Here is a 56247-nt window from a genome sequence, read left to right as displayed (position 1 = left end):
ACCGGCTTCAACTTCAACCCGGGCGAGTACGACCCGGCGGTCGCGCTGTCCGCGGGCCCGTACCAGGTCGAGACCTGGGAGGCCACGCAGTCGATCACCCTGGTCGCCAACCCCGAGTGGTGGGGCGAGCCGCCGGCCACCGAGCAGGTCGTCATCCGCTACATCGCCCAGGACGCCCAGGCGCAGGCGCTGCAGAACGGCGAGGTCCAGGCCATGGACCCCCAGCCCAGCCCCGACCTGCTCGCCCAGCTCGAGGCGATCGGCGACACCGTCAGCGTGGAGCCGCAGGACCAGTACACGTACGAGCACTGGGACTTCAACTTCGCCGGCCCCTTCGCCGACCGCAACCTGCGCGAGGCCTTCGCCCTGTGCATCCCGCGCCAGACGATGGTCGACAACCTCATCAAGCCGCTCAACCCCGAGGCCAACGTCCTCAACAGCCGCTACAGCTTCCCGTTCGAGGAGGACTACGACGCGGTCGTCGAGGCGTCCTACGCCGACCAGTCCGAGCAGGACATCCCGGCGGCGCGCGCGCTGCTCGAGGCCAACGGCCAGACCGGCACCGTGCTCCGTCTGGGCCACAACGCCAACGCCCGTCGCACCCAGGAGGCGGCCCTGATCGTCGAGGCCTGCGGCCCCAACGGCGCCGGCTTCGAGGTCCAGGACATCGGCAACGCGAACTTCTTCGAGCCGGAGGGCGCCCTCAACACCGGCGCCTACGACGTCGCGCAGTTCGCCTGGTCCGGCTCGCCCCTGAAGTCGGGCTCCGCCTCGACCTTCCAGACCGGCGGCGGCAACAACAACGGGCAGTACACCAACCCGCAGGTCGACGAGCTGGTCAACCAGCTCAATGCCGAGACCGACCCCGACGCCCAGACCGAGCTGGTCATCCAGATCGAGACCATCCTCTGGGAGGACCTGGCCACGATCCCCGGCTTCGCCTTCCCGGGCGTGCTGGCCACCACGGCCGACGCGCAGGGTGTCGAGTACAACCCGACCCAGTCCGGCCTGACCTGGAACATGCAGGAGTGGACCCGCTCCGCGGAGTGACCCACCCCCCGCACAGCACCACCTGGACCACCTGAACCACCGGCACCAGACGGGGCCCCGCTCATCCGGGCGGGGCCCCGTGTCGTGCCCGGGCAGCGCCCAGCAGGTCGTACGCTGCTGCCCGCTCGGCCCGAAACACCCCGGTCACACAGGTGTGGCTACCGTGTCGCACCAGCCGGTCGGCCCCCGAGGCCCCGCCCCGTCACGAGCCGGGCGCGGTCCCCGGGGTCGTCGGCCACAGTCGTCAGGAGGTCTGCGGTGGGCGTCTTCATCGTGCGTCGCATCATCATCTCGTTCTTCACGCTGCTGGCGGCGACCTTCGTCGTCTACGTGCTGCTGGCGAACGCCGGCAGCCCGCTCGAGGAGCTGCAGGGCATCCAGGAGCAGTCCGCCAAGGACGCGGCGATCGCCGTCCGGACGGAGCTGCTCAATCTCGACGACCCGCTCATCACCCGCTACCTCGGCTGGTTGAGCGGCGCCGCCGGGTGCTTCATCGGCTCCTGCGACCTGGGCCAGAACGTCCTCCAGCAGGACGTCGCGTCCCTGACGCTGACCGCCATGGGCTCGACGCTGCGCCTGGTGGCGGTCTCGACCGTCGTCGCGATCCTCTTCGGCGTGACCATCGGCATCGTCTCGGCGCTGCGGCAGTACACCGGCTTCGACTACGTCGTGACGTTCTTCGCCTTCCTCTTCTTCTCCCTGCCGATCTTCTGGGTCGCGGTCCTGCTCAAGGAGTTCGGCGCGATCCGCGTCAACGGCTGGCTGCGGGAGCCGACGATCCCCACGACGGTGATCGTCGCCCTCACGCTCCTGGCGGCCCTGGCCTGGCAGGCGATCCTCGGCGGGAGCCGGCGCCGCCGCGCGCTGACGGCGCTGGTAGCGGCGGTCGCCACCGCCTCGGTGCTCGTCGGCCTGTCCACCTCGCAGTGGTTCGCCCGCCCGGCGCTCGGCCCGGTGCTCGTGGTCCTCATCAGCCTCGCGTGGGCGGTCGGCGTGACGTTCCTGCTCGCCGGCCTGCGCAACCGCGGCGTCCTGCTGTCGGCCGTGGCGGCCACCGCCGTCACCCTGGTCGGCAGCATCCTGCTCGCGGGGGTGCTCCGTGACCCGTCGTGGACCGTCATCGGCCTCTGCGTCCTGGGGATCGTCGTCGCCGGCGTCCTGTCGGGCTACCTGCTGGGCGGCCTGGACCGGCCGCTGGCCGTGCGCGCCGCCGTCGTCAGCGGGCTGCTCGCCGGGACCACCATCTTCACCGACTACGTCCTCGTCGCCTTCGCCGGATACTCGCGGCGGGTGAGCGGCGTCGTCGTCAAGACGATCGGCTCCGGGACGCCCAACTTCCAGGGCACCTTCTGGGAGGTCTTCCTCGACCGCGGGCTGTCGCTCGTGCTGCCGACGACGGCGCTCATCCTCATCAGCTTCGCGACGTACGTGCGCTACACCCGGGCGTCCATGCTCGAGGTGCTCAACATGGACTACGTCCGCACCGCGCGCGCCAAGGGCCTCACCGAGCGCACCGTCACGGTGCGGCACGCGTTCCGCAACGCCCTGATCCCGGTGACCACGCTCGCGGCCTTCGACTTCGGTGCCGTGATCGGCGGTGCCGTCATCACCGAGACGGTCTTCGGCTGGTCCGGCATGGGCGCGCTGTTCCGCAACGGCCTCCTCATCCCCGACCCGAACCCGGTCATGGGCTTCTTCCTGGTCACCGGCGCCCTGGTCGTCGTGTTCAACCTCGTGGCCGACGTCGCGTACGCCTACCTCGACCCCCGGATCCGGCTCTCGTGAGCCTCGTCCCGGGCCGCACGACCGAGCGCCCCCGCACCAGGACCAGCAGGACCAGCAGGACCGTCGAGGAGGCACGATGACCGCCGCCAACATCGAGCCGGGCCGCCCGGGCACCGCGCCTGCGGGAGGCGACCTCGACCCCCGCGACGGCCGCGACGCCGACGGCACCGCCGCGGCGGGGCTGTCGATCAAGGCCCGCACCCAGGGCGAGCTCGTCTTCCGCCGCTTCGTCCGCCACCGCGGCGCGATGATCGGGCTGTTCTTCTTCCTGGCGATCATCGTGCTGGCCGTGACGAGCATCGGCATGGGCCCGATCCCCGGCTGGTGGGACAAGAGCTACACCGGCACCGGCAGCGTCGTCGACGGCGGCCGCCCGACGCTCGACGTCTTCCCCGGGTTCCTCGACGGGGACGGCATGGCGATCGGGGAGAACCCGTTCGGCCAGGACTCGATCGGGCGCGACTACTTCGCCACCACCATGCGCGGGGCGCAGCTGTCGCTGACGATCGCGCTCATCGTCGGCCTGGTCGCCACCGTCATCGGCACCGTGGTCGGCTCCGTCGCCGGCTACTTCGGCGGCCTCGTCGAGAACGTCCTCATGCGCTTCGTCGACGTCATCATCACCATCCCGCTCCTCCTGCTCGCGGCCGTGGTGGCCCGGGCGACGGACGGCTCCGCCCTCATCCTGGGCCTGCTGCTCGGCCTGGTGTCCTGGACGAGCCTGTCCCGGCTGGTGCGCGGCGAGGTGCTGTCCATCAAGGAGCGCGAGTTCGTCGAGGCCGCCCGCGCCATGGGCGCGAGCCCTGCCCGGATCATCACCCGGCACATCCTCCCCAACATCATCTCGACGATCATCGTCAGCGCGACGCTCACCATCGCCGCGGCGATCCTCATCGAGACCGCGCTCAGCTTTCTCGGCTTCGGGGTCCGGCCGCCCGACACCAGCCTGGGTCGCCTCATCAGCGACTACCAGACCGCGTTCGCCACCCGCCCCTGGCTGTTCTGGTTCCCCGGCCTGTTCATCATCGGCATCGCGCTGAGCGTCAACTTCATCGGCGACGGGCTGCGCGACGCCTTCGACCCGCGCCAGAACAAGGTCCGCGCGTGAGCCGCACCCGGGAGCCCCGCATGAGCAGAGCCGGCAGCACGCCCGTCACCCCCGACCCGTCCGGCGTGGTCGGCGAGGTGGCCGCGGCGCCGCTGGACCCGACGACGGAGATCCTCCGCGTCGAGGACCTCACCGTCCGCTTCCCCACCGACGACGGCATGGTCAACGCCGTGCGCGGCGTCAGCTACGTGCTGCACCCCCGCGAGGTGCTCGGCATCGTCGGTGAGTCCGGCTCGGGCAAGTCCGTGTCGAGCATGGCCGTCATGGGGCTGCTGCCCCGGACCGCCCGGATCGACGGCCGGATCCTGTTCCGCGGCGACGACGTGCTGAAGATGCGCGCGGACCAGCAGCGCAGCCTGCGCGGGCGGAAGATCGGCATGATCTTCCAGGACGCCATGACGTCGCTGAACCCGGTGCTCACCATCGGCGCGCAGCTGGCCGAGGCGGTCCGGTCGCACGAGCACATCTCGCACACCGCGGCCCTGGTGCGCGCCCGGGAGATGCTCGACCTGGTCGGGATCCCGCAGGCCAAGGACCGGCTGCGCAGCTACCCCCACGAGTTCTCCGGCGGCATGCGGCAGCGCGCGATGATCGCCATGGCGGTCATCAACCGGCCGGACGTCATCTTCGCCGACGAGCCGACGACCGCCCTGGACGTCACCGTCCAGGCGCAGATCCTCGACACGCTCATGGAGGTCAAGGACGAGGTCGACGCGGCCATCGTCTTCATCACCCACGACCTCGGCGTCATCGCCAGCGTCGCCGACCGGGTCCTCGTCATGTACGCGGGCAAGCCGGTCGAGACCGCCGGGATCGACGAGATCTTCACCGAGCCGCGGATGCCCTACACCGCGGGGCTGCTGGGCTCCATGCCCACCGTCGACCTCATCGGCGAGCGGCTGCGCCCGATCCAGGGGACGCCGCCCTCGCTCATCAACCTGCCGACCGGCTGCCCGTTCCGGCCGCGCTGCCCGATCGCCGTGCACGAGTGCGCGACGACCGAGCCGCCGCTGTACGAGACCGACCGGCGCGACCACCGCGCGGCCTGCCACCGCTGGGACGACGTCGCCGCCTACGACGACGCCACCGCGATGTTCCGGGTCGCCCCCGGCGAGACCGTCGGCCTGGCCGCGGAGGAGACCGACGACCTCGTGCTCCCGGGCATCCGTCCCGAGGAGCTCGACGCGACCACGACGCCCGGCACCACGACGCCCGGCACCACGACGCCCGGCACCACGACGTCCGGCCCGGGCACCCGGTCCGGCAGCACCGCCGCAGGAGAGCACGCATGAGCAGCGACAGCCTGGTCACCGGGCGCACCCAGCCGACGTCCGAGGACAGCACCGCCAGGAAGCACCTGCTCGAGGTCAACGACCTCGTCATGAACTTCCCGGTCCGGGGCGGCGGCCTGTTCCGCCGCACGGTCGGGCAGGTCCAGGCGGTCAGCGGGGTCAGCTTCGGCGTCGACGCGGGCGAGACGCTCGGCATCGTCGGGGAGTCCGGCTGCGGCAAGTCCACGACCGGCCGCGCGGTCCTGCAGCTGCACCGGCCCACGTCGGGCTCAGTGAAGTTCGAGGGCACCGAGCTCACGTCGCTGTCGACCGCGCAGCTGCGGCCCTACCGCCGCGACCTGCAGATCGTCTTCCAGGACCCGTACGCCTCGCTCAACCCGAAGCTGCCGGTCAACGACATCATCGCCGAGCCCCTCAAGATCCACAAGGAGTGGGGTCGGCGCAGCGGGCCCGAGCGCGTGGCCGAGCTGCTGCGCCTCGTGGGCCTCAACCCCGAGCACGGCAACCGCTTCCCGCACGAGTTCTCCGGCGGCCAGCGCCAGCGGATCGGCATCGCCCGCTCGCTCGCGCTGGAGCCCAAGATGCTCGTGCTCGACGAGCCTGTGTCGGCCCTCGACGTGTCCGTGCAGGCCGGCGTGGTCAACCTGCTCGAGGACCTCCAGCAGCGGATGAACCTGGGTTACCTGTTCATCGCCCACGACCTGTCGATCGTGCGGCACATCTCCGACCGCGTGGCCGTCATGTACCTCGGCCACATCGTCGAGCTCGCACCGCGCGACCAGCTCTACTCCTATGCCAAGCACCCGTACACCCGGGCGCTGCTGTCGGCCGCCCCCGTCGCGGACCCGGTCAAGGAGCGACGCCGCGAGCGGATCACGCTGACCGGCGACGTGCCCAGCCCGCTCAACCCGCCGAGCGGGTGCCGGTTCCGGACGCGCTGCTGGAAGGCGCAGGACATCTGCGCCCAGGAGACACCGCCGCTGGCCGAACTCGCCCCGGGCCACCGCGTGGCGTGCCACTTCCCGGAGGACGGGCCGACCGGCTTCTGACCCGCCGCCCGGGCCGGGGTGGTCCACCTCGCCCGGCGGAGGTGGTGGGACCCAGCCTGGGCCGGGGTGCTCCGACCCCGCCTGGGTCGGGGTGCTGGGACCCGCCTGGGCCGGGGTGCTACGACCCCGCCTGGGCCGGGGTGCTAGGACCCGCCCGGGCCGGCCGACCCGACCAGACCGGTGGCTCAGGTAGCTGCACCGCCCGGCGCGGACAGACGTCCCAGCCGGACCGGGTGGGTCAGAGGGCTCCACCGACGAGCGTCCCGACGAGGAACGTCAGCAGCATGGCCAGCAGCCCCACCCCGACGTTCCGCAGGACCGCCGGCCGCACGGCCGACCCGCCCAGGCGCGCGCTGATCGTCCCGGTCAGGGTGAGCGCGACGACCACGGCCAGCACCGTCACGGGCAGGCGCCCCCCGGCCGGCGGCAGGACGATCGCCAGCAGGGGCAGGAGCGCCCCCAGGGTGAACGAGAGCAGCGAGGCCAGCGCCGCCTGCCATGGGTCGACGAGGCTCTCGCCGTCGATCCCCAGCTCGATCTCGGCGTGCGCGCGCAGGGCGTCGTGCGCGGTGAGCTCCTCGGCCACCTGCAGCGCGGTCTCCTCGCTCAGGCCCTTGTCCCGGTAGAAGCCGGCCAGCTCGGCGAGCTCCTCGTCGGGCGTCTCCTCCAGCTCGCGCGCCTCCTTGCGGAGCAGCGCCGTCTCGGTGTCGCGCTGCGTGCTGACCGAGACGTACTCCCCGCCCGCCATGGACAGCGCGCCGGCCACGAGCCCGGCCGCCCCGGCGACGAGCAGGGCTGTGCGGTCGGTGGTGGCACCCGCGACGCCGACGACCAGGCCGGCCGTCGACACGATGCCGTCGTTGGCCCCGAGCACGCCGGCGCGCAGCCAGCTGAGCTTGGCCGTCACCTGGGCCAAGGACGACTCCGGGGCGTGCCCCGGCTCTGCTGCGACCGGCGTGCCGAGGGTCGTCCTGGTGTCGTCGGTCGTTGCTGCCCCCGCGGTCGCCGCTACGTCCTTCGACGTGGCGGCGCTGGTCGGGCTGCCGTCCGTCGTCCCCGTGCCCTCCGTCGTCGCGCTGGTCCCGGTGGCGCTCCCGGTCACCGGTCCTCCTGCCCCTCGCGGCCGAACAGCGTGCAGATGCACAGCTCGTTGCCGTCGGGGTCGGCGTAGACCCACCACGACGGTGCGTGGGCGTCGCTGAGCAGCCGGCCGCCCGCGGCCTCGACGGCCTCGCGGCGGCGGGCGGCCTCGTCCAGGTCGGCCACCGTGACGTCGACGTGCGCACGGCCCCGGACGCCCGCGGGCGAGGCCGGGGTCGGCGTCTCCTGGAACCACACCTGCGGGCCCCGGCCGTGGGGGTCGACCAGCACGTCGTCGACCCCGTCGGTCCCGGACCGGTAGCCCAGCGCCGCCCGCCAGAACGGCGCCAGACGGGCCGCGTCGGTGGTGTCGATGCCGAGCTCGACGACGTCCGCGAGGGCAGCGAGCTGCTCGGCGCCGACAGCCGCCGCGGCCTGCACCAGGCGGTGGGCGAGCTCGACGTCCAGCTGCGTCACCCCGCCCCGGTCGTGGGTGCTCAGCGCGAACCGGACCTCGCGCCAGCGGACGTCGGTGTCCGGGTGGTGGTCCATCTCCTCGGCGACGTCGAAGGCCTGGCGAACCAGCTCGACCGCCTCGGGGACGGACTGCGCGCGGTACCGGGCGTGCAGGGCGCCGCCCGTGTGCGCCCAGCCGGGCAGGTCGGCGAGCTGGTCGACGACGTCGGCGTGCGCGAGCAGCCGGGGCCGGGGCGGCCGTCCGGCCGCGGACGGGGTCGGCGTCCCGGGACCGCCCGGGGGAGTGATGCTCACCCGTGCCACGCTACGCGGGATGGACGACAGCGGCCCCGGCGAGGTCCTGCCCGGGTATGGAGCTGCGGAGCAGGGGCGGACCCCGGCACGGCTGGTCGTCGGTGCCGCGATCGTGGACTCCCTCGAGCGCCCGCAGCTGCTGCTGGCCGCCCGCCGCAGCGCGCCGCCGGCGCTGGCGGGCCTGTGGGAGTTCCCCGGCGGCAAGGTGGAGCCCGGCGAGACGCCCGAGCAGGCGCTGCACCGCGAGCTGCGCGAGGAGCTCGGCGTGCGGGCGGTGCTCGGCGAGGAGGTCGTGCCCGGCCGGGCCGACGACGCTGGTGCGGACGGCCCGGGTGCGGACGGCCCCGGGGTCGACGACCCGGACCACGGCCGGGTCTGGCGGCTCGTCCCAGGGCTCGTGATGCGCCTGTGGCTGGCCCGGATGGACGAGCCGGTCGCACCCGCGCTGCCCGTGCCGCGCGAGGACCACGACGACGTCCGGTGGCTCGCCGCCGACGAGCTCCGCTCGGTGCCGTGGCTCCCCGCGGACGCCGCCGCGGTAGACGCGCTCACGGTCCTGCTCGCGGGCGGGCGGGCCCACGGCGCGCAGCAGCGGGAGCCCGGGGCCGCACGGGAGGACGGCCGTTGGTCCGGGGGTGGTGCAGGATGCGGCAGACTGGTATCCCGTGACCACCGCGACGACAGCTCTGCGCCAGGACCTCCGTAACGTCGCGATCGTCGCGCACGTCGACCACGGGAAGACGACCCTCGTCGACGCCATGCTCTGGCAGTCCGGGTCCTTCACCGCCCACCAGGCCGAGAACGACTCCGTGCGCGAGCGCGTGATGGACTCCGGCGACCTGGAGCGCGAGAAGGGCATCACGATCCTCGCGAAGAACACCGCGGTCCGGTACACCGGCCCCGCGGCCGCGAAGTCCGGCGCCCCGGACGGCGTGACGATCAACATCATCGACACCCCCGGCCACGCGGACTTCGGCGGCGAGGTCGAGCGCGGGCTGTCCATGGTCGACGGCGTGGTGCTCCTCGTGGACGCCTCCGAGGGCCCGCTGCCCCAGACGCGCTTCGTGCTGCGCAAGGCGCTGCAGGCGCACCTGCCCATCGTGGTCGTCGTCAACAAGGTCGACCGCCCCGACTCCCGCATCGCCGAGGTGGTCGACGAGACGTTCGACCTGATCCTCGACGTCGCCGACGGCACCGGGGTGGACGAGGAGTCCCTCCTCGAGATCCCCGTCGTCTACGCCGTGGCCCGCGACGGCAAGGCCTCCATGACGCGCCCCGAGGACCGGACGCCCATCGACGGCGAGACCCTCGAGCCCCTCTTCCAGGTGCTGCTGGACCACATCCCGGCCCCCCTGGACACCCGGGACCAGCCGCTGCAGGCGCACGTGACCAACCTGGACGCCTCGCCGTTCCTCGGCCGCATCGCCATGTGCCGCGTCCGCTCGGGCACCATCAAGAAGAACGACCAGGTCACCTGGTGCCGCACCGACGGCTCGTTCCAGCGCGTCAAGGTCTCCGAGCTCCTCATGACCGAGGCGCTCGAGCGCGTCCCGGTCGCCGAGGCGGGGGCGGGCGACCTGATCGCCATCGCCGGCATCGCGGACATCATGATCGGCGAGACGCTGGCCGACCCGGACAACCCCGAGCCGCTGCCGCTCATCACCGTCGACGAGCCCGCGATCTCCATGACCATCGGGACCAACACCTCCCCGCTGACCGGTCGCGCCCGCGGCACCAAGGTGACCGCCCGCCTGGTGAAGGACCGCCTGGACAAGGAGCTCGTCGGCAACGTCTCGCTCCGCATCCTGCCCACCGAGCGCCCCGACGCCTGGGAGGTCCAGGGCCGCGGAGAGCTCGCCCTGGCCGTGCTCGTCGAGCAGATGCGCCGCGAGGGCTACGAGCTCACCGTCGGCAAGCCGCAGGTCGTCACGCGCGAGGTCGACGGCAAGACCTACGAGCCGTTCGAGCAGATGACCATCGACGTGCCCGAGGAGTACCTCGGCGCGGTCACGCAGCTGCTGGCCATCCGCAAGGGCCGCATGGAGCAGATGAGCAACCACGGCACCGGCTGGGTGCGGATGGAGTTCAAGGTCCCGGCCCGTGGCCTCATCGGGTTCCGGACGCAGTTCCTCACCGACACCCGCGGCACGGGCATCGCCCACCACGTCTTCGACTCCTACCAGCCGTGGGCCGGCGACATGGTGACGCGGCAGAACGGCTCCCTCGTCGCCGACCGCACGGGCGTCGCGACCAGCTTCGCGATGGTCAACCTGCAGGAGCGCGGCTCGATGTTCGTCGCGCCGACCACCGAGGTGTACGAGGGCATGATCATCGGTGAGAACGCCCGCACCGACGACATGGACGTCAACATCACCAAGGAGAAGAAGCTCACCAACATGCGCTCGGCCACCTCCGAGGAGTTCGAGCGCCTGGTGCCCCCGCGCCTGCTGAGCCTGGAGCAGGCCCTGGAGTTCCTCCGCGACGACGAGTGCGTGGAGATCACCCCGGAGGCGATCCGGCTGCGCAAGGTCATCCTCGACGCGACCGAGCGCGGTCGTGTGAAGGGCAAGTCCAAGAAGATCTGATGCCAGGGACGCCGGAGCGCGGGTCCGTGGCCGTCGAGGCCTACCTCGACGGGTCGACCCACGCCCGGCTGCCCGAGGTCAGGGCCCTGCGGGCACTCGTGCTGTCGGCGGACGCGAGCATCGGCGAGCACGTCCGTTGGAACGCTCCTAGCCTCGTCGTCGACGGCGTGGACAGGGTCACCATGCGGCTGCAGCCGGGGGACCAGCTGCAGCTCGTGCTCCACCGTGGCGCGAAGGTCCGGTCGGACTCGGCGACGTTCCGGTTCGACGACCCGTCCGGCCTCGTGGTGTGGCGCACACCCGACCGAGGCGTCGTCACCGTCGTCGATGCCCTGCACCTCGACGAGCAGCACGACGCGCTGGTCGACCTCGTCCGCCGGTGGGTCCAGGCCTGAGCCGTCGCTACCCGGTGTCGAGCAGCCGGGTCAGGTGCAGCTCCACCGCACCGGCCGGCGCGGACGGCGGCGCCGGGTGGGCGTACAGGTCGAGAAGCGGGTGGACGAGCGTCAACCTGGGGCGTCCCGAGGCCGATGCGGTGGGTTCGTCGGGGGATGCGTGATCCGCGGCATCAGCGGTGGCCGGACGTCCGGACGCCGCGGTAGCCGTGGCCGCAGCCCGCGCGACGGCAGCCACCAGGTGGTGCGCCAGGCGCCGTGGTCGCTGCTCGGGGTCGACCCACCGCGGGGGAATGACCTCTGGGATGCCGTCGGCGCAGACGGCGACGGCCCACACGCCCGCGTGGACCGCCGTGTGGTGGGAGCCGCAGAGCAGGACGAGGTTGTCGAGGTCCGTCGACCCGCCGTCGGCCCAGTGGACGAGGTGGTGGGCGTCGCACGCGGCCGGCGGGGCGCCGCACCCGGGCACCACGCACCCACGGTCCCGGGACGCCAGCGCCCGGCGCTGCGTCCGGCTCGCGAGCCGTTCCTCGCGGCCCAGCTCGAGCGGGCCTGCCGCCGGCGGGACGACGACACGGTGCAGGACGGCGTCGCACGACAGCCGGCGTGCGCTGGCACGGCCGACCGTCTCGCCCGACTCCGACCAGGCTGAGCCCGCCCACGTCGACGCCCCTCCGGCGAGCTGCTCCGGCGTGACGTGGACGACCACGCGCGGCGGCTCTCCCCGCACGGGCGCCGACGTGCCGCGGGCCGCCTCGGCGACCAGCACGAGCGCGTCCGCGCGCCGCTGGCGGGCGGAGCGCGGGTCGCGGAGCCCGTCCACGGTGGGGGAGGGGGCGCTGTGCGCGTCGACGGCGGCCCGCAGCGCCAGCCCGGCTGCCGCGTCGAGCTGGAACCGCCCGAGCAGCATCCCCGTGGAGTCCGTCGACATGTCGAGGTAGCGGCGCTCGTACGCCACGGGGTCGTACCGGTCCCCGCCGTCGGGGTCGAGGTGGTCGAGGACGGCACGGCAGGCCCGGTCGAGGTCCCGCGCGGTCCCGGTGCCGGCCACCTCGGAGACGAGCGTGACGACGACGTCCCGGACCGTGGCACCCAGCTGCTCGCTGGTCACCGGGGAGGCGTCGCCGGGGGTGCCCCGCAGGTGTCGGGGGATGCGGTCGAGGCAGCGGACAGCGACGTCCACGTGCTCGCGGGTGATGGACCCGTCGGCCAGCTGGGAGGCGAGCACCGGCAGCACCGGCGGCTCGGTGGTGCCGCGGTCGGTCGAGTGCCCGTGCAGCGCGTGGGCGGCGGCGACGTCGCGCCGAGCCTGGCCCGCGGACAGCAGGGCGGCGCTCCGGAGCAAGCCTTCGGTCGTCGAGCCGAGGGAGGTCCCGCCGCCGGTCCCGGTGCGGGCGCCGGACGCCGCGCGCCGACGGTCCACCTCGGCGACGAGAGACAGGTAGGCGGCGTCGGCGCGGGCGCGCTGCGCAGCGATGTCACGGCAGGCCTGCAGCACCTCGTCGTCCGAGGCGTGCCACACCTGCTCCGGGGCGAGCGACCCCTGGAGGTCGGTGAGCACCCCGGTGAGCGCGAGCACGTGCGCCGCGAGCTCTCCTGAGGACATGGGGAGACGTTAGGGAGGACCCCGGACACAACCCTCCGCATCAACAGGGGTGCCGTCTGAGCCGGTATGTCCACCTCACCCGATTCGTTGACCCACCCGATGTTACCGGGCACACTCGGTCACGTCCGGTGACGCGCTCCTTCCTCGTCGATGCAGACGGAGGCAGGCGCGTGCAGCCCCGGGCGTCCTTCCGGCAGGCGGGCGAGGTGGCCCGGCTGCCGCCGCCGGCAGAGGCCAGGACCACCGAGGGGTGTGCGTCGTCATGAGAGAAGCTCCCACCGCGTCGAGGACCGGGCCGCCCCGGGCCCTGGGCGCCGTCACCGCCGTCACCGCCGTCACCCTGGGCCTCAGCGCCCTGGTGGCCTCCACCGGCCCGGCAGCCGCCGGCCCCGTCGCGCCCGACGAGCCTGTCGTGGAGCTCCTCGCCCACTACCGGCTCGACGAGACGGGCGGGACGGTGGCTGCGGACTCGTCCGGGAACGGCAGGGACGCCCAGGTCGTCGGCGGTGCGGGGACGGCGACGTGGCAGGGCGGGCGCGGGCTCCGTCTGCCGGGCGGGGCGAGCACGGACCCCGGCGCCTTCCCGGCGGTGCGGCTGCCGGACGGCCTGCTGGCCGGGCTCGACGACGTCACCGTCGCCTACGACGTCCTCCTCCCGGGTACCGGCCCCAGCGGTCCTGTCTTCAGCTTCGGCGACGCCGCCGGCGGGTACCTGAGCGCGGCCCCAGGGGCCGCCGGGTCCACGACGGCCCGCCACCAGGCCTCCCTGGCGGCGCCCGGGGCCGCGCCCGCGACCGCCGCCGCGCCCACGGGCCTCGTCCGGGGTGCCTGGACCCACGTCGCCGTCACGGTGGACGGAGGGGACGACGGCTCCCTCGGGCGCCTGACGCTCCACGAGGACGGTCGGCCGGTGGGGGAGACCTCGGTAGACGCAGCCCTGGACGCCATCACCTCGCCGGTCGGCTACCTCGGTCGGTCCCCGGTGACGAGCGGGAACGTGCGCCAGTTCACCGGCACGGTGAAGGACGTGCGGGTCTACTCGGGCGTCCTGCCCGCCGACGAGCTGCGCGCCCTGTCGGACGCGCTCGCCCCCGGCAACGTGCAGGAGGTCGTCGACAGCCTGAGCCTCGGGGACCTGTCCGGGGTCAGGGAGGACCTCGCGCTCCCGGCTGCGCCGGGCCTGACCTGGACATCCAGCGACCCGGCCGTCGTCTCGGCCACCGGTCGCGCCACCCGCCCCGCCGTGGGTGCGCCGGCCGCGACGGCCACCCTGACCGCCACCGTCACCCAGCGGGGTGCGACAGCCGCCCGGTCGTTCGTCGTCACGGTGCTCCCGCGCGTCGACATCCCCGACGCCCAGCTGCGGGCGGGCCTGGTGCACGAGTTCGAGCTCGACGAGACCAGCGGTACTACGCTGGCCAACACCGGCTCGTCCGGCGTCGCGGCCACCCTGGTCAACCCGGACAAGGCCGAGCTCACTGGGCGGGGCGTGCGCTTCAACCCGGGCTCCTACGAGAGCTCGCTCACCGGTGCGTACGTCCGGCTGCCGGACGACATCACGGCCGGCATGCGCGAGCTCACCGTCGACTACGAGGTGCGGGTGGACCCGGCGAACGTCGGCAACCACCAGATGTTCGGCTTCGGCGGCGGGACGGGCTCGTGCGACGTCGGCACCGGCGCGCAGGGCTCGATCTGGGCCTCGAACACGGCACCGCGCCCCGGCTCGCGCTTCCGCGTCGTGGTCGGCGACCGCAGCATCATGCAGGCCGGTGGCCGCCTGCTCGAGGGTGCCTGGAAGCACGTCACCTACACGCAGGCGCTCGAGGCCGGCGGCACCACCTGGACCGGGACGGTGTACGTCGACGGCGTGCGGTACGCGCAGGCCACGGGCCTCACCACCCCGCCGTCGGTCAGCCCCGAGGGCACCGGCTGCAACTTCCTGGCGCGGTCGCAGGTCGCCGGCCACTACTCCTTCCGCGGCACGATCGCGGACTTCCGGGTCTACGACCGGGCGGTCGGCGTGGACGAGGTGCTGGCCCTGGCGGAGGAGACCGTGTCGACCGGGGTGCGCGCCGATGCGGCGGCCATCGACCTGGGCGACACCGGCTCGGTCGTCCGGGACCTCGTCCTGCCCGAGCTGGGGTCGGTCGCCGGGTCCTCGATCACGTGGACGAGCTCCGACCCGTCCGTGGTCGACGTCTCCACCCCGCCCGCCACCGCCCCGAAGGTGCCCGTCGTCGGCCGCGTCACCCGACCGGCGTCCGGTCAGCCCGACGCCACGGTGACCCTCACCGCCACTCTCCGCAAGGGTGCGCAGGACGTCACCGTGCGCGAGATCCAGGTCACCGTGGAGGCCGAGTTCGACGACGCCGACGCCGTGGCCCGCGACAGCGCCGACCTGGTCCTGTACTCCACCGACGACGTCCGCGGCGACCTCGACCTTCCCGCCGAGGGCGGCTTCGGGTCCGCCGTCACCTGGTCCTCGACGACCGACCTCATCACCCCGACCGGCGAGGTCACGCGCCCGGGCTACGGGCGTCCGGCCGTCGAGGGCACCCTGACCGCCACGGTGCGGCGCGGCGACGCGGCCTCGACCCGGACCTTCCCGGTCACCGTCCGGGCCCTGCCCCGCGAGGAGGAGGACGAGCGCTACTTCCTCGGCTACTTCAAGGGCGAGAACATCGCCGACGGCGAGCAGATCATGTTCGCCACGTCGGACGGGAACGACGCCCTGAACTGGACGGGGCTCACCGGCGGACGGCCGTCCCTCGTCTCGCAGCTGGGCGACCAGGGCCTGCGCGACCCGCACATCGTCCGCTCCCCGGACGGCGACACGTTCTACATGATCGCCACGGACCTCAACTGGTACGACCAGGGCGGGTACGACATCAACGACACCCAGTACATCGAGGTGTTCGAGTCCCACGACCTCGTGACCTGGACGCCCCAGCGCCACGTCGAGGTCGCGCCCGACGACGCCGGCAACGCGTTCGCGCCGGAGTCGCTGTGGATCGAGGAGATCGGGGCCTACGCCGTGTTCTGGGCTCAGTCGCTGTGGGACGACCCTGTCAACCGGACCGGCCAGGGCAACGCCCAGATGTGGTACGCCCTGACCCGCGACTTCCAGACCTTCTCCGAGGCGAGGGTCTGGCAGGACCCGGCACCCCTGTCGCGCATCGACACCACCGCGATCAAGGTGGGCGACCAGTACTACCGCTTCACCAAGAACGAGGCGGGCAACGCCGGGTCGGACATCTTCTCCGAGAAGAACACCGACTTCCTCGAGACCGACCTCGACGCGTGGACCCTCGTCGCCCCGGCCCTGGGCCGGACGACGTGGGTGGCCGAGCAGGCCTACGAGGGTCCCGTGGTGTTCCGGGCGAACCCCGGCGACACCGCCTGCCCCGGCCAGTTCTACCTGTGGGGGGACCGGTACTCCGACGGCGGCGGCTACCAGGGTGCCTGCTCGGCCGACATCGAGGCACCGACCTGGGAGCCGAAGACCATCACCATGACCAACGCCGGTGTCCCGCGGCCGCGGCACGGGACCGTCATCCCGATCACGCTGCGGGAGTGGAACGACATCCGGGGCATCCCCAACGAGGACGTCGCCACCACCACCGCGCTCACCGTCGACCGCGACCCGGTCGGGGGGACCGCGACCGCCACGGCGGTCGTGGCAGCGCAGGACACCTTCGAGACCGGCGGCCAGGTCAGGTTCACCGTCGGCCCGTGGTCGGAGACGGTGTACCTGGAGGACGGGCGGGCGACCGTCACCCTGCCGAGCGTCCCCGGGCGGCAGACGGTCACGGCCGAGTTCCTCGGGTACGGCATCCTCGAGGCGTCCGTCGCGACCGCCGAGCTCGACGTCCCGGCGGAGCTCGCCGTGGACGTCGCGGCCGAGGTCCGGTGCCTCGCGGCACGGACGGGCGTCCTGCGGGTCACCGTCACCAACCGCGGCGAGAGCCCCGTGTCGGTCGCGGTCGTCACCCCGTACGGCAGCCGGACCCTGCGCGCCGTGCAGCCCGGGGGGTCCGCGTTCCGGGTCTTCGCCACCCGGACGGCGACGGTGCCTGCCGGCAGCAGCACCGTGACGATCACGGGCGAGCTGGACGGTGCCGAGGTCACGACGACCCGGGAGGTGCCGCACCCCGCGCGCGACTGCAGGAGCTGACCGGCCGGGGCGGGCCCGGGGACCTCGGTCCCCGGGCCAGTCCGGCTGCGCCACGACCGCCGCGCCAGACTGTCGCCGTGACCCTCCGGCTCCTCCTCGTCCATGCCCACCCCGACGACGAGACGCTCACCCACGGCGCCACCGTCGCCGCCGCGCTGGCCCACGGCCACGAGGTCGACCTCGTCACGTGCACCCGGGGCGAGGAGGGCGAGGTGATCGGCGACGCCGAGCAGCACCGCACCAGCCACCGGGACGACACCCTCGCCGAGCTCCGCGAGGCCGAGCTCGCCGCCGCGCTCGACGCCCTGGCGGCGGGGACCGGCGGACGGGTCGCGCACACGTACCTCGACGGGCTCCCGGCGGCGGCGGGAACCCGGAGGCAGGCGGACCGGTACCGCGACAGCGGGATGGTGGTGCTGCCCGGCGGGCGCGCCGCGGTGCCGCCCGACGTCCGCCCGGACTGCTTCGCGGTGGCCGACCTCGACGAGGCAGCGGCACGGCTGGCCGGTCTGGTCAGGCGGCGCCGGCCGCACGTCGTGCTCACCTACGGCCCCCACGGGGGCTACGGGCACCCCGACCACGTGATGGCGCACCGGGTGACCCTGAGGGCGCTCGACCTGGCCGCCGACACCGCCACCGACACGGACGGCGCCGCTGACGCCGCCCCCGCGAAGGCCGCCGCCTGGACCGTCCCCTGGGTCTACGGCGCCGCTGCGGACGCCGACGCGCTCCGGTCCTGGCTCCGTCACCGCGCCGACCCCGCCGCGTGGGACCCCGACGGCCCGCTGCCGCACCTGTTCGTCCCGCCCGCCGACATCGACGCCACCGTCCGCGCCGGCGCCTGGCTGGCGTCCAAGGCCGCCGCGCTGCGGGCGCTGCCCAGCCAGGCGACCGTGCTCGACGACGCGCCGGGCTCAGCCGCCCTCGCCCTCTCCAACGACGTGCCCCAGCCGCTCACCGGCGACGAGGCGGGACAGCTCCTCCGTCCGGTGGCACCCGCCGCGGAGCCCCTCGCGCTCGCGGTGGACGACCCGCTGCGCGCCCTCCTGCTCCCTGCGGGCACCCGCCCCGCCGCTCCGCCGCACGGGTGACGGCCCGCTCACGCTGAGTGCGGGGCCGTCGCGGGGCGCTGCCCCGCGCGGGTGAACCGGGGTGCATACCCGCAGGTCAGAGCATCTGCGGGCTGTCGCGACCGGCTCGTCGGGGTGAGGCTGGTGCCCGCGGGTGGGAGACCCCTCCCCGTCACCCAGGAGGTCAGCATGAGCAGACGAGCGCCCATGGTCCGCGCGCGGTCCGGCCGGGACGTCGGCGTCGCCCGCGAGCGGCTGCGCCAGCGCCGGCTCGGACGCCTCGCGCTGGTCCTGCTGCCGGTCCTGGCGTGGGCGTCGTGGCGTGCGGTGACCGACCAGCCGCTGCTGCCGGCCATGCCCGTGGTCGACCCGCTGTACCTCATCGTCGGGGTGTTCTTCCTCGTCATGCTGCTGGCCCTGATCGGCACCCAGGTCGCCGCCCGGCGGAGCCCGCACGTCACCTACCGCCCCGAGGACATCGACGTCACCCTCGACGACGTCAAGGGTCTCGGCCCGGTGCGCGACGAGGTGGAGCGCACCCTCGACCTGTTCCTCGGCGGCCGCTCGTTCCGCGAAGAGCTGGGCGGGACCCCCCGCCGGGGCGTGCTCTTCGAGGGCCCCCCCGGTACCGGCAAGACGTACACCGCCAAGGCGATGGCCCGCGAGGCCGGCGTCCCGTTCCTCTTCGTCTCCGCGACCTCGTTCCAGTCCATGTACTACGGCGCGACCGCGGGCAAGATCCGCAGCTACTTCGCCGCGCTGCGGAAGGCCGCCCGCGCCGAGGGCGGCGCCATCGGCTTCATCGAGGAGATCGACGCGATCGCCACGGTGCGCGGCGGCATGCAGGCCAGCACGGCCTGGCACCCCGTCGGCTCCCACCACGTGTCCTGCGGCGGCCTGGCCGGCCTCGGCGGGACCGTGCTGTCCGGGGCGGCCACCGGCACGAGCACGGCGGGCCTCGTGCACCCGGCCGGCAGCGTCACCACGGCGATGACCAGCGAGGGCGTCGGCGGCGTCGTCAACGAGCTCCTCGTGCAGATGCAGTCCTTCGACACCCCGTCGCCGTCGCAGCGGGTGCACCGCTGGGTCGTCGACACCCTCAACCTCGTGCTGCCGGAGCACCGTCGCCTCGCGCGGCCCCGCACGCCGACGGCCGACATCCTCCTCATCGCCGCGACCAACCGCGCCGACGCCCTCGACCCGGCGCTCCTGCGCCCCGGCCGCTTCGACCGGCGTCTCGCCTTCGACGCCCCGGACAAGGGCGGCCGCCGCGAGATCATCGACTTCTACCTGGCGACCAAGCGCCACGCCCCCGAGCTCGACGACCCGGAGCGCCGCGACGCGCTGGCCGGGGTCACCCAGGGCTACACCCCCGTGATGATCGAGAACCTGCTCGACGAGGCGCTCATCGGCGCCATGGCGCGCGGTGGCGGACGGATGGGCTGGAAGGACCTCGAGCGGGCCCGCATGCTCGTCGAGGTCGGCCTCGGCCACCCCGTCGGCTACACCGCCCACGAGGAGCGCCTCATCGCCACCCACGAGGCGGGGCACGCGACCGTCGCCTGGCTCGTGGCGCCCGCCCGCCGGCTGGAGATCCTCACGATCATCAAGCGCGCCGGCTCCCTCGGGCTGCTCGCGCACGGGGACCGCGAGGACGTCTACACCCGCTCCCGCTCGGAGCTGGCCGGCATGGTGCAGATCGCCTTCGGCGGCCAGGTGGCCGAGGAGCTGTTCTTCGGCGACGTGTCGACCGGGCCCGGGGGAGACCTGGCCTTCGCGACGGCCACGGCGGCGCAGATGGTCGGCGCGGCCGGGATGGGCGAGTCGCTGGTGTCCCTCGTCGGTGCCGGCGGCGGGCCGTTCGGCGGCGGGCTCGTGTCGCAGGTGCTCGGCGACCGGTCGGCGCGCGCGGAGGTCGAGGCCCTGCTGCACGAGCAGAAGGGCGCCGTCCGCGGCCTGCTCGTGCAGCACCGCCACCTGGTCGAGGCGCTGCGCGACGCGCTGCTCGAGCGGCACGAGCTCGTCGGCCACGAGATCACGGACGTCCTCGAGGCCGCCGCGGCCCAGGGCCCGTCGCCGCTGGGCGACGTCCCGGACCTCCAGCCGGCCGCCGTCGAGGTGGTCGACCTGCGCTCCGTCGTCGGGACCCGGACCCGCTGACCGGGTCCCGACGACGGCCCTACCCTGGGCCGGTGCCGACCGCCGGGGACGACGCCCGCCGCCGTGGCGGGAGGTCCGTCCTCCGGGCGACGGCCGGTCCTACCGTGGCCCTGCTCCTGCTCGGCGCCCTGACCGGTCTGCTCGGCACCGCCGTCCACCTGGCCCGGGAGGGCGTGCTCGGCGTCCTCGTCCCGTACGGGGTGCTGCTGGCGCTGGGCATGGTGCTCGCCTGCGACGTCATGGTCGCGGCGGCCAGCCTGGGCAGGCGGCCGGGTCCCGGGCACGCCCTGCTCGCGGTGGCGGCCGGGCGGGGCGTGGTCCTGGGCCTGCTCCTGCTCCCCACCGCCGAGGGCGACCTCGTCCTCACCGGGCTGCCGGAGTCGACCGCCTGGATCCTGCTCGCGGTGCTGCTGCCCGCCTTCGCCGCCCCGATGGCCACGGCAGTCGGCCTGCGCGCCCGGCAGCGGTCGGCCGGCGGCCCGGCGCGCGCCCGGGCGGGGGCCACCCGGTGACCGACGGCCCCGTAACCGACGGCCCGGTGACCGACGGCCCGCAGTCCGACGCGCCACAGACCGGAGCGCCACAGACCGGCGCACCACAGACCGACGCGCCACAGGCCGACGGCCCGCAGCCCGCCGTCCCCGTCGACCGCGACGGCTTCCGCGCCGCGATGTCGCGCTACCCGACCGGCGTCACGGTGGTCACCGCCCGGGGCCGGCACCCGCACGCCATGACGGCCAACTCGGTCACCTCGGTGAGCCTGGACCCGCCCACCTTGTTGGTCTGCCTCGAGCAGGACTCCCGCGTGCACGACGCCGTGCTGGACGACGGCCGGTTCGGGGTGTCCGTCCTCGCCGCCGACCAGACCCGGGTCAGCTCGTGGCTCGCCAGCCGGGGCCGGCCGCTGGTCGGCCAGCTGTCCCGGGTGCCCACGGTCACGGGCGCCGTGCTCGGGCTGCCGCTGGTCCGGGGCAGCCTGGTCCGGATGGAGTGCGAGGTCGAGGCCGCCCACCCCGCGGGCGACCACACCATCGTCGTCGGCGCCGTCCGGGGCCTCGAGCTCGACGGCGACGTCGAGGACGCCGCCCCGCTCGTCTGGTTCGCCAGCGGGTACCGGGGCCTGACCGGCCCGCTCTGACCCCCGTTACCCATTCGTTCCCGACGGCCTGCCGCGGACCCACGAGGGATGCGCCGTCCGGCACCTATCCTGGCGCCGGGCGGGGGGACCCCCGCCCGGCGTCCACTGCGGGGTACCCATGAGCACGAGCACCACCTCCCGTCCGGAGACCGTCGGCTCGGCCGGCGGCCGTGGCTGGGTCGGGCCGCTGCTCGCCCTGCTGGCCGTCGCCGTGGTCGTCGTCGGGGTCTACGTCGGCGCCGCGTACGCGCTGGCCGACCGTGTCCCCTTCGGCACCTCGGCGGCCGGGGTCGACATCGGCGGCCGGTCCGCCGACGACGCCGTCGCCCTGCTCGAGGCCGAGGTCGCCCCCCGCGCCGAGGACCCCGTCGAGGTCTCGGTCGGCGAGGACGTCGACTCCCTCGACCCCGCCGCCGCGGGCCTGGGCGTCGACCTGGCGAGCACGGTCGGTTCGGTGACGGGCTTCTCGCTCGAGCCGGCGCGGATGTGGCGTCACGTCGTCGGCGCCGGTGACCTCTCGGTGGCCACCGACGTCGACGAGCCCGCCCTCGAGGCGGCGCTCGCCGAGGTCGCGGGCCGGCTGGGCGTCGAGCCGGTCGACGGGGACGTCACGTTCCCCGGCGGCGTGCCGACCCGCGTCGAGCCGGTCGAGGGCCGCGAGGTCGACGTCGCCGGTGCCGCGGCCGCCGTCCGCGCCATGTGGCTGGCCACCGACGGGCCCGTCCCGCTGCCCGCGGACACCCGCGCGGTGCAGGTCGGCCAGGAGGACGTCGACGCCGGCATGGAGCTGGCCCAGGCCGCGGTCGCGGCGCCGCTCGTCGTCGTCGTCGGCGACCGCGAGGTCGGGCTCGCCCCCGAGCAGTTCGGGCCCACCCTGGCGATGGACCCGGGCGAGGGCGGCACCCTGGGCCTCGCTGTCGACGGCGACGCCCTGCGTGCCGCGACCCTGGCGGTCGACCCGGCCCTGGAGCAGGCCCCCGCGGACGCGCGCATCGAGCTCGCCGGCGGCGCGCCCACCGTGGTCCCCGGCGCGCTCGGCCGCTCGCTGCCGGCCGGACCGCTGTCGCAGGCGTCGGTGGCCGCCCTCCAGCCGGGCACCGACCGCCGGGCCGTGGTCGAGGGCGCCGTCGTCGAGCCGGAGCTCACCACCGAGGAGGCGCAGGCGCTCGGCGTCAAGGAGGTCGTGTCCACCTTCTCGACGAACTACCCGGACAACCCCGACCGGACCAACAACCTCGCGGTCGCCTCGCGCACCATCGACGGGACCCTCGTCCTGCCGGGCGAGGAGTTCAGCCTCAACGACGCGCTCGGCGAGCGGACGACGGCGAAGGGCTACCGCGCCGCGGGCGTCATCAGCAACGGCATCCTGTCCGAGGGCGTCGGGGGCGGGGTGTCGCAGGTGGCCACCACGACCTACAACGCCGCCTTCTTCGCCGGCCTGGAGATCACGGCGTTCAAGCCGCACAGCCTCTACATCCCGCGCTACCCCGCCGGGCGCGAGTCGACGCTCAACTACAGCCCCCGGGTCGACATGGCGTTCCGCAACGACACCAGCACGGCGATCCTGATCCAGGCCGGGGTCGGCGGCGGCCAGATCACCGTGACCTTCTGGGGCACCAAGACGTGGGACGTGGAGGCCGTGAGCTCCGGCCGCTACTCCGCGACCTCGGGCACCACCGTGTACGACCCGTCGTCAGACTGCCGCGGCCAGAGCCCGATCGACGGGTTCACCATCGACACCACGCGGATCTGGCGGCAGGGCGGCGCCGAGGTCAAGCGGGAGACCGAGACCTGGCGCTACATCCCCGCCGACCGGATCATCTGCGGTCCCCGGCCGGCCGCCTGACCGGCGGCGGGGGGACGGGCTTCGCCAGCAGGACGGCACCGAGGGCGACCCGCACGACGCGGGCGGACTCGTCCTCGCCGGCGTGCAGCCTGTCGCGACGGACCTCGAGCCGGGTCCCGTCGACGGCCACGAGCGTGCCGAGGACGTCGGTGGCGCGCCCGTCGGGCAGCAGGTGGCGCACCACGACACGCCGACCCACCCAGCCCGGGAGACCGGCTGCGACAGACGGGTCCACGTCCGGCATCCTAGGGACGAGCACCACCTGACCCGCCTGCCACCACCCGAGGAGCCCTCACCGTGACCTACGTCATCGCCCAGCCGTGCGTCGACCTCAAGGACAAGGCCTGCATCGAGGAGTGCCCGGTCGACTGCATCTACGAGGGCAAGCGGTCGCTGTACATCCACCCCGACGAGTGCGTCGACTGCGGTGCCTGCGAGCCGGTCTGCCCCGTCGAGGCGATCTACTACGAGGACGACGTCCCCGAGCAGTGGAAGCCGTTCTACGACGCCAACGTCGAGTTCTTCTCCGAGCTGGGCAGCCCCGGCGGCGCCGCCAAGACGGGTGCGCTGGACTACGACCACCCCACGGTCGCTGCGCTGCCGCCCCAGGCCGAGGGCAGCTGACAGCAGGACCCGCCGGAGGACCCGGAGCAGCCGCCCGATGCCCTTCACCGGTCTGCCCGATTTCCCCTGGGACGCGCTCGCCCCGTACGGGGAGCGGGCGCGGGCGCACCCGGACGGCATCGTCGACCTGAGCGTCGGCACGCCGGTCGACAGCACGCCTCCGCTGCTGCAGGAGGCGCTCGCCGCCGCCGCGGACGCGCCCGGGTACCCGACCGTCGCCGGCACCGCCGAGGTGCACCGGGCGGTGGCCGCGTGGTTCGAGCGGGTGCGCGGCACCGGTCCGCTGCCGGGCCTCGGCGTCATGCCGGTGGTCGGGTCCAAGGAGCTCGTCGCCTGGCTGCCGTCCCTGCTGGGACTGGGCGCGGGGGACGTCGTCGTGCACCCGGAGACCGCGTACCCGACCTACGACGTGGGAGCCCGGATCGCCGGCGCGAGGCCGGTGCCGTCGGACTCCACGACGTCGCTGGGACCGGACGGGGCGGTGCGGCTGGTCTGGCTCAACAGCCCGGCCAACCCCACCGGGAAGGTGCTCCCGGTCGAGCACCTGGCCAAGGTCGTCGCGTGGGCGCGGGCCCGCGGCGCGGTCGTCGCGTCCGACGAGTGCTACTGCGACCTGGGCTGGACCGAGCGGTGGGACCCGGCCGCCGGCGGCGAGCGGGTGCCGAGCGTGCTGGACCCCCGGGTCACCGGCGGGGACCTCACGGGCGTCCTGGCCGTCTGCTCGGCGTCCAAGCGGTCCAACCTCGCCGGCTACCGGGCGGGCTTCGTCGCCGGGGACCCGGTGCTCGTGCAGCACCTCGTCGGCCTCCGGAAGCACCTGGGCATGATCGTGCCCGCGCCGGTCCAGGCCGTGCTCGCGGCCTCCCTCGGCGAGGACTCCCACGTGGCCGAGCAGAAGGCCCGGTACGCCGCGCGGCGGGCCGTGCTGCTGCCGGCGCTCGAGGCGGCCGGGCTGCGGGTCGACCACTCCGAGGCGGGCCTGTACCTGTGGGCCACCCCGGCCTCCTCCGACGGGCCGGCGGACTGCTGGTCGACCGTCGGGCGCCTGGCGTACCTCGGTGTCCTCGTGGCCCCCGGCAGCTTCTACGGCGCCTCCGGGGCAGGCCACGTGCGCGTCGCGCTCACCGCGACCGACGAGCGCGTCCAGGCCGCGGCCCGGCGCCTGCATGACGCCGCCCCCCGTACCAGCGGGTAGCCTCGGCACCCTCCGGAGCCGGCCCCGGCAGGCGCCCGGTGAGCACGACGTCCCGCAGCCCCACCGCGGGGACCGCACAGCACGACGAGCGAGACGACACAGCCGCCGACCGCAGGAGCACCGATGCCCGACGCCACGCAGACGTACGCGATCACCGGCCACGGTGAGCCGCTCCAGCTCCCGGTCGTGGAGGCGACGGACGGCTCGGACGGGCTCGACATCGGCAAGCTGCTGGCGACGACGGGCAAGGTGACCCTGGACACCGGGTTCGTCAACACCGCGTCCTGCCGGTCGGAGATCACGTACATCGACGGCGACGCCGGCATCCTGCGCTACCGGGGCTACCCGATCGAGCAGCTGGCCGAGGGCAGCACGTTCCTCGAGGTCAGCTACCTGCTCATCTACGGCGAGCTCCCCACCGCGACCCAGCTCGAGGAGTTCACCGGCCGGGTCCAGCGCCACACGATGCTGCACGAGGACCTCAAGCGGTTCTTCGACGGCTTCCCGCGCAACGCGCACCCGATGCCGCAGCTGTCCAGCGCGGTCTCCGCGCTGTCGACCTTCTACCAGGACTCCCTGGACCCCTTCGACAACGAGCAGGTCGAGATCTCGACCGTCCGCCTGCTCGCCAAGCTGCCGACCATCGCGGCCTACTCGTACAAGAAGAACATCGGCCAGCCGTTCCTCTACCCGGACAACTCGCAGTCCCTGGTCGAGAACTTCCTGCGCATGACGTTCGGGCTGCCCGCCGAGCCGTACGAGGCCGACCCGCTCATGGTCAAGGCGCTGGACCAGCTCTTCATCCTCCACGCCGACCACGAGCAGAACTGCTCGACCTCGACGGTCCGTCTCGTCGGCTCCGCCCAGGCGAACCTGTTCGCCAGCGTGTCCGCCGGGATCCACGCGCTGTCCGGCCCGCTGCACGGCGGCGCCAACTCCGCGGTGCTGGAGATGCTCACCACCATCCGCGACTCCGACGAGACCGTCGAGTCGTTCATGGAGAAGGTGAAGAAGAAGACCCCCGGCGTGCGCCTCATGGGGTTCGGCCACCGGGTCTACAAGAACTACGACCCGCGCGCGGCGATCATCAAGAAGACCGCCGACGAGATGTTCGAGAAGGCGGCCGGCAACGAGCTGCTCGACATCGCCAAGGAGCTCGAGACCATCGCGCTGGCCGACGACTACTTCGTCTCGCGCAAGCTCTACCCGAACGTCGACTTCTACACGGGCCTCATCTACCAGGCGATGGGCTTCCCCACGGAGATGTTCACCGTCCTGTTCGCCATCGGCCGCCTGCCCGGCTGGATCGCGCAGTGGCGCGAGATGATCGCCGACCCCAGCACCAAGATCGGCCGCCCGCGCCAGGTCTACACCGGCGCCGCCGAGCGCGACTACGTCGCCATGGACGCGCGCTGAGACTGCGGAGCAGCCAGCAGCAGCAGCAGCACTGGGCCGGTCGGGGGACATCCCGGCCGGCCCTCGCTGTACCCGGCCTCGCTGCAACCGTCCCCGCCCCTCCCGCGTAGAGGACCTGCGAGCGGGCCCGAGATCGTCGGGCGGGGTCGCGGCTCCGGTCGGGTCAGGTGCGAGCGGGCCCGAGATCGTCGGCCCCGCGTCAGCCGGTCGTGACCCGGACCCGCCCGTCCCCGGCCGCGGGTGCCCCGCCCTCGCCGGTCTCGACCACGGACCAGCCGGCCTCGGCCTCGCCCCGGTCCCAGACACGACCGTCCACCTCGACCCGGACCACGCGGTGCCGCTCGGCGAGCGCGACGGCCGAGTGGGCCAGCGCCCACGCCGTCCGGCCGGGCTCGGCGGCACCGGCGGCGTCCAGCACGACGGTCGCTGCGCTCGAGGGGTCCGCCTCCTCGCCCTCGGCCGGCGCCCCGGCCTCGACCGCGGAGGCCTGCCAGCCCTCGGTCGCCCAGGTCTGCAGCGCGGACACCATGTCGGCCGCGGCAGCGTCGGCCGGCTGCTCGCCGCCGGCCCGCTCCAGCGGCGGCAGCTCGCAGACCAGCGTGGCCGGGGACAGCCCGTACAGGCTGCTGGCCAGCGCGCGGCCCTCGCCCTCGTGGTCGGCGTAGGCCTCGGGGAAGCCGCTGCGCTGGACCTGCTGGGCGGCGTCGGTGATCTCCAGCTCGGTGTACCCGTCGATCTCGACCAGGGCGTCGTAGAAGGCGCCCGTGGCGTACACCGGGTCCTGGACCTGCTCCTCCGTGCCCCAGCCCTGCGACGGGCGCTGCTGGAACAGCCCGAGCGAGTCGCGGTCGCCGTAGTCGATGTTGACCAGGCCGGACTCCTGGATGGCGGTGGCGATGCCGATCGTCGCCGCGCGCGCCGGCAGGCCACGGCGGTCCGCCATGCCGACGACCAGCGCGGCGTTGGCCGTGCGCTCGGGGGAGAACTCGGCGCGCAGCACGCCGCCGTCGTCCGGCGCGGGCACCTCGGCGCGGCACACCGGCTGCGCGACGGGCTCGGGGGCACGGGTCCACCGGGACGCCAGCGCCACCAGGCCCACCACGAGGCCGACGACCAGCAGCACGACGACGACGAGCGCGACGAGCAGGCGGACCGCCCGGGCGCCCGCCGTCGGCGGCGGGGACAGCGTCCTCAGGAGTGCAGGGCGGGGTTGAGGTGGACCCCGACACCGTTGCGGGGCAGGGCCTCCACCTGGCCGGTCACCGAGTTGCGGCGGAACAGCAGGCCGCTGGCGCCGGTGAGCTCGCTGGCCTTGACCAGGGTCTGTGACGCCTTGCCCGGCAGCGTCCCCGGCAGCAGCGCGACCTTGGTGGCGGCCGTGAGGTACAGCCCCGCCTCGACGACGCAGTCGTCACCGAGCGAGATGCCGAGGCCGGCGTTGGCGCCGATCAGGCAGCGCGCCCCGACCCGGATCACCTCGGTGCCGCCGCCGGACAGCGTGCCCATGATGGACGCGCCGCCACCGACGTCCGAGCCCTCGCCGACGACGACGCCCGCGCTCACCCGGCCCTCGACCATCGACGTGCCGAGCGTGCCGGCGTTGAAGTTGACGAAGCCCTCGTGCATGACGACGGTCCCCTCGGCCAGGTGCGCACCCAGGCGGACCCGGTCCGCGTCGCCGATCCGGACGCCGGAGGGCACGACGTAGTCCGTCATGCGGGGGAACTTGTCGACGGAGGTGACGACGACCCGGTCGCCGGGGTGCGCGGCCAGCAGCCGGATGCGGGTCTCGGCGAAGTCTTCGACGGGGGCGGGGCCGTGGTTGGTCCACACCACCGTGGTCAGCGTCCCGAACAGCCCGTCGAGGTTGACCTCGTGGGGCGCGACGAGCCGGTGGCTCAGCAGGTGCAGGCGAAGGTAGGCGTCGACGGCGTCGGCCGGGGCGGTGTCCAGGTCGACGACGACGTCGCGGACCTCGCGGCGCACCCCGCGCGCCTCGTCGAGCCCGGCGAGCGGGAGCAGGCGCTCCTCCCACGCGGCGTCCACGCCGGCCTCGCCCAGGCGGGGGGCGGGGAACCAGGCGTCCAGCACGCGGCCGTCGGCGTCTGACCCGTGCACCTGCCCGTCGACGACGCTGACGAGTGCGGTCCCGGAGGCAGGTCGGCTCATGGGGGTGAGCCTAGACAGCCTCGGTGCCGTACCCGGCGCGCAGCCCGGCCAGCACGTCCGGCGTCACAGCCGCACCCGTCGCGGCCAGGCGGGCGACCTCGCGGAAGTAGTCCTCGTAGCCCGCCGGGGTGAACAGGCCGACGAACGTCGTCCACCGGTCGGTGCCGTTGCGGAAGCCGTGCGCGTGCCCGCGCGGAACCGAGACGATCCCGTCGGGACCGACCGTCCGGCTGCCCGCGGCGAGGTCGACGGTGAGCTCGCCCTCACGGACCTCGAAGTACTCCTGGTGGTCGTGGTGCACGTGCAGGGCGGCGCCGACCGTGCGCGGGGCCAGCCGCATCTCCACGACCGACAGGGCCCCCTCGGTGTCCGCCCCCGACAGGCGCACCAGCACCTCGCCGAACGGCAGCACGAGCCGCTCGCCCTCGCCGGCCGCGCCCACCACGACGTCCAGGTCGATGCTCATGCCCGCACGCTGCCACGACCAGCACCACCACCACCACGACCACGACCGCCACCACGACCAGGACCGCGGCGTCGGTACCGTCGACGGATGACCAGCTCCTCGTTCTTCCCGCCCGCCGCCCTGCCGCTGCCCGACCCGGTCGCCCTCACCCGGGCGCTCGTCGACATCCCCAGCGTGTCCGGCGACGAGGGCGCGGTCGCGGACGCCGTCGAGGCGCTGCTGCGCGCCCAGGCGCACCTGGAGGTCGTCCGGGACGGCGACGCCGTGCTCGCGCGGACCTCGCTCGACCGGCCCGAGCGGGTGCTCGTCGCGGGGCACATCGACACCGTCCCGGTCGCCGACAACGTCCCCGGCCGCCTCGAGGCGCCCGGGGAGGGCGACGACCCCGACGGCGGGGACGTGCTGTGGGGCCGCGGGACGACGGACATGAAGGGCGGCGTGGCGATGGCGCTGGTCGCCGCCTGCACCGTCCCCGAGCCGGTCCGCGACGTGACGTACGTGTTCTACGACTGCGAGGAGGTCGAGTCCGAGCGCAACGGCCTCGGTCGGCTCGCGCGGACGCTGCCCGGCTGGCTCGCCGCCGACCTGGCCGTGCTGGGGGAGCCGACCGGGGGCCTGGTCGAGGGCGGCTGCCAGGGCACGCTCCGGGTCGACGTCACCGTGCGCGGCCGCACCGCGCACTCCGCGCGCGCCTGGCGCGGGGTCAACGCGATCCACGCCGTCGGGGACGTGCTGGCGCGGCTGCAGGCGTACGAGCCCCGCCGCCCGGTCGTCGACGGGCTGGAGTACCACGAGGGCCTGCAGGCGGTCGGGATCCGCGGCGGCATCGCGGGCAACATGGTCCCGGACGTCTGCACCGTGCACGTCAACCACCGCTTCGCCCCCGACCGCAGCTCAGCGGAGGCGTTCGCCCACGTGCAGGAGGTCTTCGCCGGCCTCGACGTGGAGCTCGAGCTGCTCGACGTCGCCGAGGGCGCCCGCCCGGGTCTGGACCTGCCCGCCGCCCGCGCGTTCGTCGAGGCCGTCGGCCCGGTCGCGGGCGGCGCGCCTCGCGCCAAGCTCGGCTGGACCGACGTGGCCCGGTTCTCCGCGCTCGGCGTGCCCGCCGTGAACTTCGGCCCCGGTGACCCGCAGCTGGCCCACGCGGACGACGAGCGGGTGCCGGTCGCGCAGCTCGTCGCCTGCACCGAGGGCCTCGTCGCCTGGCTGCGCGGCTGAGGCGCCTACAGCCACAGGGCTCCCGGTGGACCGGGTGGCCCGCCCGGCGCGGCCGAGGCGCCCGGGCCCGCCGCGCCTAGGGTGGGCGGGTGAGCGACGAGGCTGGTGCGACCACCCGACCGGGGCCGGACGAGAAGGACTGGCACAGGCCGGGCCCGGTGGGCTTCCGGCGCGGGCAGACGCCTACGTCCACCACCGACACGCGCCTGCTGGAGAACCGGGGCGAGGCCGACTGGGTGCACTCCGACCCGTGGAGGTCTGTGACGCGCGCCAATTAGTTTCGCAGGTCAACGGCCTTCGTCTCAACGGCCCTTCGTCGGTGATCGGGTCGTAGCCACTCTTCGAGTGCGGCCTAGTTGTGCTCCAGTTCCCGTCGACCATGGGTCAGCGTCGACGGCTCTGTGTCTTGCGCCAGAGCGAGCGCACAGCCGCCGCCGCTCAGCTCGCGGCTTGTGAGACTCCAGGGCGGGGGGGCCCGGCGGTATCGCTCACGGTCTTCTAGGCGCTTGACAGCCAGCCTCTCCAGGGCACCTGGGCGGGCGCCATGTTCGCGCAGCTTCGGCACGGGGGTCTTCCGGGGAGTCATCTGACTCGGGGCATCTACGCGACTGTTGCCGGGTGGGGCGCCCGGTCTGCCCGGCTTCGTCAACGACCTTGTCAGCACGCGCTGACGGGTACTGACAGGGGTCCAACTTTGCCAGTACGGTCCGCTGGTTCCCGAACAACGGGTTCGGGGGGGGACGAGGGGAACGACATGTACCTGAGGACCAGTCGACGTGCGGGCGTCATGCTTGCGGCGGTCGCCGTCACCGCGACGATGCTCGTGACGCCGGCACAAGCATCGACGACAAGCATCCACAGCACCATCAGCGCAGCCGAGGCAGCCGTCCCGGCCGCCACGGTCACCCCCGACATCACCTCCGTCGCCCCCGCGCCCGCGGGTGCCGGGGTCAGGCTCGGCGGCCTCGACGTCGCCTTCGACGGCGGCGGTGCAACCAGCACGAGCGGCGAGCTGCTGCTGTCCGGCGGGTCGAGCATGACCTATGCCGCGGACGACCTGGGCGAGGGGAACGCCCGCCTGTCTGCAGTGCTGCAGAACTCCAGTGCCAGGGCCAGCTGGACTTTCCGCGGCGCTGAGCTGCAGACCTTCACAGAGGCGGGCATCCAGACAATCTCAGTGGTCAAGGACAACGAGCTCGTCGGCACCATCGAAGCCCCCTGGGCCGTGGACGCCAACGGCGTCGCGGTCCCCACGCACTACGAGGTGCGCGGGCCCAAGCTCATCCAGGTCGTTGAGACCGACGCCAACACGGCCTTCCCGGTCGTCGCCGACCCGACCGTCAAGACCCGCTGGTATGGCTTCACCTGGTACTTCACCAAGAACGAGTCCTACATCATGATGGGGAACGCGTTGGGCTGCGTGGGCCTGCTGAACAAGTCCCCGCACCCCGCGGGTAAGGCGCTCGCCCTCGGTTGTGGGGTGTTCGCCGGAATCAGCACCGGTCAGCTGGCCGGTGGGAAGTGCCTGCGGGTCAACCACCACCCCCTCCCCGGCAATGCCATGTACCCGTGGTTCGGGACCTGCTGACATGCTGGGGGTCGTGCTGCTCGGCGTCCTGATCGTCAGCCTCGGCGTCGGCCTGGCCTACCAGGCCCTCCCGCCCCGGTTCGCGCTGCCGCTGTTCACGTTCGCCTTGCTCGTCCCGTACTTCGTGGTCCTGTACGTGATGGCCCGGGGCGGGCTCGACGCTGCCGAGGGCGAAGCCTTGGCGCTGGCAGCCATGATGGGCTTGGTGGGCTTCCTGGTAGGACCTCCAGCCCTGTCGCTGCTGCGGCAGGCCTGGCGTAGACGTACCGTCGACGTCTGATTGTCCGCAGGACCCGGCCCCCTCGCTCTTCCGGGCGAGGGGGCCTCTTCATGTCCGGTGTTCGGGAATCGGCACCCGGGGGGCAGGGGAACTCGATGGGAAGATCCGGCAGCTGAGCGGCGGGTAGGCGGTGGCCGTGTCGAGAGCGTTCCGAGCGCCGACACGGGCGAGGTTCGTACAGTGGGCCTCGCGGTTGTGCGCGCACGCCTGAACGCCAATTGGGGCATCACCCAGGATGGGCCGTCGAGGCTGATCAAGAGGACGGCGCTCCCAAGGTGGCCCGGCACCGAAGACAAGGGCGCTGACCCCTAGCCCGCCGGGCATCGTCCGGTCCTCTGCCGTGCACGTGCGGTCAACGAGCGTGCCGTCGTCCGTCCCTCTGCGCGAGCCTCAGCCGACGCCTTCGCGGCCGAGCGGCCGCAATCAGGCATGTCGCTGGATGAGGTGGCGGATCTTCTAGGCCTTCCGCACCAGCCTTGGCTTGATCGAACGTCGCCAGGGGGTGATCGTGGACACCGCCGGTCGAGTGGCCGCAGCGCTCGGACTTCGCCTAGGTGCACCCGCCTTCGCCCAGGAAAGCGGTGAGCAGGTGATTAGCCAACGGGTGTGATCTGCACCAGACCGAGACCCCGGTGGGTTCACGGACGATCTCGATCCGTTCGTGATGCCGCGAGCGACGGCCGCGCCGGTGATAGTGCGACGCCAGGATGAGGCAGGGGGGTGTTACCGACGCTCTCGGCCACCATGATCGGAGCGGAAGCGTTGCCGTCGTGGCGATCCTCCAGCGCCTGGGCGACTCGCAGGGCCGCAGCGAGAATGTGTCTCGGGACCTCTGTCTGGCTCACGCGGACGCGCTTCGGCGCCGCAGCTGCGTTCTCGGCTCCGGTGTTGGTCATGCTGACCCCTCCCCTAGTCGTCGGGAGTCCTGCATCGCTGAAAGGATTGTGACCCGCTTGTCGACCTAGTCGCGGGGCTTGTCTGTCTGCCGCCCGTTGGAGCCAGGGCAGTCGCTCAGCGTCTGTGACGATGCGTGCACTACGGAGTGCAACCGGTGCTCATGGGCGTCTACATCGAAGGCTCTAGGCTGCCTGCGTGACAGATTCAGAGCCTGGCGACGCGGGGAGTGGCGGGTCGGTCGGCCCCCTGGTCACCGACGATGCGTCTGCTTGGCACCGGCAGGGCCCGGTGGGGTTCCGGCGCGGGCAGACGCCGACGTCCACCACCGACACGCGCCTGCTGGAGAACCGGGGCGAGGCCGACTGGGTGCACTCCGACCCGTGGCGCGTGCTCCGGATCCAGAGCGAGTTCGTCGAGGGCTTCGGTGCCCTCGCCGAGCTCGGTCCCGCGGTGTCGGTGTTCGGCTCGGCGCGCACCGCGGTCGACACCGAGGTCTACCGCACGGGCATGGACATCGGCCGGCGGCTCGTGGCCGAGGGGTTCGCCGTCATCACCGGCGGCGGGCCGGGCCTCATGGAGGCCGCCAACCGCGGCGCCTGCGAGGCCGGCGGGACGTCGGTGGGCCTGGGGATCGAGCTGCCGCACGAGCAGGGCATGAACGACTGGGTCGACCTGGCCGTCAACTTCCGCTACTTCTTCGCCCGCAAGACGATGTTCCTCAAGTACAGCCAGGGCTTCGTCGTCCTGCCGGGCGGCTGGGGCACCCTCGACGAGCTGTTCGAGGCGCTCACCCTGGTCCAGACCGGGAAGGTCCGCGCCTTCCCCGTCTGCCTGGTCGGCACCGAGTACTGGGGCGGGCTGCTCGACTGGGTCCGCGGCACCCAGCTGGACGCGGGGACCATCTCCACCCAGGACCTCGACCTGGTGACGCTCACCGACGACCCCGCCGAGGCCGTCGCGCTCATGGTGGCGGCCCGGGAGCAGCACCCGACCTCGTGAGGTGACGGGGCCGGGTCCGCGCCGTTTCGACGCCGTGACGACCCCGCCCCCGGTGTGACGATCGCCCGCCCGTCCCCGCAGGGCCCTGGCGGTGCGACGGCAGGCTGGCACGCTGCCGCCATGCGCCCCCACCCCGAGCAGGCCCCCGGCGAGGCCCCCGGTCTCGGCGGAGGTCCCGGCACGGGCACAGGGACCGGCCTGCGGCTGGGCGGCCGGTCGTTCCCGCCGGGTCGCACGGTGGTCATGGCCGTGGTCAACCGGACTCCGGACTCCTTCTTCTCCGGCGCCCGGCAGCTGGACGACCGGGTGGCCCTGGCCGCGGTGGACGAGGCGGTCGACGCCGGCGCGGACGTCGTCGACGTCGGCGGGGTCAAGGCCGGGCCGGGGGAGGACGTGCCGCCGCAGCAGGAGCTCGACCGGGTGGTCGGCTTCGTCGCCGCCGTGCGCGAGCGGCACCCGGACGTCGTGGTGTCCGTCGACACCTGGCGCGCCGAGGTCGCCGGGCAGGCCTGCGCGGCCGGGGCGGCGCTGGTCAACGACACCTGGGCCGGCCACGACCCCGACCTCGTCCACGTCGCCGCCCGCCACGGCGCCGGCTACGTCGTCTCGCACACCGGCGGTGCCCGGCCGCGCACCCGCCCCCACCGCGTCACCTACGGCACGACCGCCGAGGGGGTGGTCGACGACGTGCTCGCCACGCTGCGCGCCGGTGCCGCCCGGGCCGTCGGGGCCGGGGTCGACCCCCGCTCGGTCCTCGTCGACCCCACCCACGACTTCGGCAAGAACACGTGGCACAGCCTCGCGCTGGTCCGGCGCACCGATGCGGTGGTGGCCCTCGGCCTCCCGGTGCTCATGGCGCTGAGCCGCAAGGACTTCGTCGGGGAGACCCTCGACCTGCCGCCCGACGAGCGGCTCGAGGGCACCCTCGCCGCCACCGCCGTCGCCGCCTGGCTGGGCGCCACGGTGTTCCGCTGCCACGACGCCCGCGCCACCCGCCGCGCCCTCGACGTCGTCGAGGCCGTGCGCGGCGACCTGGTCCCCCCACGAGCCCTGAGAGGTCTGGCATGAACGCACCCGTACGCGCCCCGGGCACCGGCCCGGCTCCCGTGGACGCCCTGGGCGTGCCCGGCCTGGGCGCCTGGTACCGCACCCGCACCTGGCACGACGTCACGTGGTCCGCGCAGGACCTGGTCCGCGGCAAGGAGGGCCGCCGTGTCGCCGTCGTCCTGCCCGCCCTGGACGAGGAGACCACGGTGGGCGGGGTGGTCCGGGCGTTCCTGCCGCTCACCCGCCGCCAGGGACCGGGCATGCCGCCGCTCGTGGACGAGGTCCTCGTCGTCGACTCCGGGTCCACGGACGCCACGGTCGCCGTCGCCCGCGCCGCCGGGGCGCGCGTGGTCACCCGGGAGGAGGCGCTGCCGGGGGTGCCGGTGCGCCCCGGCAAGGGCGAGGTGCTGTGGCGCGCGCTCGCCGCGACGGACGCCGACATCGTGGTCTACGCCGACTCCGACCTGGTCGACGTGCACGCCAGCCTCGTCGTCGGCCTGCTCGGGCCGATCCTGCGGGAGGAGGGCGTCCACCTGGTCAAGGCCTTCTACGCCCGGCCGCTGCGGCTGGAGACGACGACCGAGAAGTCCGGCGGGGGCCGCGTCACCGAGCTGCTCGCCAGGCCGGCGCTCGCGACCTTCGCGCCGCAGCTCGGGGGCGTGGTGCAGCCGCTCGGCGGGGAGTACGCGGGCACCCGGGAGCTGCTCGAGCAGGTCCCGTTCGCCGGCGGCTACGGCATCGAGGTGGGCCTGCTCCTGGACACCCTCGCGCTGCTCGGCCTGGACGCGATCGCCCAGGTCGACGTGGGGGTCCGCAAGCACCGGCACCGCGACCTGCTGAGCCTCGGCGTGGCCGCCCAGGAGATCATGCTGACCATCGCCCGGCGCACCGCCGGGACGGACCTGGTGCGCGCCGTGGCGCACGGTGGTCCGGGGGCCGCCGGCGGCGTCGACCTCGTCCAGTTCGACCAGGCCGCGGACGGGCGGTGGCGCCCCGGCACCACGCACGTCGTGGTCCACGACCGCCCGCCCATGGCCGAGGTGCTGGCCTCCCTGCGCGCGGCCGCCCGGGCGGACGGCGGGCAGCGGCGCTCCGCCTGAGCCGCGGCATGGTCCGGGGTCACGTCGGAGGAGACGTCAGGGGTGCGGCCGGGGGCGTCGTCGGGGGGCGTCGGGGGGCCGGCGCCCGCCTGGCAGGATCGCCCCCGTGGACCTCCTCCTGGTCGCCCTCCTCCTGCTGTCCGTCGCGGGCGTCGTCGCCGTGGCGCTCGGCGCGGTGCGCGGCGGGATGGCGCCTGTCACGGAGACGCTGCCGCCCCCGCTGGCCGGGCCGCTGGAGCACGCCGACGACCTGGACCGGGCGCGCTTCACCCTGGCGCTTCGCGGCTACCGGATGGACCAGGTCGACGCGGTGCTCGACGAGGCGCGCGACCTGCTCGAGGCCCGGGACGCCGAGATCGCGCGGCTGCGGGGGCTCGTCGGCCACGCCGGAGCCCACCTGGCCGAGCCCGGCGACGTGCAGGACCCCGTCCCCGAGGGCACGCCGCCCCCGGTGCCCGCCCCGCTGGCCGGCGAGGACGACGCGCACCTGGACCCCACCGACCTGGTCGACCCCGTCGACCCCGTCGCCCCCGTCGAGCCCGTCGGCATCGACCCCGTGGACGCTGTCGACGCCCCGCTCGCCGACCCCGCAGCCAGGAGGCACGCGTGACCCGCTTCGTCGCGGTCGTCGACGTCGACGCCCCGGTCCAGGACGTCTGGGACCGGCTCACGGACTGGCCGAGCCACACCCGCTGGGTGCCGTTCACCACGGTCCGCGTCCTCACCCCCCTGGCCACGGGCGTAGGCGCGCGCTTCGTCGGGCGGACCTCGCTGTCCGCCGCGGGGCTGGACCGGCTCGGCTTCGACGACCCGATGGAGGTCACCGCCTGGCTCCCGCCGGCCGACGGCCTGCCGGGCCGGTGCGGCATCCGCAAGCTCGGCCGGCTCGTGCGCGGCAGCGCCGCCTTCGACGTGGTGGCCCTGCCCGGGGGCGGCACCGGACGACCGCTCACCCGGGTGCTGTGGGAGGGGGACCTCGACCTGCCCCCCCGCCCGGTCACCCGGCTGCTCGCGCCCCTGGTCGCGCTCGCGGGCCGGCTCGCCTACTCCGCGGCGCTGCGGTCCATGGCGCGCGAGCTCGAGGCGGAGCAGCGCAGGCCGTGAGCGGCGCCGTCGTCGGCGACGACGGGCTCGGGCGCTGCCCCTGGGGGGACGCGCCGCCGGAGTACCGCGACTACCACGACACCGAGTGGGGCCGGCCCGTCACCGGTGAGCACGCCCTGTTCGAGCGGGTGAGCCTGGAGGCGTTCCAGTCGGGCCTGTCGTGGCTGGTCGTCCTCCGCAAGCGCGAGGGGTTCCGCGCGGCGTTCGCCGGGTTCGACCCCGAGGTCGTCGCAGGCTACGACGAGGACGACGTCGCCCGGCTGCTCGGCGACGCGGCGATCGTCCGCAACGGGGCCAAGATCCGCGCGACGGTCGCCAACGCCCGGGCCGTGCTGGCGCTGCGGGACGCCGGCGGGCTGGACGGGCTCGTCGAGGCGCACCGTCCGCCGCCGGCGGCTGGCCCCCGGCACGGCTCGCTCGCCGAGGTCCCCGCCACGACGCCGGGGTCGGTGGCGCTCGCGCGCGCCCTCAAGGGGGCCGGGTTCCGGTTCGTCGGGCCGACGACGGCGTACGCCCTCATGCAGGCGAGCGGCCTGGTCGACGACCACGTCCAGGGCTGCCACGTGCGGCCCGCCCCGGGCACCCGCACCGCCTGAGCCCGCACCGCCTGAGCCCGCACCGCCTGAGCCCGCACCGCCCGGGCCCGCACCGCGCGGGGACCGGGGGAGCGGCGCTCAGCGGGCGTGGAACGTCGGCCGCTCCTTGGCCAGGAACGACCGGACGGCGTCGGCGTGGTCCTGCGTGGCGCCCGTCGCGGACATCGCGTCGGACTCGTGCGCCAGGGAGGCGGGCAGGTCGTGCGCGGCGGAGAACGCGACGGCGCGGCGGACGGCGGCGTAGGCCAGGGTCGGCCCGGCGGCCAGCGACGCGGCGACCTCGGCGGCCCGGGTCGGCAGGTCGGCGTCCGGGACCACCTCGGTGGCCAGGCCGATGTCGAGCGCCTCCTGCGCGTGCACGGTCCGCGGCCGCAGCAGCAGGTCCATCGCCCGGCCGGTGCCGACCAGGCGGGGCAGGTACCAGGTGGCGCCGGAGTCCGCGGACAGCCCGATGCCGGTGAAGGCCAGGTTGAAGCCCGCCGACGCCCCCACCAGCCGCAGGTCGGCAGCCATGGCGAACGACGCCCCGGCCCCGGCGGCCACCCCGTTGACCGCCGCGATCACCGGCTTGGGCATGGTCGCCAGCAGCGTGCTCACCGGGTTGTAGTGCTCGGGCACCGTCGACCAGAGCGAGGACAGGTCGCCCGAGGCGAGCACGTCCGCGTGCTCGCGCAGGTCCTGGCCGACGGAGAACGCGCGCCCCGTGCCGGTGAGGACGACGCAGCGGACGGCGTCGTCGGCGGCCACCCGCTCCAGCGCGGCGAGCAGCGCGACCTTGGTCGGGGTGGTCAGGGAGTTCATCGCGGCGGGCCGGTCGAGGACGACGGTCGCGACGGCACCGTCGACCTCGACCCGCACCCCCGCGTGGTCTGGCTGCTCGCTCACGGCGCTCCTCGGCGGCTCCCGGCCGCAGTCCCCGGCGGCTGCGGCCCTGCGTGACGCTAGCCGGTCGGAGGGTGAACCCGGCTGTCTTCCCGACCTACCAGCGCGGTAGGGGGATAATGGAGGCGACAGCTGCCGTCCGCACCCCGCGGTCGGCCGCGCGAGTGTGGCCCACCGGGGCCACAGACCAGAAGGAGCACATGGATGGCCGCGATGAAGCCCCGCACCGGTGACGGTCCGCTGGAGGTCACCAAGGAGGGGCGCGGGATCGTCATGAGGGTGCCGCTGGAGGGTGGCGGGCGTCTCGTCGTCGAGATGACCCCCACCGAGGCCGGCGAGCTCGGCGACGCGCTCAAGGCCGTCGTCGTCTGAGGCTCCGGCCGACCCGTACGGTCAGCCCCGCACCTGCCAGACCCGCATCAGCCAGACCGACGACCCGCCGCGGCAGCCGCCCGGCGGGTCGTCGGTCGTCGTGGGTCGTCGTGGTGCGGGTGCTCTCAGCGCTTGACGGCCAGCAGGACGCCGTCGCCCACGGGCACGACGGTGCGGACGAGCCGGTCGTCGTCGGCGACCGCGCGCAGCAGCTCGCGCGCCGCGGTGGTCCGCTGGTCGCGCTGGGCCGGGTCCGGCACGCGGTCCTGCGCGAGGGCGTCGGAGACGACGAGCACGCCGCCGGCCCGCAGCAGGCGCAGCGCCTCGGTGAGCACGAGCGCGCTCACCCGGGGGTCGTCGACGTCGACGTGGACGAGGTCGTACCCGCCGTCGGCCAGCCGGGGCAGGACGTCCGCCGCGTCGCCGTGGATGATGCGCGCCCGGTTGCCGCGGATGCCCGCGGCCTGCAGCGCGGTGCGCGCGGCGCCCTGGTGCTCGACCTCGACGTCGATGCTCGTCAGCACCCCGTTCTCGGGCATCGCCTCGAGCATGCGCAGCGCGGCCACCCCGGTCCCCGTGCCGACGTCGACGACGGCCCGGCCGGGCAGCGAGGCGGCGAGCACGGCGAGCAGCGAGCCGGTCCCGGGGGACACGGCGACGACGCCGAGCTCGGCGGCGCGGGTGCGCGCGTCGAGGACGGCCGGCGACTCCTCGACCCAGCTCTCGGTCCAGGTCCAGCTGGCGGCTTTGGAGGCGGTCATCCGGACACAGTAGTGACGCGCGCGCCCGCGGGTACCGACGGACCGAGGACCTCCGTGGACGACCACCGGACGCACCGCCGGCTCACAGGTTGTCTCCAGGTTGCCGGGGAACCATGGGCACAGGAGGTCACACCATGAGCACGAGCCCGTCGCCGAGCACCACCGTCCCCACCCCGAGCACCGCGGCCGGGCTGCCCCGTGCCGTCGTGCCGTCCGACGGGCCCGCGGGGGCTCCCGACCAGCCTCACGACGCCCTCCACGACGTCCTGCTCGACGCGTCCGGCGAGGTGTGGGTCAAGCCCACGTGGGAGGAGGTCGTCCGCGACCACTCCGCGCGGGTGTACCGCCTGGCCTACCGGCTCACCGGGAACCCGCACGACGCCGAGGACATCACCCAGGAGGTGTTCGTCCGGGTGTTCCGCTCCCTGGACTCCTACCGCCCGGGGACCTTCGAGGGCTGGCTGCACCGGATCACGACCAACCTGTTCCTCGACAGCGTCCGGCGCAAGCAGCGCCAGCGCACCGACGCCCTGTCCGAGGACGCCGCCGAGCGGCTGCCCGGCCGCGAGCCCGGCCCGGAGCGGGAGTTCGAGTTCCGCCACCTCGCCGACGACGTGCAGGCCGCCCTGGACGCGCTCAGCCCGGACTTCCGCGCCGCCGTCGTCCTCAGCGACATCGAGGGCCTCACCTACGAGGAGATCGCGACCACGCTGGGCGTCAAGCTCGGCACGGTCCGCTCCCGCATCCACCGCGGCCGCGCCCAGCTGCGCCGCTCGCTGGAGCACCGCCGTCCCGGGCGGGGCGCGGTGGCGCCCCTGCTCACCGGCGGCCTCGTCTGAGGTCGCCCCGGTGCTCCGCCTGCCCCACCCCCGGACCGCGCTGAGCGGGTACGCCGACCGTCGGCTGCCCGCCTGGCAGCGTGCCGTCGTGCGCCGGCACCTGCGCGGCTGCACCCGGTGCGCGGTGGAGGTGGCGCGGACCCGTGCGCTCACCCAGGCGCTGCGGCAGGCCCCGCCCCCGGTCCCCGGGCCGTCCGACGCCCTGCTCGACCGCCTCCTCGCCCTCGGCGACGCCGGCCCCGCTGCCGACCCGGCGGCAGGACCGCAGGAGCAGCCCGGCACCGGCTCAGCACCCGGGGCTCCGCCCGTCCCCGTGCTCCCGCCCGACGCCCCGCCCGACGTCCCGCCCCACCTGTCGCTCGCGGGCGCCTCCGTCGTGGCCCACCCGGCCGGCCGCGGCCCGCACGAGCGGCCGGCAGTCGGTGCAGCCGGCGTGCTCGTCGCGGCGGCCGTCATGGTGGGGACCGTCGGGGCGGGCGCCGTGGTGACGGGCACCCCCCTGCCCTGGTCCGCGGCCGTGGGCCGCGCCTCGGTGCACACGGTGGTGCCGCGGCTGTTCCCCCCGGACCCGCCTGGCGGTGCGCCGTCGGTGCGCCCGGTCGATGATGGTGCGCGTCCATGACGAGAGGTCGAGATGACTGACCAGAGCAACGGCGCCGACCCCTACGGCCGGCCCCCCGCACCCGCCCCCGGCAGCGACCCCTGGGCCCGCGACCAGCGGCCGCAGGAGCCCTCGTGGCAGCAGCAGCAGGCGCCGCAGCAGCCGGCCCAGCAGCAGCCGTCGCCGGTGCCCACCTGGTACGCGGACACCCAGCCCGTGACGAGCGTGCAGGAGCGGCCGCTGCCGCCCGCCGCCCCGTCCGGGCAGGTCGCCTGGGCCGAGGCGCAGCCGTGGGACGGCCGCCCCCACCAGTCCCCGGACGTCGACACCCTCGGCCGTCCTTCCCGGCGCCGGGGCGGCGGCGGTCTCGTCACCCTCGCCGTCGTGCTGTCGCTCATCGCGGGCCTGCTGGGCGGGCTGCTCGGGTCCCTCGTGGCCGACGGCACCGACCTGGCCGGCCGCGTCGGGCTGGGCGACGACGACCGCGGGGCCGCCTCCAGCGACGGCAGCGCCGCGGGCACCGGCGGCAGCACCGGCGTCGCCGACGAGCCGGCCGAGGTCGGCGAGGTCGGGTCCGTGGCCGAGATCGCCGCGCGCGTCCTGCCCAGCGTGGTGTCCATCCGCGTGGTCGCAGGCCAGGGCGAGGGCACCGGCTCGGGCTTCGTCATCGACGAGGAGGGTCTCGTCGTCACCAACAACCACGTCGTGGCCGCGGGCGGCGACGAGCCGGCCGAGGACATCGTCGTCGAGCTCGCCAACGGCTCGCAGGCCACCGCCGAGGTCGTCGGCGTCGAGCCGTCCTACGACATCGCCGTGCTCCGCATCGACCCCGCCGAGGCCGGCGCCCCCCTGGTGGCGCTGCCGTTCGGGGACTCCGACTCCGTCGTCGTGGGGGAGCAGGTCGTCGCCATCGGCGCGCCCCTCGGGCTGGACTCCACGGTGACCACCGGCATCGTCAGCGCCCTCAACCGGCCCGTGTCCGCCGGCGACGCGCAGCAGACGGCCTTCATCAACGCCATCCAGACCGACGCGGCGATCAACCCCGGCAACTCCGGCGGCCCGCTGGTCAACATGCGCGGGGAGGTCGTCGGCGTGAACTCCGCCATCGCCCAGGCCCCGGGCGGGCAGGCCGGCGGCAGCATCGGTCTCGGCTTCTCCATCCCGAGCAACCAGGCCCAGCGCACGGCGACCGAGCTCATCGAGACCGGCGTGGCGACGTTCCCCGTCGTCGGCGTGCTGCTCGACCGCACCTACACCGGCGAGGGGGTCCGGATCGTCACCGAGCAGGACGCCACCGCCGAGAACCCGCCGGTCACCCCGGGCGGGCCGGCGGCCGAGGCGGGCCTGCAGGCCGGGGACACCATCCTCGCCTTCGAGGGCCGGCCCGTGACGGAGTCCGACGAGCTCGTCGTGGCCATCCGGGCGCAGGAGCCTGGCGACGAGGTGACCCTCACGGTCCGCCGGGGCGAGGAGGTCTTCGACGTGGACCTCACGCTGCAGGCGGCCGAGCAGGACTAGGCCCGGGCACGGTTACCCTCAGCGGAGGAGGTGGGCGGTGCCCTTCGACATCAACGGCGGCGAGTTCCTCGTCATCCTGCTGCTCGCTGCCCTGCTGCTGGGGCCCGACCGGTTGCCCGAGCTCGCGCGCGGCGCGGCCCGGCTGGTCCGGCGGGGCCGCGACTTCGCGACCGGCGCCTCGGCCCAGATGAAGGACGAGATGGGCGTCGACCTCGACGGCGTCGACTGGCGCCGCTACGACCCGCGCCAGTACCACCCGCGCCGCATCGTGCAGAACGCGCTCAGCGACGCGTTCGACGACGAGGACACCCCCTCGCAGCGCCGCAAGGCGACCACGGCCGCGGCCAAGCGGACCGAGGCCGGCCGACCGTCGGGCTCGACGAGCCTGACCAAGGCCGCCACGGGGTCGCCCGCCGCGCCCCCGGCACGGCCCACGGGCTCGTCCGGTGCCACGGGGGCGTCCGCGCGCGGCGGCCGGGAGAAGACCGGTCCGCAGACCGTGCGCACGAGCACGTCCGCCGTGCCGCGCCGGCCGAGCCCCCCGCCCACCACCTGGGCCGACGCCGCCAGGCGGGCCGGGGTCGACACCGACGCCACCTGAGGGGTGCCGGACGGGTCAGACGGCGGGGCTGAGGCCCAGCTGGCGGCCGACCAGGCTCTGCCGACGGCGCGACAGCCCCCGGGCGATGCCGCGCAGCGCGGTCGCGGCGGGGGAGTCCGGGGCGCCGAGCACGACCGGGACGCCGGAGTCGCCGCCCTCGCGGACCGCGGTGTCCAGCGGCACCTGGCCCAGCAGCGGCACGTCGTGCCCGAGCGCCCGGGTGAGCGACTCCGAGACCGTCCGCCCGCCGCCGGAGCCGAAGACCTCCATGCGGGAGCCGTCCGGCAGCTCCAGCCACGACATGTTCTCGATGACGCCGGCCACGTGCTGGCGGGTCTGCGCCGCGATGGACCCGGCCCGCTCGGCGACCTCGGCCGCCGCCTGCTGGGGGGTGGTGACGACCAGCAGCTCCGAGCCCGGCAGCAGCTGGGCCACCGAGATGGCGATGTCGCCGGTGCCGGGGGGCAGGTCGAGCAGCAGCACGTCCAGCTCGCCCCAGAACACGTCGACGAGGAACTGCTGGAGGGCGCGGTGCAGCATCGGGCCCCGCCACACCACGGCCTGGTTGCCGGGGACGAACATCCCGATGGAGATGACCTTCACGCCCAGGGCGACCGGCGGCAGGATCATGTCGTCGACCCGGGTGGGGGTGCGGCCGACGCCGAGCATCCGCGGCACCGAGAAACCGTGGACGTCCGCGTCGACGACCCCGACCGCCAGCCCCTGCTGCGCCATGGCGGCGGCCAGGTTGACCGTCACGCTGGACTTGCCGACGCCGCCCTTGCCGGAGGCCACCGCGAACACCCGGGTGCGCGAGCCGGCCCGGGCGAACGGCACCTCCTTCTCGGGGACGCCGCCGCGCAGCATGGTGCGCAGCTGCTCGCGCTGCTCGGCGCTCATGACGTCGAGCTCGACCTGCACGCCCGTGACGCCGTCCAGGGCGGAGACCGCCGCGGTCACCGCCGCGGTCAGCGTCTCCTTCATGGGGCAGCCGGCCACGGTGAGGAACAGCGCGACGTCGACGCTGCCGTCGGGGTGCACCACGACGTCCTTCACCATGCCGAGCTCGGTGACGGGGCGCCGGATCTCGGGGTCGTCGACCGTCGCGAGCGCCACCCGGACCGCGTCGGTGCTCGGGGGCGTGGCGGAGGGGGGAGTCACCCGTCAAGGGTAGGAGCCGCGCGCGGGTGCCCCGTGCGCGGGTCAGGCCTGCCCGTGCCCCGGCTCCGCCCCCGCCCAGCCTGCGGCGACCTGGTCGCCGGGCTGGTCCTCGGGCGGGTACGCGCCGTCGGGCCAGCCGTCGGCCGGGTACGCCTCCGCCGCCGGGTGCCCCTCGGTCGACCAGCCCTCGGCGCCGTAGCCCGCGAGGTCGTGGGCGCCGGTGCCGTGGGCCAGGTCGTGGGTATCGGTGTCGTGGGCAGCGGGGTCGTGCGCCCCGGTCGGAGGAGCGCTCTCGGCGACGGCGGTGCGGCACCACGGGCACAGCGCCCAGGCCGGCTCGAGCTCCTTGCTGCAGCTGCGGCAGCGGTGCGCCTCCAGGTCGGCGGCGCAGTACGGGCAGGCGACCATGCCGCGCTCGACCGGGCGGTCGCACGCCGGGCAGGCGCTGCCGCCGCCGGAGTCGGCCGTGGTCACGCGCACGACCTCCTCGAACGTGGTCCGCCCGTCCATGGCCTTCTGCAGCGCCGAGGCGCGCAGCGAGCGCATCCCGGCGGCCTTGGCCTGGCTGACGACGGCGTCCTCGGAGGGGTCGCGGACGAGGATGCGGCGCATCTCCGCGTCGACGGTGAGGACCTCGTACACCGCGGTGCGGCCCTTGTAGCCGGTGTGGCCGCACTCGGAGCAGCCGAAGCCCTTGCGGGGGGTGGCGCCGACGAGGTCGTCGGGGCGCAGGCCGAGCAGGGCGAGCAGGTCGTCGGCGGGCACGTAGGCGACCGCGCACTGCGCGCACGGGCGGCGCACGAGCCGCTGCGCCACGGCGAGGGTGAGCGAGCTGGCCACGAGGAACGGGTCGGAGCCCATGTCGATGAGGCGGGTCAGCGCCGCCGCGGCGGAGTTGGTGTGCAGGGTGGTGAGGACCAGGTGCCCGGTGAGGGCGGCCTTGAGCGCGAGCTCGGAGGTCTCCGAGTCGCGCACCTCGCCGACCAGGACGATGTCCGGGTCCTGCCGCAGGACCGAGCGCAGGCCGGCCTGGAAGGTCATGCCGGCCTTGTTGTTCACCTGCACCTGGGTGATGCCGGGCAGCTGGACCTCGACGGGGTCCTCGAGGGTGACGATGTTCTTCTCGGGGTCGAGGATCTCCGCGATGCCCGCGTACAGGGTGTTGGTCTTGCCGGAGCCGGTCGGGCCGGTGATGAGGACGAGGCCCTGCGGGGTGTGCAGGGCGCGGCGGAACGCCTCGAGCTGGTCGGGCTCGAAGCCGAGCACGTCCAGGGCGGGGACGTCGTCGCCCTTGGTGAGGATCCGGATGACGGCCTTCTCGCCGTGCAGGCTGGGCAGGGTCGAGACGCGGGTGTCGACCCGGGCGCCGCCCACGACGATCTGGGTCCGGCCGTCCTGGGGGACGCGCCGCTCGGCGATGTCCAGGCCCGAGACGATCTTGATCCGCGACAGCACGGCGCCGGCGGCCTTGCGCGGGGCGGTCATGACGTCGCGGAGGATGCCGTCGATCCGGAAGCGGATCCGCAGGCTGTCCCGCTGGGTCTCCACGTGGATGTCGCTGGCGCCGAGCTGGACGGCCTCGGCGAGGATCTTGGTGACGAGCTGGACGGTCGGGGCGTCGTCGACACCGGCGTTGCCGATGTCCTCGAGGACCTCCTCGCCGATGCCGGACACCATCTCCGTGAGGCGCTCACCGCCGCCGGACAGGCCCCACACCCGGCGCAGCTGGTCGCGGATCTGGGACTCGATGGCGATGATCGGCAGCACCTCGGCGCCGAGGGTGAGCCGGACGTCGTCGAGGGCGAGCACGTTGGTGGGGTCGGACATGGCGACGATGTAGCGGCCGTCGCTGAGCTGCTGGACCACGACGGTGCCGCTGCGCTCGCTGAGCTGCTGCGGCAGGCGGCGGACGACCGCCGGGTCGATGGACAGCGTCGACAGGTCGAGGGTGTCCAGGCCGAGCTGCTCGGCGAGGGTGACGGCGATGTCGCGCTCGTCGACGAAGCCGAGCGCGATCAGCGTCTCGCCCAGGCGGCGGCGCGGGCCCGGCGCCTTCTGCGCCTCCAGCGCCTGCTGCAGCTGCGCGCGGGTGATGGCACCGGCGTCGGCGAGCAGGTCGCCGAGGCGTCGGCGCCGGTCGTCCGGGGCCGCGCGACGCGGCAGCATCCCGCCGGTGGTGTCGAGGAGGCTCACCCGCTGGTTGTCGGCAGGTCAGGAGCTGGTCTGTAGGCCTTGCGGGTGGGGCCGTCCGGGCTCGGCGGTGACGGTGAGGTCGTCGTGGTCCTCGTGCGCACCGGTGCGGGAGGCCAGGTCGAGCGGCTGGTCGAGCGGGGCGGGGGTCCCGGCGGGGCGGCCGTCCGGCCGGGGCTCCTGGCGCTGCTTGTCGCGCTTGTCCTTGCCCTTGCGCTGCTTGTCCCGGGGGCGCTCCCGGGGCGTGCCGGGCTCGGGGGCGGGGCTGTCCTGCGCCTCGACGATCTCCTCCAGCAGCGACCGGAGCTCCGAGCGGAGGAAGTCGCGGGTGGCGACCTCGCGCAGGGCGATCTTGAGGTCGGCGACCTCCCGGGTGAGGAACTCGGTGTCGGCGAGCGCCCGCTCCCCGGCGAGCCGGTCCTGGGCGTTCTGCACCCGGTCGCGGTCGGTCTGCCGGTTCTGCGCGAGCAGGATGAGCGGGGCGGCGTACGAGGCCTGCAGCGACAGGATGAGCGTGAGCAGCGTGTAGTTGAGCGCCCGCGGGTCGAACTGGACGTCCTCCGGCGCCAGCGTGTTCCACGTCAGCCACACCGCGACGAACGCGGACATGTAGACGAGGAACCGGGCGGTGCCCATGAACCGGGCGAACCGCTCGGCGCCGCGGCCGAAGCTCTCGGGGTCGACGTTGGGCCGCAGCCGGAGCCGGTGGCCGGTGCGGGTCCGGGGGGTGTCCAGGCCGGCGCGGCCCTTGCGGTCCACCCGCTCGGCGCGCTCCGCCCGGTCCATCCGCTCGGCCCGGTCCGCGCGCTCGGCCCGGTCGGCCCGGTCGGCCCGGTCGGCGCGGTCCCCACGATCGCTGCGCTCGGCCCGGTCGGCCTTGCCCGGGGCGAAGGTGCCGTCGACGTCGCTCACCGGTCGCCGCCCTTCCGGCTGCGCGGTGCCGGCGCCGTCTCGGCTGCCGGGGCCGACCCCGCCGAGGTGGCGCCCCCGGTGCGACGGCCGGCGAGGCCCTGCGCCGTGGTCGAGGCGAGCGCGGCCGCGCGGCGACGGGCGAAGCTGCGGACGACCTCGGCCGGGTCCTCCTGCTCGCGCCAGTCGTCGGGCAGCAGGTGGTCGAGGACGTCGTCGACCGTCACCACGCCGACCAGGCGGCCGTCGGCGTCCACGACGGGGGCGGACACGAGGTTGTACGTGGCCAGGTGGCGGCTGACCGACAGCAGCTTGGCGTCGGTCGGCAGTGCCTCCAGGCCGCGGTCGACGGCGTTGCCGAGCGGGGACTGCGGCGGCTCGCGCAGCAGGCGCTGGATGTGGACCAGGCCGAGGAACCGGCCGGTCGGCGCCTCCAGCGGGGGACGGCAGACGAACACGGCGGCGGCCATGGCGGGGGCGAGCTCGGCGCGGCGGACCATCGCCAGCGCCTCGGCGACCGTCGCCTCGGGGGGGAGGATGACGGGCTCGCTGGTCATGATGCCGCCGGCGGTGTCCTCGTCGTAGGCGAGCAGCCGGCGCACCTGCCGGGCCTCCTCCGGCTCCATGATGTCGAGCAGCCGGGCGGCGGTCTCCTCGTCCAGGTCCGACAGCAGGTCCGCGGCGTCGTCCGGCTCCATCGCCTCCAGGACGTCGGCGGCGCGCTCGGACTTGAGGCCGGTGACGATGTCGATCTGGTCGTCCTCGGGCAGCTCCTCCAGGACGTCGGCGAGCTTCTCGTCGTCCAGGGCGGCGGCCACCTCGCGGCGGCGCTTGGGAGCCATGGCGTGGAGGATCTCGGCGAGGTCGGCGGGCTTGAGCTCGTCGAAGGCCGCGAGCAGGCTCGCCGCGCCCTGCGGGCCGCCCCGGTCGGCGAGCAGGCTGGAGACCTCGTCGAGCTCGACGAGGAAGCTCTCGCCGCGCCGGCGGATGATGCCGCCCGCCGTGCGCCCCGTCCGCCCCGGCCGGACCCGTCGGACGAACAGCCGGGTGACGACCCAGTCGTTGCCCCGGACCTGCTCGAGGCCGACGTCCTCGATGCTCACCGTGCCGCTGCCGTCGCCCAGCTCGAGGTGGCGGTCGAGCAGCTCGGCCAGGACGAGGGTCTCCGAGGCGCGCTGCTCGAAGCGGCGCATGTTGACCAGGCCCGTGGTGATGACCTGCGTGGGCTCCATGGACGTGATCCGGGTCATCGGGACGAACACCCGGCGGCGGCCAGGGACCTCGACGACGATGCCGACCGCGCGGGCCCGGGTCTGGCCGATGACGACGACCACGTCGCGCACCCGTCCGACCTGGTCGCCGGAGGGGTCGAACACGGCCAGCCCGGCGAGGCGGGCGACGAAGACCCGGGACGGCGACGTGCTCATGATCGTGAGTATCCCGCAGGACGGGGCCTGCCCGGGCCGTCCTGCCGGCGGTCCGGGGCACGACGTCCCGCGGTGCGACGTCGTCCGTCGGGCGCGACGTCGTCCACCGGGCGCGACATCGTCCGTGCGCGACCGGTCCGCGGGGTGCGGCACAGTGCCTCCTCGTGAGCCGGCCCCCCGACCCCGTCCGCACCCGGCTGGCCGGCCTCGACCTGCTCGTCCTCGGCGTCGGCGTGGTCGGGGTGTCGGTGGCGGCGCCCGTGGCCGGGGCCACGCTGGCGCCGGCGCTCGCGGTCGCCTTCTGGCGCACGGCCGTCGGGGCGCTGGTCTACCTGCCCGCCGGGGTCCGGGGGCTGCGCGCCCGCCGGGCCGCGCTCGGGCCGCTGGACCGGGGGACCGTGACCGCCGTGCTGTGGTCGGGCGGGTTCCTCGCGCTGCACTTCATGCTGTGGATCCCGTCGCTGCGGCTGACGAGCGTGACCGCGTCGACGGCGCTGGTGACGACCACGCCCCTGTGGGTCGTCCTCGTCCAGCGGCTGCGCGGGCGCCCCGTGTCCCGCCGCGTCATGACCGGGGTGCTCGTCGCCTTCGGCGGGGTGCTGCTGGTCACCGGGGTCGACGCGACGCTGTCGCCGCAGGCCCTGCTCGGCGACGCGATGGCGCTCGCGGGGGGCGCGGCCGCGGCCGGGTACTCGCTCACCGCGGAGACGGCCCGCCGGCAGATGTCGACCGCGTCGTACTCGGCGGTGGCCAACGGGGTGTGCGCCGCCCTGACGCTGGCGGTGTGCCTGGCCCTGGGGGTGCCGCTCACCGGTTTCGCCGCGGTGACCTGGGCGGAGGTCGCCGTCATCGCGGTGTGCTCGCAGGTGGTCGGCCACGCGCTGCTCAACCGGGCGATCCTGCGGGCCGGGGCCACCACGGTGACCCTGGCGATCCTCCTGGAGACGCCGACCGCGTCGCTCATCGCCTGGCTGTGGCTGGGCGACGTGCCCCCCGTGCTCGTGCTGCCGGGCGCGGCGCTGGTGCTGGCCGGGCTCGCGGTGGTGGTGACGGCGCGGAGGCAGCCGGTGGACCTGCCGACCTAGACCGTCGGGGCTCCGCGCCCGCGCGCCCGGGTCAGGCCGGCGCGTCGGTGACGATGAACCCCGCCCAGCCGTCGTAGGTGCCGCCGTGCCGCGACGTGAGACCGACGATCTGGCGGGTGAAGGCGTCGGCGGTCGCGAAGTCGGCGCGGTCGGTCCGGCTGAACTCCACGCGGGCTCGGCGGAGGCCGCGCCGGACACCGTCGACCGTGAAGCCGGCGGAGGTCAGCTCGGCGACGGCCGCGTCCACGGCCCTGCGCGGGAACAGGGCGAAGTGGTCGAGCTGCCTCGGCACCTCCGCCAGGTCGCCCATCTCCAGGCGCTGGTCCACGAGCGCCTCGTTGGCCTGCAGGTGCGCGTCCAGGTCGTCCACGGCACGAGCGTAGGAGCGGGGCCACCCCCGGGTCCGGCGTTCCGGGCAGCCCGTGGGCCGACCGGGGGACGGGGCGGTCCGGCGGGCGGGCGAGCGCTCCCGCCGCACCGCCCGCCCGACCGCCCCGCCGCACGTCACCAGGCGGCTGCGACGTCCAGCACCCAGGTGACGCCGAACCGGTCGGTGAGCATCCCGTACAGCGGTGCGCCCCACGGCGCGGGACCCAGGTCGACCTGGACCGTCCCGCCGTCCCGCAGGCCCTCCCAGTACCGGGTCACCTCGTCGCCGGCGTCGGCCGCGCCGCGGACGGAGACGTAGACGGGCCGGTCGCCCGGGTCGTACGACAGCGCCGAGGGGACGTCGTAGACCATGACGTGGAAGCCGTCCTCGGATCGGACCTCGCCCCACATGACCTGGTCGGCCTCCTCCGCGGTGGCCAGCCCGCCCTCGGAGCGCAGGTTGTGCGCGTCGGCGAAGGTCAGGGCGGTGACCTGCCCGCCGAAGACGGAGCGGTAGAACGCCAGCGCCTCCGCGCCGCGGCCGCGGAAGTTCAGGTGGGTGGTCGTGGTGACGGTCATGTCGGTCTCCTCGGGAGGGTCGGCGGTGCGTGGGCATGGTGCGGCGGCCGGGCGTCGGGGGACGCGCGGCCCACCCGCGGGCCGGGCGGCGGCGGGTCGGCTGGGTGGCGGCCCGGCCCGTGATGACGGGTCGACCGGGGGTGGGTCAGCGGGGCGGCGCGGCCGGTGGGCGCAGCGCGGGCAGCAGGACGCCGTCGACCACGGCGAGCAGGAACGCCTCGTCGAACGGGGCGCGCTGGACCAGGGCCCGGTAGGCGGCCATGGTCGGGAGGACCTGCGCCAGGATGCCGACGTCCGCGCCGGGGTCCACCTCGCCGCGGGCCACGGCGCGCGCCATGACCGTGCGGTGCGCGTGCGCCCAGGGCCCGACCAGGGACCGGTGGGCCGCCCCGGCCAGCTCGGGGCGGTGGGACAGCACGGACACCAGGCCGGCCGCGGCCCGGTCGCGCCGGGCCGTCTCCTCCGCCGGCTCGGGCCGGAACAGGGCGAGCAGGTCCCCGCGCAGCGAGCCGGTGTCCGGCAGCGGGTCCACCGGGACCTGCTGGTGCTCCAGCCGCCGGACGGCGTCGAGCACGAGCTCGTCCTTGGACGCCCAGCGGCGGTAGACGGTCGCCTTGCCGGCGCGTGCTCGCAGGGCGACGGCGTCCATCGTCAGGGCCGCGTAGCCGACCTCGGCGAGGACGTCGACCGCGGCGTCGAGGATGGCCGCGTCGCGACCGGGGTCGCGCGGGCGCCCGCGGGTGGCGGGGCCGCCCGGGGCGTCGGTCGGGGTGCCGGTCCCGTGGTCGGGGCTGCCGGTGGCCGTCGCGTCCATGACCAGAACGGTACCGGACAGTTCCGGAACTGCCAAGGACCGGTTATCCGGACGGCGCAGCGGGCTCGCCCTGCTGGCCGTGGTCCTGCTCGTCGGGGTCGCGGTGGGCGCGGCCCAGGCCCGGTGGGGCCGGGTGCGCACCGAGCCGGTGGGAGCCGCAGCACCCCCGTGCAGGCCCCGGCCGGGGTGCGGGAGGGGCTCTGAGCAGGAAGGATCTGGGGTCCGGGACGTTGTACAGGGTGGGCCAGCACGCACCCACGAGGCCCGAGACGGACCGCCCCGGGCGGTCACCCCCCAGCGGTCGGCCCCGACGCCGGCAGACGGAGCGCCACGTGTCCCCCAGCACCACCGCGTCCTCCTTCTCCACCTCCCAGCCGGGCCCCGACGGCCCGCAGAGCAGCAGCCCGCAGACCAGCCCGCAGACCGGCAGCCCGTACACCGCCGGCCACGGCGAGGTGTTCGTCCTGCCCGCCGAGGACGTCCAGGTCGTCAGCACCCGGGACGTCGACACCCACGACCTGTCGGTGCAGCGGGTGACCTCCGCGCGCGGCTCGCACTCCGACGACGTCGGCCGCCGGATGCGCACCTACGCGATCAGCATGGGCATCCGCACCCTCTGCGTGCTCGGCGCCATCCTGTCCTTCCCGCACTGGTGGGCCTGGCTGTTCGTGCCCGGTGCCGTGGTGCTCCCGTACGTCGCGGTCGTCCTGGCCAACGTGGGCGGGGAGCGCGTGCCCGTCGGTCCGGCGGCGGTCGCCCCGGCGTCGGCGCCGCTGCCCGTGCTGCGCACCACCCGCGAGGTCTAGACCCCGCAGGGGCGGGGCGGACCCCCGCCCCGCCCGTTTGCCCCCGCGGTGCCCCGGGTACCCGAGGAGCAGCGGCGACCCCGGTCGCCGAGCCCTGCCCAGACGACAGATCGGAGCGAACGTGCCGACCAACAGCACCCGTGGTGGCTACACCGTCCCAGGGCTCGAGGAGGAGGCTGCGGCCACCCTCGTCGCGGACCTGCAGGAGCGTCTGACGGCCCTGACCGACCTGCACCTGACCCTCAAGCACGTGCACTGGAACGTCGTGGGGCCCCACTTCATCGCGGTCCACGAGATGCTCGACCCCCAGGTCGACGCCGTCCGCGACATGACCGACGACATCGCCGAGAGGATCGCCACGCTCGGCGGGTCCCCGGTCGGGACCATGGGCGCCATGGTCGCCGCGCGGACCTGGGAGGACTACTCCATCGGCCGCGACGGCACCACCGCCCACCTCGGCGCGCTGGACCTCGTGTACCAGGGCGTCATCACCGACCACCGCGAGAAGATCGAGACCGCGAGCGAGGTCGACCCGGTCACGGAGGACATGCTCATCGCGCAGGCCGCCAAGCTCGAGCTGTTCCACTGGTTCGTGCGGGCCCACCTGGAGAGCGCCTCCGGCACCCTCTCCACCGAGGGCGAGACGACGGAGAAGGGCGCGGCCGAGGCCGCGCGGCAGGCCGAGGAGGCCTGACCCAGCTCCCCCCGAGGCCGGGCACCCCACCAGGGGTGCCCGGCCTCGTCGTCGGGAGGGCCGGCGCGGCCGGTGGGAGGATGAGGGCATGGCTTTCAGCGGAAACACGTCGGCCGCGCGGGGCGTCCCCCGCCTCCCCACCCCGTTCCACGGCGAGCTCATCGCCTCCTACGCGACGTACGAGCAGGCGCAGCGGGCCGTCGACTACCTGTCGGACGAGAAGTTCCCCGTCCAGAAGGTCGCCATCGTCGGCACCGACCTCCGCATGGTCGAGCGGGTGACCGGCCGGCTCAGCTACCCCCGGGTGGCCCTGGCCGGCGCGTTCTCCGGGGCGTACCTGGGTCTGTTCGTGGGGCTCCTGCTGTCGCTGTTCGGCGGCGGCGGGCTCGACGTGTGGCTCGCGGCGGTCCTCATCGGTGCCGGGTTCGGGATGCTCTTCGGTGTGCTGTCGTTCAGCCTCACCGGCGGGCGGCGCGACTTCACCTCCGCCAGCCAGATCGTGGCGTCGCAGTACCAGGTGATGGCCGTCGCCGAGGTCGCCAACCAGGCGCGCAACACGCTGCGGAAGCTGCCGAACTCCGGGGTCGACGACAGCCCGCTCCAGGGCTACGGCGAGCCGACGGCCTGAGCCCCCGCGCGGGGCTCAGCCGCGCAAGGACGCCATCCAGGCCTCGACCTCGTCCGGGTCGCGCGGCAGCGCCGCCGACAGGTTCTCCACGCCGTCGGCGGTGACGACCACGTCGTCCTCGATCCGCACCCCGATGCCGCGCAGCTCCTCGGGGACCAGCAGGTCGTCGGGGCGGAAGTAGAGGCCGGGCTCGATCGTGAAGACCATGCCCTCCTCCAGCGCCTGGCCCTGGTAGGTCTCGCGGCTCAGGCGCGCGCAGTCGTGGACGTCCAGGCCCAGGTGGTGGCTGGTGCCGTGCACCATCCAGCGCCGGTGCTGGCCGCCGGTGGCGGTGTCCCGCGACTCCTCGGCCGTCACCGGCAGCAGGCCCCAGACGGCGAGCCGGTCGGCGACCACGACCATCGCGGCCTCGTGGACGTCGCGGATGGTGGCGCCGGGCCGGGCGGCCGCGAACGCGGCGTCGGCGGCGTCGAGGACGGCCTGGTAGACCCGCCGCTGCGGCTCGGTGAAGCGTCCGCAGACCGGCAGGGTGCGGGTGACGTCGGCGGTGTACAGCGAGTCGACCTCGACCCCGGCGTCGACGAGCACCAGGGCGTCGGCGTCGACGCGGCCGTCGTTGCGGATCCAGTGCAGCGTGCAGGCGTGCTCGCCCGCCGCGGCGATGACCTCGTAGCCGACGCCGTTGCCCTCCTCGCGGGCACGGGCCCCGAAGACGCCCTCGACGACCCGCTCGCCGCGGGGGTGCCCGGCCGCGCGGGGCAGGGCACGGACGACGTCCTCGAACCCGCGGGCGGTGGCGGCCACCGCCTCGCGCAGCTGGTCGACCTCCCAGGCGTCCTTGACGCAGCGCATCGAGGACACCTCGTCGGCCAGCACGGCGTCGGCGGCGCGCGCCCCGACCGGCTCGACCCCGGCCGCGGCGCGGGCCTCGTCGAGCAGGTCGGTGACGTCGCGGTGGGCGTCGCGGACCAGCCGCACGCCGACGGTGCCCAGGTCCTTGCCGAGGGCGTCGGCCAGCTCGTCCAGGTGCCGGGCGGCCAGGCCCGTCTCCGCGGACACCTCCTCCAGGGACTGCCGCGTCCCGACCCAGAGCTCGCCGTAGCGCGCGTCGGCGTAGAACTCCTCGGTGTCGCGGCCGGCGCGGGGGCGGAAGAACAGCACCGCGTCGTGGCCGTCGTCGGTGGGCTCCAGGACCAGGACGCAGTCCGGCTCGGTGCTGCCGCCGGTGCCGGTGAGGTAGGCGAAGGCCGTGTGGGGGCGGAAGCGGTGGTCGGTGTCGTTGCTGCGCACCTGCAGGCCGCCGGCGGGCACGACCAGGCGCTCGCCGGGGAAGCGCGCGGACAGCCGCCCGCGGCGGGCGACCGCGTGCCGGGACCCCTCGCCCTGCTCCGGCAGCACGTCCGGTCGCGGCGCCCAGCCGGAGCCGACGAACTCGCGGAACGCCTTCGAGCTCGGGCGCTGGCTGCGCGCGCCGGTGCCCTCGGGCCCCTGCGTCGGGTCCGTGGCCTGGCCGGGCGTGCTGCTGCCCGTCGTGGTCCCCGTCGTGGTCCCCGTCGTGGTCCCCGTCGTGGTCCCCGTCGTGCCGTGCGCCGCCGTCGTGCCGTCCGTCGCGCTGGTCATCCGGCCATGGTGCCACCGGCCACGGCGCGGGCGAACGCCTCGGTGACCAGCGAGGCGGCCGCCGCCTCGAGCCCCACGCGGTCCCGCACGTCCGTCGGGGCGGCCACCCGCCCGGTGGCCAGCGCGAGGACGACGTCCCCGTCGACCAGGGTGTGGCTGGGGTCGACGGCGCGCGCGAGGCCGGCGTGCGCGGCGGCGGCCAGGCGGGTCGCGGCCGCGGGGTCCAGGGCGGCGTCGGTGACCACGACGGCGAGGGTGGTGTTGAGCAGGCCCGGGAGTGCCTGCGCGGCCGTGGTCTCGTCGGTACCGTCGGTCTCGTCGGCGGTGGTGGTCCCTCCGGTGGTCGTCCTGGCGCCGACCGGGGTCCCCGCGGCGTTCGCGACGACGAGGACGGCGACGGACCAGCCCTCGTGGGCCGGTGCGGGGGAGCCCGCCACGGTGCCCCCCGGCCCGGGGACGGTGGTACCCGTGCCGGTCGCGCTGCCGGTCGCTCCTCCCGCGACCGGCACGACGGTCCGTCCGGCGACCCCGACGCCGCCGGGCGCGGTCCCCCCGGCCACCCGCGCCCCGGTGCCCGCGCCGA

54 protein-coding genes (1 of these 54 only partly in view) are annotated in these 56247 nt (G+C 74.7%); 36 read left to right on the top strand and 18 right to left on the bottom strand.

From position 1 onward, the window contains the following. The 5 genes from WCS02_RS02320 to WCS02_RS02300 all read left to right on the top strand — a co-directional run. Window positions 1-1050, top strand: the 3' portion of a protein-coding gene (locus WCS02_RS02320; protein ID WP_340289158.1) for an ABC transporter family substrate-binding protein. The gene continues 693 nt to the left of window position 1, outside the view; only the last 1050 of its 1743 coding nucleotides appear in the window; its start codon lies off the left edge, out of view; it ends in the stop codon at window positions 1048-1050. Between the two features lie 258 nt (window positions 1051-1308). Then, window positions 1309-2835 carry an ABC transporter permease gene (locus WCS02_RS02315; RefSeq protein WP_340289155.1) on the top strand — a complete coding sequence of 509 codons (1527 nt, stop codon included), beginning with the start codon at window positions 1309-1311 and terminating at the stop codon, window positions 2833-2835. Between the two features lie 76 nt (window positions 2836-2911). Further along, a complete protein-coding gene (locus tag WCS02_RS02310) occupies window positions 2912-3943 on the top strand; it encodes an ABC transporter permease (RefSeq protein WP_340289152.1) in 1032 nt (343 codons plus the stop codon). A 20-nt stretch (window positions 3944-3963) separates the two neighbouring features. Continuing rightward, complete coding sequence (locus tag WCS02_RS02305; protein WP_340289149.1) at window positions 3964-5235, top strand: ABC transporter ATP-binding protein; 1272 nt, start codon at window positions 3964-3966, stop codon at window positions 5233-5235. Beyond that, window positions 5232-6284 (top strand): ABC transporter ATP-binding protein, encoded by a 1053-nt coding sequence (locus WCS02_RS02300; protein WP_376984008.1) that lies wholly within the window; start codon window positions 5232-5234, stop codon window positions 6282-6284. Before WCS02_RS02305 ends, WCS02_RS02300 begins: the two co-directional genes overlap by 4 nt. A 238-nt stretch (window positions 6285-6522) precedes the next feature. Here the strand turns inward: WCS02_RS02300 and WCS02_RS02295 are convergent, their stop codons facing one another. After that, a complete protein-coding gene (locus tag WCS02_RS02295; RefSeq protein ID WP_340289185.1) occupies window positions 6523-7200 on the bottom strand; it encodes a VIT1/CCC1 transporter family protein in 678 nt (225 codons plus the stop codon). Between the two features lie 182 nt (window positions 7201-7382). Then, the gene (locus tag WCS02_RS02290) at window positions 7383-8135 is read right to left on the bottom strand and encodes a 4a-hydroxytetrahydrobiopterin dehydratase (protein ID WP_340289146.1); all 753 of its coding nucleotides are present in this window, start codon (window positions 8133-8135) and stop codon (window positions 7383-7385) included. A gap of 19 nt (window positions 8136-8154) precedes the next feature. Here WCS02_RS02290 and WCS02_RS02285 point away from each other — a divergent pair, with 19 nt between their 5' ends. From WCS02_RS02285 to WCS02_RS02275, 3 genes are read left to right on the top strand one after another with little or no spacing between them, the layout of a single operon-like run. Beyond that, window positions 8155-8841 carry a (deoxy)nucleoside triphosphate pyrophosphohydrolase gene (locus WCS02_RS02285; RefSeq protein ID WP_340289143.1) on the top strand — a complete coding sequence of 229 codons (687 nt, stop codon included), beginning with the start codon at window positions 8155-8157 and terminating at the stop codon, window positions 8839-8841. Continuing rightward, entirely contained in the window at window positions 8801-10720 is a 1920-nt protein-coding gene (typA, locus tag WCS02_RS02280) for a translational GTPase TypA (RefSeq protein WP_340289140.1), read from the top strand. The genes WCS02_RS02285 and typA overlap by 41 nt, the downstream gene beginning before the upstream one ends. Then, window positions 10720-11115 (top strand): DUF1801 domain-containing protein, encoded by a 396-nt coding sequence (locus WCS02_RS02275; protein ID WP_340289137.1) that lies wholly within the window; start codon window positions 10720-10722, stop codon window positions 11113-11115. The genes typA and WCS02_RS02275 overlap by 1 nt, the downstream gene beginning before the upstream one ends. Window positions 11116-11122: 7 nt before the next feature. Here WCS02_RS02275 and WCS02_RS02270 read toward each other — a convergent pair whose 3' ends face one another. After that, on the bottom strand, window positions 11123-12721 hold the full coding sequence (locus tag WCS02_RS02270; protein WP_340289134.1) for an HNH endonuclease signature motif containing protein: 1599 nt from the start codon (window positions 12719-12721) through the stop codon (window positions 11123-11125). Window positions 12722-12983: 262 nt separating this feature from the next. Between WCS02_RS02270 and WCS02_RS02265 the strand changes: the two genes are divergently transcribed. The 6 genes from WCS02_RS02265 (at window position 12984) to WCS02_RS02240 (ending at window position 23109) form a co-directional block, all read left to right on the top strand. Continuing rightward, entirely contained in the window at window positions 12984-16895 is a 3912-nt protein-coding gene (locus WCS02_RS02265) for an immunoglobulin-like domain-containing protein (RefSeq protein ID WP_340289131.1), read from the top strand. A gap of 77 nt (window positions 16896-16972) precedes the next feature. Then, window positions 16973-17986, top strand: a complete 1014-nt coding sequence (locus tag WCS02_RS02260; protein ID WP_340289128.1) for a PIG-L family deacetylase — start codon at window positions 16973-16975, stop codon at window positions 17984-17986. 168 nt (window positions 17987-18154) lie between these two features. Next, the gene (locus tag WCS02_RS02255; protein ID WP_340289125.1) at window positions 18155-20125 is read left to right on the top strand and encodes an AAA family ATPase; all 1971 of its coding nucleotides are present in this window, start codon (window positions 18155-18157) and stop codon (window positions 20123-20125) included. A 32-nt stretch (window positions 20126-20157) separates the two neighbouring features. After that, window positions 20158-20637, top strand: a complete 480-nt coding sequence (locus WCS02_RS02250; protein ID WP_340289122.1) for a hypothetical protein — start codon at window positions 20158-20160, stop codon at window positions 20635-20637. Then, window positions 20634-21263 (top strand): flavin reductase family protein, encoded by a 630-nt coding sequence (locus tag WCS02_RS02245; protein ID WP_340289119.1) that lies wholly within the window; start codon window positions 20634-20636, stop codon window positions 21261-21263. The genes WCS02_RS02250 and WCS02_RS02245 overlap by 4 nt, the downstream gene beginning before the upstream one ends. A gap of 118 nt (window positions 21264-21381) precedes the next feature. Beyond that, window positions 21382-23109 carry a VanW family protein gene (locus tag WCS02_RS02240; protein WP_340289116.1) on the top strand — a complete coding sequence of 576 codons (1728 nt, stop codon included), beginning with the start codon at window positions 21382-21384 and terminating at the stop codon, window positions 23107-23109. On the opposite strand, the gene WCS02_RS02235 is transcribed toward WCS02_RS02240, so the two are convergent. Continuing rightward, on the bottom strand, window positions 23081-23344 hold the full coding sequence (locus WCS02_RS02235) for a hypothetical protein (RefSeq protein ID WP_340289114.1): 264 nt from the start codon (window positions 23342-23344) through the stop codon (window positions 23081-23083). The genes WCS02_RS02240 and WCS02_RS02235 overlap by 29 nt on opposite strands. Before the next feature lie 62 nt (window positions 23345-23406). Here WCS02_RS02235 and fdxA point away from each other — a divergent pair, with 62 nt between their 5' ends. The 3 genes from fdxA to WCS02_RS02220 all read left to right on the top strand — a co-directional run bounded on the left by fdxA (window position 23407) and on the right by WCS02_RS02220 (window position 26344). Next, a complete protein-coding gene (gene fdxA, locus WCS02_RS02230; protein ID WP_340289112.1) occupies window positions 23407-23733 on the top strand; it encodes a ferredoxin in 327 nt (108 codons plus the stop codon). 37 nt (window positions 23734-23770) lie between these two features. Continuing rightward, window positions 23771-24928 (top strand): succinyldiaminopimelate transaminase, encoded by a 1158-nt coding sequence (dapC, locus tag WCS02_RS02225; RefSeq protein ID WP_340289109.1) that lies wholly within the window; start codon window positions 23771-23773, stop codon window positions 24926-24928. Window positions 24929-25051: 123 nt separating this feature from the next. After that, window positions 25052-26344 (top strand): citrate synthase, encoded by a 1293-nt coding sequence (locus tag WCS02_RS02220; protein ID WP_340289106.1) that lies wholly within the window; start codon window positions 25052-25054, stop codon window positions 26342-26344. 199 nt (window positions 26345-26543) lie between these two features. Here WCS02_RS02220 and WCS02_RS02215 read toward each other — a convergent pair whose 3' ends face one another. The 3 genes from WCS02_RS02215 to WCS02_RS02205 all read right to left on the bottom strand — a co-directional run bounded on the left by WCS02_RS02215 (window position 26544) and on the right by WCS02_RS02205 (window position 28979). Further along, entirely contained in the window at window positions 26544-27467 is a 924-nt protein-coding gene (locus WCS02_RS02215; RefSeq protein WP_340289103.1) for a hypothetical protein, read from the bottom strand. A 68-nt stretch (window positions 27468-27535) separates the two neighbouring features. Next, the gene (gene dapD / locus WCS02_RS02210; RefSeq protein ID WP_340289100.1) at window positions 27536-28513 is read right to left on the bottom strand and encodes a 2,3,4,5-tetrahydropyridine-2,6-dicarboxylate N-succinyltransferase; all 978 of its coding nucleotides are present in this window, start codon (window positions 28511-28513) and stop codon (window positions 27536-27538) included. Between the two features lie 10 nt (window positions 28514-28523). Next, entirely contained in the window at window positions 28524-28979 is a 456-nt protein-coding gene (locus tag WCS02_RS02205) for a cupin domain-containing protein (protein ID WP_340289097.1), read from the bottom strand. An 87-nt stretch (window positions 28980-29066) separates the two neighbouring features. Here WCS02_RS02205 and dapE point away from each other — a divergent pair, with 87 nt between their 5' ends. The 10 genes from dapE (at window position 29067) to WCS02_RS02155 (ending at window position 37808) form a co-directional block, all read left to right on the top strand. Further along, window positions 29067-30197 carry a succinyl-diaminopimelate desuccinylase gene (dapE, locus tag WCS02_RS02200; protein WP_340289094.1) on the top strand — a complete coding sequence of 377 codons (1131 nt, stop codon included), beginning with the start codon at window positions 29067-29069 and terminating at the stop codon, window positions 30195-30197. Between the two features lie 89 nt (window positions 30198-30286). Then, on the top strand, window positions 30287-30475 hold the full coding sequence (locus WCS02_RS02195; RefSeq protein ID WP_340289091.1) for a hypothetical protein: 189 nt from the start codon (window positions 30287-30289) through the stop codon (window positions 30473-30475). Window positions 30476-30951: 476 nt separating this feature from the next. Then, entirely contained in the window at window positions 30952-31785 is an 834-nt protein-coding gene (locus tag WCS02_RS02190) for a hypothetical protein (protein ID WP_340289088.1), read from the top strand. Between the two features lies 1 nt (window position 31786). Further along, window positions 31787-32065 carry a hypothetical protein gene (locus tag WCS02_RS02185; RefSeq protein ID WP_340289085.1) on the top strand — a complete coding sequence of 93 codons (279 nt, stop codon included), beginning with the start codon at window positions 31787-31789 and terminating at the stop codon, window positions 32063-32065. A 1143-nt stretch (window positions 32066-33208) separates the two neighbouring features. Continuing rightward, window positions 33209-33961, top strand: coding sequence for an LOG family protein (locus WCS02_RS02180; protein WP_422665411.1), 753 nt, complete (start codon window positions 33209-33211; stop codon window positions 33959-33961). A 120-nt stretch (window positions 33962-34081) separates the two neighbouring features. After that, a complete protein-coding gene (folP, locus tag WCS02_RS02175; protein ID WP_340289082.1) occupies window positions 34082-35029 on the top strand; it encodes a dihydropteroate synthase in 948 nt (315 codons plus the stop codon). Continuing rightward, entirely contained in the window at window positions 35026-36108 is a 1083-nt protein-coding gene (locus WCS02_RS02170) for a glucosyl-3-phosphoglycerate synthase (RefSeq protein ID WP_340289078.1), read from the top strand. The genes folP and WCS02_RS02170 overlap by 4 nt, the downstream gene beginning before the upstream one ends. A 106-nt stretch (window positions 36109-36214) precedes the next feature. Further along, window positions 36215-36718: a DivIVA domain-containing protein gene (locus WCS02_RS02165; RefSeq protein WP_340289075.1), complete on the top strand. Its 504-nt coding sequence runs from the start codon at window positions 36215-36217 to the stop codon at window positions 36716-36718. Then, the gene (locus tag WCS02_RS02160; protein ID WP_340289072.1) at window positions 36715-37212 is read left to right on the top strand and encodes an SRPBCC family protein; all 498 of its coding nucleotides are present in this window, start codon (window positions 36715-36717) and stop codon (window positions 37210-37212) included. Before WCS02_RS02165 ends, WCS02_RS02160 begins: the two co-directional genes overlap by 4 nt. Further along, complete coding sequence (locus WCS02_RS02155; RefSeq protein ID WP_340289069.1) at window positions 37209-37808, top strand: DNA-3-methyladenine glycosylase I; 600 nt, start codon at window positions 37209-37211, stop codon at window positions 37806-37808. Before WCS02_RS02160 ends, WCS02_RS02155 begins: the two co-directional genes overlap by 4 nt. 78 nt (window positions 37809-37886) lie before the next feature. Here the strand turns inward: WCS02_RS02155 and WCS02_RS02150 are convergent, their stop codons facing one another. Further along, complete coding sequence (locus tag WCS02_RS02150) at window positions 37887-38693, bottom strand: enoyl-CoA hydratase/isomerase family protein (protein WP_340289066.1); 807 nt, start codon at window positions 38691-38693, stop codon at window positions 37887-37889. A 201-nt stretch (window positions 38694-38894) separates the two neighbouring features. Between WCS02_RS02150 and WCS02_RS02145 the strand changes: the two genes are divergently transcribed. Continuing rightward, window positions 38895-39062, top strand: a complete 168-nt coding sequence (locus WCS02_RS02145; protein WP_340289063.1) for a DUF3117 domain-containing protein — start codon at window positions 38895-38897, stop codon at window positions 39060-39062. A gap of 125 nt (window positions 39063-39187) precedes the next feature. Here WCS02_RS02145 and WCS02_RS02140 read toward each other — a convergent pair whose 3' ends face one another. Continuing rightward, window positions 39188-39823 carry an O-methyltransferase gene (locus WCS02_RS02140; RefSeq protein WP_340289060.1) on the bottom strand — a complete coding sequence of 212 codons (636 nt, stop codon included), beginning with the start codon at window positions 39821-39823 and terminating at the stop codon, window positions 39188-39190. Window positions 39824-39957: 134 nt separating this feature from the next. Here WCS02_RS02140 and sigE point away from each other — a divergent pair, with 134 nt between their 5' ends. From sigE to WCS02_RS02120, 4 genes are read left to right on the top strand one after another with little or no spacing between them, the layout of a single operon-like run. Then, the gene (sigE, locus tag WCS02_RS02135) at window positions 39958-40662 is read left to right on the top strand and encodes an RNA polymerase sigma factor SigE (RefSeq protein WP_340289057.1); all 705 of its coding nucleotides are present in this window, start codon (window positions 39958-39960) and stop codon (window positions 40660-40662) included. Window positions 40663-40672: 10 nt separating this feature from the next. Continuing rightward, window positions 40673-41284, top strand: coding sequence for an anti-sigma factor family protein (locus tag WCS02_RS02130; RefSeq protein WP_340289054.1), 612 nt, complete (start codon window positions 40673-40675; stop codon window positions 41282-41284). Window positions 41285-41296: 12 nt separating this feature from the next. Beyond that, window positions 41297-42781: a S1C family serine protease gene (locus tag WCS02_RS02125; RefSeq protein WP_340289051.1), complete on the top strand. Its 1485-nt coding sequence runs from the start codon at window positions 41297-41299 to the stop codon at window positions 42779-42781. Window positions 42782-42818: 37 nt separating this feature from the next. After that, window positions 42819-43382, top strand: coding sequence for a twin-arginine translocase TatA/TatE family subunit (locus WCS02_RS02120; protein ID WP_340289049.1), 564 nt, complete (start codon window positions 42819-42821; stop codon window positions 43380-43382). Window positions 43383-43397: 15 nt separating this feature from the next. Here the strand turns inward: WCS02_RS02120 and WCS02_RS02115 are convergent, their stop codons facing one another. From WCS02_RS02115 to WCS02_RS02100, 4 genes are read right to left on the bottom strand one after another with little or no spacing between them, the layout of a single operon-like run. Then, window positions 43398-44543: an Mrp/NBP35 family ATP-binding protein gene (locus WCS02_RS02115; RefSeq protein WP_340289046.1), complete on the bottom strand. Its 1146-nt coding sequence runs from the start codon at window positions 44541-44543 to the stop codon at window positions 43398-43400. A gap of 42 nt (window positions 44544-44585) precedes the next feature. Continuing rightward, window positions 44586-46736: an ATPase, T2SS/T4P/T4SS family gene (locus WCS02_RS02110; protein ID WP_340289043.1), complete on the bottom strand. Its 2151-nt coding sequence runs from the start codon at window positions 46734-46736 to the stop codon at window positions 44586-44588. An 18-nt stretch (window positions 46737-46754) separates the two neighbouring features. Next, entirely contained in the window at window positions 46755-47645 is an 891-nt protein-coding gene (locus WCS02_RS02105; protein WP_376984006.1) for a DUF1003 domain-containing protein, read from the bottom strand. Then, window positions 47642-49069 (bottom strand): magnesium transporter MgtE N-terminal domain-containing protein, encoded by a 1428-nt coding sequence (locus tag WCS02_RS02100; RefSeq protein ID WP_340289040.1) that lies wholly within the window; start codon window positions 49067-49069, stop codon window positions 47642-47644. Before WCS02_RS02100 ends, WCS02_RS02105 begins: the two co-directional genes overlap by 4 nt. 164 nt (window positions 49070-49233) lie before the next feature. Between WCS02_RS02100 and WCS02_RS02095 the strand changes: the two genes are divergently transcribed. Beyond that, a complete protein-coding gene (locus WCS02_RS02095) occupies window positions 49234-50154 on the top strand; it encodes a DMT family transporter (protein WP_340289037.1) in 921 nt (306 codons plus the stop codon). Between the two features lie 31 nt (window positions 50155-50185). Here the strand turns inward: WCS02_RS02095 and WCS02_RS02090 are convergent, their stop codons facing one another. The 3 genes from WCS02_RS02090 to WCS02_RS02080 all read right to left on the bottom strand — a co-directional run bounded on the left by WCS02_RS02090 (window position 50186) and on the right by WCS02_RS02080 (window position 51916). Beyond that, window positions 50186-50524 (bottom strand): ribonuclease E inhibitor RraB, encoded by a 339-nt coding sequence (locus WCS02_RS02090; protein WP_340289034.1) that lies wholly within the window; start codon window positions 50522-50524, stop codon window positions 50186-50188. Window positions 50525-50658: 134 nt separating this feature from the next. After that, the gene (locus tag WCS02_RS02085; RefSeq protein ID WP_340289031.1) at window positions 50659-51102 is read right to left on the bottom strand and encodes a VOC family protein; all 444 of its coding nucleotides are present in this window, start codon (window positions 51100-51102) and stop codon (window positions 50659-50661) included. A gap of 145 nt (window positions 51103-51247) precedes the next feature. Beyond that, window positions 51248-51916 (bottom strand): TetR/AcrR family transcriptional regulator, encoded by a 669-nt coding sequence (locus WCS02_RS02080; protein ID WP_340289028.1) that lies wholly within the window; start codon window positions 51914-51916, stop codon window positions 51248-51250. Between the two features lie 332 nt (window positions 51917-52248). Here WCS02_RS02080 and WCS02_RS02075 point away from each other — a divergent pair, with 332 nt between their 5' ends. From WCS02_RS02075 to WCS02_RS02065, 3 genes are all read left to right on the top strand, one after another. Beyond that, the gene (locus WCS02_RS02075; RefSeq protein WP_340289024.1) at window positions 52249-52722 is read left to right on the top strand and encodes a DUF3099 domain-containing protein; all 474 of its coding nucleotides are present in this window, start codon (window positions 52249-52251) and stop codon (window positions 52720-52722) included. A 121-nt stretch (window positions 52723-52843) separates the two neighbouring features. Next, entirely contained in the window at window positions 52844-53416 is a 573-nt protein-coding gene (locus WCS02_RS02070; RefSeq protein WP_340289021.1) for a Dps family protein, read from the top strand. Between the two features lie 88 nt (window positions 53417-53504). Continuing rightward, window positions 53505-54044 carry a YflT domain-containing protein gene (locus tag WCS02_RS02065; RefSeq protein WP_340289018.1) on the top strand — a complete coding sequence of 180 codons (540 nt, stop codon included), beginning with the start codon at window positions 53505-53507 and terminating at the stop codon, window positions 54042-54044. A 15-nt stretch (window positions 54045-54059) separates the two neighbouring features. Here WCS02_RS02065 and WCS02_RS02060 read toward each other — a convergent pair whose 3' ends face one another. Beyond that, on the bottom strand, window positions 54060-55664 hold the full coding sequence (locus WCS02_RS02060) for an aminopeptidase P family protein (protein ID WP_340289014.1): 1605 nt from the start codon (window positions 55662-55664) through the stop codon (window positions 54060-54062). Then, on the bottom strand, window positions 55661-56247 hold a 587-nt coding region (locus WCS02_RS02055; protein ID WP_340289010.1), incomplete at its 5' end, for a P1 family peptidase. The genes WCS02_RS02055 and WCS02_RS02060, both read right to left, overlap by 4 nt.

Origin of the sequence: Aquipuribacter hungaricus (assembly GCF_037860755.1) — a bacterium.
Classification (GTDB): Bacteria; Actinomycetota; Actinomycetes; order Actinomycetales; family JBBAYJ01; genus Aquipuribacter; species Aquipuribacter hungaricus.
This window is presented reverse-complemented; position numbering and strand designations above follow the sequence as displayed.

Excerpts from the sequence above, each read along its gene's own strand:
- WCS02_RS02310 (WP_340289152.1), top strand. The coding sequence starts at position 2,912 with ATGACCGCCGCCAACATCGAGCCGGGCCGCCCGGGCACCGCGCCTGCG.
- WCS02_RS02305 (WP_340289149.1), top strand. The coding sequence starts at position 3,964 with ATGAGCAGAGCCGGCAGCACGCCCGTCACCCCCGACCCGTCCGGCGTG.
- WCS02_RS02300 (WP_376984008.1), top strand. The coding sequence starts at position 5,232 with ATGAGCAGCGACAGCCTGGTCACCGGGCGCACCCAGCCGACGTCCGAG.
- WCS02_RS02285 (WP_340289143.1), top strand. The coding sequence starts at position 8,155 with ATGGACGACAGCGGCCCCGGCGAGGTCCTGCCCGGGTATGGAGCTGCG.
- WCS02_RS02275 (WP_340289137.1), top strand. The coding sequence starts at position 10,720 with ATGCCAGGGACGCCGGAGCGCGGGTCCGTGGCCGTCGAGGCCTACCTC.
- WCS02_RS02270 (WP_340289134.1), bottom strand. The coding sequence starts at position 12,721 with ATGTCCTCAGGAGAGCTCGCGGCGCACGTGCTCGCGCTCACCGGGGTG.
- WCS02_RS02265 (WP_340289131.1), top strand. The coding sequence starts at position 12,984 with ATGAGAGAAGCTCCCACCGCGTCGAGGACCGGGCCGCCCCGGGCCCTG.
- WCS02_RS02255 (WP_340289125.1), top strand. The coding sequence starts at position 18,155 with ATGAGCAGACGAGCGCCCATGGTCCGCGCGCGGTCCGGCCGGGACGTC.
- WCS02_RS02240 (WP_340289116.1), top strand. The coding sequence starts at position 21,382 with ATGAGCACGAGCACCACCTCCCGTCCGGAGACCGTCGGCTCGGCCGGC.
- dapC (WP_340289109.1), top strand. The coding sequence starts at position 23,771 with ATGCCCTTCACCGGTCTGCCCGATTTCCCCTGGGACGCGCTCGCCCCG.
- WCS02_RS02220 (WP_340289106.1), top strand. The coding sequence starts at position 25,052 with ATGCCCGACGCCACGCAGACGTACGCGATCACCGGCCACGGTGAGCCG.
- dapD (WP_340289100.1), bottom strand. The coding sequence starts at position 28,513 with ATGAGCCGACCTGCCTCCGGGACCGCACTCGTCAGCGTCGTCGACGGG.
- WCS02_RS02205 (WP_340289097.1), bottom strand. The coding sequence starts at position 28,979 with ATGAGCATCGACCTGGACGTCGTGGTGGGCGCGGCCGGCGAGGGCGAG.
- dapE (WP_340289094.1), top strand. The coding sequence starts at position 29,067 with ATGACCAGCTCCTCGTTCTTCCCGCCCGCCGCCCTGCCGCTGCCCGAC.
- WCS02_RS02190 (WP_340289088.1), top strand. The coding sequence starts at position 30,952 with ATGTACCTGAGGACCAGTCGACGTGCGGGCGTCATGCTTGCGGCGGTC.
- WCS02_RS02185 (WP_340289085.1), top strand. The coding sequence starts at position 31,787 with ATGCTGGGGGTCGTGCTGCTCGGCGTCCTGATCGTCAGCCTCGGCGTC.
- folP (WP_340289082.1), top strand. The coding sequence starts at position 34,082 with ATGCGCCCCCACCCCGAGCAGGCCCCCGGCGAGGCCCCCGGTCTCGGC.
- WCS02_RS02170 (WP_340289078.1), top strand. The coding sequence starts at position 35,026 with ATGAACGCACCCGTACGCGCCCCGGGCACCGGCCCGGCTCCCGTGGAC.
- WCS02_RS02145 (WP_340289063.1), top strand. The coding sequence starts at position 38,895 with ATGGCCGCGATGAAGCCCCGCACCGGTGACGGTCCGCTGGAGGTCACC.
- WCS02_RS02140 (WP_340289060.1), bottom strand. The coding sequence starts at position 39,823 with ATGACCGCCTCCAAAGCCGCCAGCTGGACCTGGACCGAGAGCTGGGTC.
- sigE (WP_340289057.1), top strand. The coding sequence starts at position 39,958 with ATGAGCACGAGCCCGTCGCCGAGCACCACCGTCCCCACCCCGAGCACC.
- WCS02_RS02125 (WP_340289051.1), top strand. The coding sequence starts at position 41,297 with ATGACTGACCAGAGCAACGGCGCCGACCCCTACGGCCGGCCCCCCGCA.
- WCS02_RS02100 (WP_340289040.1), bottom strand. The coding sequence starts at position 49,069 with ATGAGCACGTCGCCGTCCCGGGTCTTCGTCGCCCGCCTCGCCGGGCTG.
- WCS02_RS02085 (WP_340289031.1), bottom strand. The coding sequence starts at position 51,102 with ATGACCGTCACCACGACCACCCACCTGAACTTCCGCGGCCGCGGCGCG.
- WCS02_RS02080 (WP_340289028.1), bottom strand. The coding sequence starts at position 51,916 with ATGGACGCGACGGCCACCGGCAGCCCCGACCACGGGACCGGCACCCCG.
- WCS02_RS02065 (WP_340289018.1), top strand. The coding sequence starts at position 53,505 with ATGGCTTTCAGCGGAAACACGTCGGCCGCGCGGGGCGTCCCCCGCCTC.
- WCS02_RS02060 (WP_340289014.1), bottom strand. The coding sequence starts at position 55,664 with ATGACCAGCGCGACGGACGGCACGACGGCGGCGCACGGCACGACGGGG.